The 40,379-nt window shown below is 46.1% G+C and carries 36 protein-coding genes; 20 read left to right on the forward strand and 16 right to left on the reverse strand.

Annotated elements, in window-relative coordinates:
* Nucleotides 1-115: 115 nt before the first annotated feature.
* Nucleotides 116-2,533, reverse strand: coding sequence for an Ig-like domain-containing protein (locus tag KV201_RS20410; RefSeq protein WP_226060379.1), 2,418 nt, complete (start codon nt 2,531-2,533; stop codon nt 116-118).
* A 10-nt stretch (nt 2,534-2,543) separates the two neighbouring features.
* Complete coding sequence (locus KV201_RS20415) at nt 2,544-4,925, reverse strand: Ig-like domain-containing protein (RefSeq protein WP_226060381.1); 2,382 nt, start codon at nt 4,923-4,925, stop codon at nt 2,544-2,546.
* Nucleotides 4,926-5,034: 109 nt separating this feature from the next.
* Between KV201_RS20415 and KV201_RS20420 the strand changes: the two genes are divergently transcribed.
* On the forward strand, nt 5,035-5,319 hold the full coding sequence (locus KV201_RS20420; RefSeq protein ID WP_037431062.1) for a hypothetical protein: 285 nt from the start codon (nt 5,035-5,037) through the stop codon (nt 5,317-5,319).
* Nucleotides 5,320-5,889: 570 nt separating this feature from the next.
* A complete protein-coding gene (locus tag KV201_RS20425) occupies nt 5,890-6,132 on the forward strand; it encodes a hypothetical protein (protein WP_041413326.1) in 243 nt (80 codons plus the stop codon).
* Nucleotides 6,133-6,134: 2 nt separating this feature from the next.
* Here the strand turns inward: KV201_RS20425 and KV201_RS20430 are convergent, their stop codons facing one another.
* Nucleotides 6,135-6,854: a hypothetical protein gene (locus KV201_RS20430; RefSeq protein ID WP_011711614.1), complete on the reverse strand. Its 720-nt coding sequence runs from the start codon at nt 6,852-6,854 to the stop codon at nt 6,135-6,137.
* 75 nt (nt 6,855-6,929) lie between these two features.
* Nucleotides 6,930-7,673, reverse strand: coding sequence for an OmpA family protein (locus KV201_RS20435; protein WP_011711613.1), 744 nt, complete (start codon nt 7,671-7,673; stop codon nt 6,930-6,932).
* Nucleotides 7,674-7,793: 120 nt separating this feature from the next.
* On the opposite strand from KV201_RS20435, the gene KV201_RS20440 reads away from it, so the two are divergent.
* Both KV201_RS20440 and KV201_RS20445 read left to right on the forward strand, forming a co-directional pair.
* The gene (locus tag KV201_RS20440; RefSeq protein ID WP_011711612.1) at nt 7,794-8,666 is read left to right on the forward strand and encodes a DNA replication terminus site-binding protein; all 873 of its coding nucleotides are present in this window, start codon (nt 7,794-7,796) and stop codon (nt 8,664-8,666) included.
* 143 nt (nt 8,667-8,809) lie between these two features.
* Entirely contained in the window at nt 8,810-9,715 is a 906-nt protein-coding gene (locus KV201_RS20445) for a hypothetical protein (protein WP_011711611.1), read from the forward strand.
* An 87-nt stretch (nt 9,716-9,802) separates the two neighbouring features.
* Here the strand turns inward: KV201_RS20445 and KV201_RS20450 are convergent, their stop codons facing one another.
* The 7 genes from KV201_RS20450 to KV201_RS20480 all read right to left on the reverse strand — a co-directional run bounded on the left by KV201_RS20450 (nt 9,803) and on the right by KV201_RS20480 (nt 20,263).
* Complete coding sequence (locus KV201_RS20450) at nt 9,803-10,348, reverse strand: hypothetical protein (RefSeq protein WP_011711610.1); 546 nt, start codon at nt 10,346-10,348, stop codon at nt 9,803-9,805.
* Nucleotides 10,349-10,361: 13 nt separating this feature from the next.
* Nucleotides 10,362-11,252: a hypothetical protein gene (locus tag KV201_RS20455; protein ID WP_037431066.1), complete on the reverse strand. Its 891-nt coding sequence runs from the start codon at nt 11,250-11,252 to the stop codon at nt 10,362-10,364.
* 110 nt (nt 11,253-11,362) lie between these two features.
* Nucleotides 11,363-16,411, reverse strand: coding sequence for a conjugal transfer protein TraG N-terminal domain-containing protein (locus KV201_RS20460; RefSeq protein WP_226060383.1), 5,049 nt, complete (start codon nt 16,409-16,411; stop codon nt 11,363-11,365).
* A gap of 3 nt (nt 16,412-16,414) precedes the next feature.
* Nucleotides 16,415-17,809: a conjugal transfer protein TraH gene (locus KV201_RS20465; protein ID WP_037426927.1), complete on the reverse strand. Its 1,395-nt coding sequence runs from the start codon at nt 17,807-17,809 to the stop codon at nt 16,415-16,417.
* Complete coding sequence (gene traF / locus KV201_RS20470; protein ID WP_037426922.1) at nt 17,806-18,801, reverse strand: conjugal transfer protein TraF; 996 nt, start codon at nt 18,799-18,801, stop codon at nt 17,806-17,808. Before traF ends, KV201_RS20465 begins: the two co-directional genes overlap by 4 nt.
* Before the next feature lie 98 nt (nt 18,802-18,899).
* Entirely contained in the window at nt 18,900-19,187 is a 288-nt protein-coding gene (locus KV201_RS20475) for a hypothetical protein (protein ID WP_011711605.1), read from the reverse strand.
* An 8-nt stretch (nt 19,188-19,195) separates the two neighbouring features.
* Nucleotides 19,196-20,263, reverse strand: a complete 1,068-nt coding sequence (locus tag KV201_RS20480) for a hypothetical protein (RefSeq protein WP_011711604.1) — start codon at nt 20,261-20,263, stop codon at nt 19,196-19,198.
* Between the two features lie 655 nt (nt 20,264-20,918).
* Between KV201_RS20480 and mobI the strand changes: the two genes are divergently transcribed.
* From mobI to KV201_RS20560, 16 genes are all read left to right on the forward strand, one after another.
* Nucleotides 20,919-21,410, forward strand: a complete 492-nt coding sequence (mobI, locus tag KV201_RS20485; protein WP_083848305.1) for a conjugative transfer protein MobI(A/C) — start codon at nt 20,919-20,921, stop codon at nt 21,408-21,410.
* A gap of 9 nt (nt 21,411-21,419) precedes the next feature.
* Entirely contained in the window at nt 21,420-22,139 is a 720-nt protein-coding gene (locus KV201_RS20490) for a hypothetical protein (RefSeq protein WP_011711602.1), read from the forward strand.
* The gene (gene mobH, locus KV201_RS20495; protein WP_218737371.1) at nt 22,139-24,970 is read left to right on the forward strand and encodes a MobH family relaxase; all 2,832 of its coding nucleotides are present in this window, start codon (nt 22,139-22,141) and stop codon (nt 24,968-24,970) included. The genes KV201_RS20490 and mobH overlap by 1 nt, the downstream gene beginning before the upstream one ends.
* Nucleotides 24,963-26,837: a conjugative transfer system coupling protein TraD gene (gene traD / locus KV201_RS20500; RefSeq protein ID WP_011711600.1), complete on the forward strand. Its 1,875-nt coding sequence runs from the start codon at nt 24,963-24,965 to the stop codon at nt 26,835-26,837. Before mobH ends, traD begins: the two co-directional genes overlap by 8 nt.
* Nucleotides 26,838-26,849: 12 nt before the next feature.
* Nucleotides 26,850-27,485: a DUF4400 domain-containing protein gene (locus KV201_RS20505; protein ID WP_011711599.1), complete on the forward strand. Its 636-nt coding sequence runs from the start codon at nt 26,850-26,852 to the stop codon at nt 27,483-27,485.
* 114 nt (nt 27,486-27,599) lie between these two features.
* Nucleotides 27,600-27,998: a hypothetical protein gene (locus tag KV201_RS20510; RefSeq protein ID WP_083848304.1), complete on the forward strand. Its 399-nt coding sequence runs from the start codon at nt 27,600-27,602 to the stop codon at nt 27,996-27,998.
* 71 nt (nt 27,999-28,069) lie between these two features.
* On the forward strand, nt 28,070-28,354 hold the full coding sequence (locus KV201_RS20515) for a type IV conjugative transfer system protein TraL (protein WP_011711597.1): 285 nt from the start codon (nt 28,070-28,072) through the stop codon (nt 28,352-28,354).
* 9 nt (nt 28,355-28,363) lie between these two features.
* The gene (locus KV201_RS20520; protein ID WP_226060385.1) at nt 28,364-29,020 is read left to right on the forward strand and encodes a type IV conjugative transfer system protein TraE; all 657 of its coding nucleotides are present in this window, start codon (nt 28,364-28,366) and stop codon (nt 29,018-29,020) included.
* Between the two features lie 5 nt (nt 29,021-29,025).
* Nucleotides 29,026-30,285, forward strand: coding sequence for a type-F conjugative transfer system secretin TraK (locus KV201_RS20525; RefSeq protein WP_041413324.1), 1,260 nt, complete (start codon nt 29,026-29,028; stop codon nt 30,283-30,285).
* A gap of 1 nt (nt 30,286) precedes the next feature.
* A complete protein-coding gene (locus KV201_RS20530) occupies nt 30,287-31,645 on the forward strand; it encodes a TraB/VirB10 family protein (protein WP_011711594.1) in 1,359 nt (452 codons plus the stop codon).
* Between the two features lie 3 nt (nt 31,646-31,648).
* On the forward strand, nt 31,649-32,191 hold the full coding sequence (locus KV201_RS20535; protein ID WP_011711593.1) for a hypothetical protein: 543 nt from the start codon (nt 31,649-31,651) through the stop codon (nt 32,189-32,191).
* 6 nt (nt 32,192-32,197) lie between these two features.
* On the forward strand, nt 32,198-32,461 hold the full coding sequence (locus KV201_RS20540; RefSeq protein ID WP_037426906.1) for a hypothetical protein: 264 nt from the start codon (nt 32,198-32,200) through the stop codon (nt 32,459-32,461).
* Nucleotides 32,462-32,470: 9 nt separating this feature from the next.
* Nucleotides 32,471-32,773 (forward strand): hypothetical protein, encoded by a 303-nt coding sequence (locus KV201_RS20545; RefSeq protein ID WP_086904537.1) that lies wholly within the window; start codon nt 32,471-32,473, stop codon nt 32,771-32,773.
* Between the two features lie 19 nt (nt 32,774-32,792).
* The gene (locus KV201_RS20550; RefSeq protein WP_037426904.1) at nt 32,793-33,062 is read left to right on the forward strand and encodes a hypothetical protein; all 270 of its coding nucleotides are present in this window, start codon (nt 32,793-32,795) and stop codon (nt 33,060-33,062) included.
* 407 nt (nt 33,063-33,469) lie between these two features.
* Nucleotides 33,470-33,958, forward strand: a complete 489-nt coding sequence (locus KV201_RS20555; RefSeq protein WP_011711582.1) for a mobile mystery protein A — start codon at nt 33,470-33,472, stop codon at nt 33,956-33,958.
* Nucleotides 33,955-34,566 (forward strand): mobile mystery protein B, encoded by a 612-nt coding sequence (locus KV201_RS20560; protein WP_086904538.1) that lies wholly within the window; start codon nt 33,955-33,957, stop codon nt 34,564-34,566. The genes KV201_RS20555 and KV201_RS20560 overlap by 4 nt, the downstream gene beginning before the upstream one ends.
* Nucleotides 34,567-34,914: 348 nt before the next feature.
* Here KV201_RS20560 and KV201_RS20565 read toward each other — a convergent pair whose 3' ends face one another.
* The 5 genes from KV201_RS20565 to KV201_RS20585 all read right to left on the reverse strand — a co-directional run.
* The gene (locus tag KV201_RS20565) at nt 34,915-36,087 is read right to left on the reverse strand and encodes a hypothetical protein (RefSeq protein ID WP_226060386.1); all 1,173 of its coding nucleotides are present in this window, start codon (nt 36,085-36,087) and stop codon (nt 34,915-34,917) included.
* Nucleotides 36,075-38,267 (reverse strand): Piwi domain-containing protein, encoded by a 2,193-nt coding sequence (locus tag KV201_RS20570; protein WP_086904404.1) that lies wholly within the window; start codon nt 38,265-38,267, stop codon nt 36,075-36,077. The genes KV201_RS20565 and KV201_RS20570 overlap by 13 nt, the downstream gene beginning before the upstream one ends.
* Nucleotides 38,268-38,377: 110 nt before the next feature.
* A complete protein-coding gene (locus tag KV201_RS20575; protein WP_086904405.1) occupies nt 38,378-38,557 on the reverse strand; it encodes a hypothetical protein in 180 nt (59 codons plus the stop codon).
* A 118-nt stretch (nt 38,558-38,675) separates the two neighbouring features.
* Nucleotides 38,676-39,440 carry a hypothetical protein gene (locus KV201_RS20580; RefSeq protein WP_226060388.1) on the reverse strand — a complete coding sequence of 255 codons (765 nt, stop codon included), beginning with the start codon at nt 39,438-39,440 and terminating at the stop codon, nt 38,676-38,678.
* 434 nt (nt 39,441-39,874) lie between these two features.
* A partial coding sequence (locus KV201_RS20585) for a substrate-binding domain-containing protein (RefSeq protein ID WP_226060389.1) occupies nt 39,875-40,379 on the reverse strand: 505 nt, incomplete at its 5' end.

Consider the following 40,379-nt stretch of genomic DNA (forward strand, 5'->3'; position numbering starts at 1 on the left):
AGTGATGAACAAAGTCATAGGACTGGGTATGCCTATTCGCCAGAGGGTCAATTAATACCAGGAACCCTTTTAGGAAAAGGCATACCTAAGATTGATTTAGGCAACAACGCCCTTATCAGATGTTGCTCTTCACTTCTAATATTTCAAATAAAAACTGTGCCTTCCCTTTTTGACCGCTCGCCGCGGGATACACCGAAAATTTAACGACTCCCGAAGTAGCCACCGGGTTTAACGTTACCGTTTGACCTGGCTTTACCACTTGACCAAGTACCTGAACACTTATTTCTGCGTCAGTGCGTAACGTAAATAAAGCATCTTGCGGTCCCGAAGCGAGCTGGCTTTCAACTGTTCTCAGATCATTAATGACGACTTCACTGACAGGTTTGTCTGCAGAGCTAGCTAAATCCCTAGATACTGCAAGAGTGGTTAATGAGCCTACATTTACTATGTTAGGCGGCTGATAAGTAAAGCTCTTGCTACTAACGCCTTGGTTGCCAAAAACGTCGGTAGCTTTCACCGTTAAAGTATAAATCTCACCGGATGTAAGTGATGGGAAAAGCCTTGGATATTGCAATGAATACACGTTATTGCCTTTACTTACAGTGGCCAAATAAACCGTGTCGTTAGCTGAACCGCCGGAGATAATAACACTATCGATGGTGTAGCTTGATTCATCTGCAATGGACACTACCAAGTCATCTAGCCCGACAATTTCATTGAATACTGCACTACCGGAATTGGTAATGCTTATTGTTGGTGTGGCGTTTTCTACTTTGAATGTTTGAAGCGGGGACACAGTGGTAGGCCCGTGATTCTCGACCATCTCTAATTCTAGTGAATGGTTTCCAGTCGGCAGAGAATTTAAGTTAAAGACGTATTCCCAATTAACACCGTTGCGAATTGAACTAATAGGGTTTAAATATTTTGTACCATATTTAATTCTAGCGGCCTTCATGACTAACCTTTCAAACCAACTGCCTGCACCCGGTAGATAAACAAATGCAGTAAGAGTGTTAGTTGTCGTATCAACTTTAAAACTGGTCATTTGCGGGTATTGAGCATCGTTATAGGTTGATTCGCCGTAGCTGTAATTCGCGTAAAGTGTTCCCATCGGCAGGCCCACTGACACAACACCGATAGCATCGTGCAAATAGCCATATCCACCTTTGGTCATCTCATATTTTAAACCCGTTAAGCTACAAATTGACTCACCTGCTGGAATGTCGCAAGAATATCCACGAAAACTTGCGCGTTGCACGTAATCCCGCGGCTGCACCCGAAGCTCAAAATCAGTCATTGTAGCTGGCAAAATCGAATTATGATGCATGATCCCTGTCGTAATAAACATTCGAACGTCATTTAACAAAAATGTTGCTGACGTCAACACCGGGGATTTTGAAGCAGTTTCAGACAATGACAAATTGTATTGGATAGTGCCTGCCATCCATCGACCAAAGTCAACCCACTTAATTTGGTTTGCGTTGTTATATCCAAATGGCGCTGTCATATCAAAATAACCGTATTCACCATTAATTATAACATTTGTCGCTCCCACTGAGTTCGCGAGAGCAAGCCCCCCTTTCACTCCAGCGTCTCGAACGTTATCTACTGGTACTCTATATAACAATCGAACGGGGTTGGTTTTGACTGTCATGCCTGGAGTATAAGCTACAAAACCTACAAATGAACTAGATACACTTTCAGCCAAGTTTGCATCCGGGTCGAAGACTGCAAAAGGAGAAGATGGAGCCCCACCATAGTTGTCGTAATAGAATGTTTTGACAGTTGAACGAGTGATGTTACCTGCTGCATCATATAGCTGAGCCTGCATTGAATATGGATCAGAAGCGTTATTTGACGGTAATATATTTGATAAGTCTGTTTGTGCATTTATCACAGCTTTGAATGCTGCTTGGTCTATGACCATGGGTCTTGTTAATACGATGGAATCGGAATTTAGTTTTTGTACAATGACAGAACCTGAAACCGCACCTTTTACATCCGTTATCCAAATTTTCGAATCTTCGCCGGTGTTTTGTGTATTTAGCCACCAAATCTCATTCGACCCTGTTTCGGCACCATAATTGCCTGTTCCATTTCCATACCAGTCTCCAATGATAGGTCCCTCAGTATCAACTTCAACAACCTTTGTATACTGATCAATTGTTGTACCAGAACTGTTAATCGTTTCGATTTTAAGGCTATACAAACCATCCATCAATTTGGGGATAGTTATTGATTTTCCGTAAAATTCTCGTCCAGAAAAGCTTAACCTGTCAGAAACTCGAATAAAATCTGTGGTGTTGTTGAACACCGTCACTCCACTGGTGTTGATGACTGATAGCTTAAGTTTGTTATCAAGCCCTCCAGAGAGGTAAACCATCGCATCAGTTTGAGGGTTAATGAGCGAGCCCTCAGTGGTTTTCACTGTAGCGTTGGTGTCTGTATACGAAAAGCCTTCTACTGCCGCGTTAGCCATGCCAGAGCAGATGACGCTACACAGCCCTAAAAGTAGTGATTTATTAATTTGCATGGCCTGCCCTTTAATTGGTAGAAGTGATTTGCGGAATGTCGATCATGAAGCTTGCCTGCCCTTTCACACCAGGAGAAGCAGAGTAAACAGGAATAACAACTTCACCTGTGATGCTGGGGATGATCGTGATTTGTTTAGTTTCCCCAGGTTGCAACACGCTACCAAGGATATTGACGTTGATTTTGGCGTCACTGCGTAACGTGATAAATGCCGTTTGAGCACCGGACGCGAGTTGTCCTTCAGCCGTTCTGAGCACACCAGTTTTAATTGATGTAATTGGGTCGTTTTGCGTGTTCTGCAGTTGTTTATTAACAGCCAAAGTCGTCATTTGCCCAACTTGCAATAAGTTGGCAGGCAAATACAAGAAGGTTGAAGTTAACGTCGATGCGTTCCCTGCTGTATCTTGAGCGGTAATATTGATAGTGTAAGTTTCATTCGCTTCCAAACTAGGGAATAAACGAGGGTAATTCAGGTCGTAAATACCATCACCTAAATTATTTGTAGAAACATAAACTGAATCCTTAGCAGCCCCTCCAGATAGCACAACCGAATTGATATTGGCTTCACTATCATCAGTAATGCTGATACGTAAACTCTCTAAACCATTAATGGTGCTTCCGTTTGTGATTTGCGCTCCAGAAGGCGATTGCAATCGCAAAACTGGAGGCGTAGTGTCGTTTAGATAATTGGATAGAATCGACTGTGTTACCCGATTACCATAGGTGTCATCTGCGTAAAACGAAATATTTTGACGACCACTTGGTAATCGATTGAGTTTAAAAGTAACTCGATGACGGCCGGTGCCGGTGATCACCCAAGAATCGGGAGATATTGCGAAGCCTAAACTAGATTGCAATCGGAAAACCTCTGTCTTCCACATTCCAGAACGCCAATCGCTAGTAGTGTTCGTGTCGTACACGTTTACAGTTATTGAATCATCAGTAACATTGACCGATTCGATTGTGGGAGCAATAAAATCCCAATATGTATACCAATAATTAAATTGAGCACTAAAACGTCCATCACTGACACCGTTCACACTTGAGTAGACCACATAGCTGTAGGGTGTATAGCCAAAACCAGACTCAAATACTCTGTTGATTGTAACATCGCAATAGGTTTCACCAATTGGGATAACACAGGAGCCTAAACCTGAAACAACGGCTAATTGTTCATAACCCATTTTTTCACTGTTTAGACGAAGCCTTACCACTTTTGTGTATTTGCCAACACTGATTCTTTCGCCCCCACTGCCACCTTCCTCACTAAACCATTGTACAGTGTCAGGTTGCTTAGTAGGCGAACGATCAACACCTGGGCCTAGGGTGAACTTGAAATCAGAAAGGTAATTGACTGAGTGAATGCCACTTTTCGTCAGCGCAACCCAATATGGGTTTACTGTAGGATATGAGACAGTAAATTCGTTATAGACAAAATCACCCTCTCGATAACCATAACTACTCCAACCATAATCCCCGTTTGCTTCCAACGTTTCAGAATAGGGCCGTCTATAGCGGACTTTTATCGGATTGTTGTAGATGGTCATCCAAGATGTGTACGGCTTCCACGTAGCACTTGAAGCATCATAAATGTCGCTACGAACTGGTAAGGGATATGAGGCTTTTTCGATAAACGAGCGAGCAGTAAAATCTGAATAATTACCTGCTGCATCAAAGACCCTAAAACCAGCCTGATACCAACCTCTATCACTGGGTAAAACCTCAGATGGTAGGGACGAAAGGCTCGCAGTGGAAGTATCTAAATCCAATTGAGCATTAATCGAATTTATTAATGAAAGGCTCACATCATCTTTCACAATGTAGAGAACATTTTTGAGCCCAGCACCTGTATCTTGAATACCTGTGAGTTTTAATTGGCCGAAATCCATAGGGCTATATGAAGCTAAAGTTCCACCGAAGGATCTATAGTTAAAAGCTAAATCAGAACTATTAGCTGTTGGTGCTTGAGTATCTATTGTCACCGGAATAGACCAAGAGCCAATCACATTCCCATCAACGGATAACAAGTCAGCCTGTAAGGTATAATTTCCCTGTGAATTAGGCGCAACTATAGAGATCTGTTTTCCGTAAAAGTCTTTTCCTTGAAATGTAATTCTGTCGGAAACACCAATCACACCCGTATTGACTTCGTTAAGCTTGACCCCACTAGAAAGCCAATATAGTTTTAGCTTTCGGTCAAGACCGGCAGACACATAAACATTCATTGAATGTTCAAGAACCGGGTTGATGGCCATAGCCGAAGCAGGTGTCAAAGTCGTCTGTTCTTGCATAACAGACGTAAAGGTCATACCTTCAATTTCCGCAAATGCAAAATGTGGCAAGGCTAATAACGCAGCCGCTAAAAGTTTGTAGCGATGCTGACTGAAATTCATAAGTGGCTCCTTCATCGAGAGCGATTATTTTAACACAGATAATTAAGCTTGCATGTTATTTAATCTAAGTTAAGATCTAACATAAACCATAGTTCTAGGTAGGAAATTCATGAAACTTATCAGACTGATTAAAGCCGTATCCATTTGTGCGATTGCTTCAGCTACGCTAAATGTCTACGCCAAAGATGATGGCAAGAAACGGCCAACCCTAAACGAATTGATGGCTGAAAATGCTTACATCGAACTTGCTGAACGTAATGAGCTCAGCAAGCCAGTTGTCTCTTCATGGGAACAAAAAACGATGAAATCAGAAGGTGGGAAAACCACGGAGGTTGTTGAGTCTTGGAAAGTCGAAACACGTATATACAGTAAGCCTAAGAGTGACAAACCTTAATCAGTTTTGCTAACTGCCCATGAACCTGCTCAGCTAATCCCCGCGAATTGGTAAGCACGATACTTTTGTCACTGAGAACCACGCGATAAGCGTTCATTGTACTTTCAATTTTAAGTTCATCATTGGCTAAGTTGAATTCTCGACTCCAAATGCGCCCCCCCCACAGTGTCAACTCGAGCAGGCAATCAGACTCGTAAAGATAAGACATATAGACCTTTTTCTTTAATCCAAGCGCCACCAACGCCCCCCCCAAGTACAACTATCCCAGCCCAAGGAGTTAATGAGTTATGGAGGTTGACGATCACAGACAACGTGCTGAAACCCACAATTGAGATCAACGAATAAAAAACTGAGCGAGGGTAAGGTGTGAATGAAGTACCAAACCATACTCGGATTTTAGGGTTGTTGTGACAAATTCTTATCGCATTCACAAAATTACATCTCCATATTTGAATTAGGATGGATTATAGTAGCGTCAATAACACAAATCTATAATGCTAAGGCATATGTAAATTGTTTATTTCATATTCAGAATTAGTGGACGAATGCGGTAAACTACTAGAGTCAGAAATGCCAGTAGTGCTAGTTCAAATTATTCATGCCCGAGGTCACAGCGCGGCCTACCATTTAAAACTGGGAGTTATCCCAGAATCAAATGACAAGATCATTGTTAAGTACCAACTTCCAAGCATGACCGATAATCCATCGGTTGCGCAGACGTGGATAGAGACTCTTCTGTCGCATTATCCTCAACTGGCTATCCACACCTACGGCGCTTTCAAAACTCATTCCTTGCCGATTGAAAACGCCTAGCACTACTGCTGGACAGGATAGTACGGCAGCTGTGTAAAGGTTTGAACGGTATTTAACAGGCAATGTGAGTCAATGTTAGGGTAATTTCGTGCAAATACATCCAATGCGTAGACCCCGAGTAAGTAAGCATCATCAAAGCTCACAGGAACAGCTTTTGGCTTCTTGCCACCCTCATTGATTGAGAAGAAAAACCCATTCTGTTGTCGCTTGACCGAGATGCTTTTGTTTTTCTGTGGGCCATGTGACTTAAACTCAATGAATGGAATGAATCCGAATAGCACGGCTAACAAATGCCGATATTCAGTCGCGGTGATTTGAATTATTGTCTTATCCTGCCAATCAAACTTTTTAGTGCCATCCCCCATTCCGTTTGCGCCTTCAATGTTCAAGGTGTGAAAACCTTTCTTAGTGACAGATGCGACGATGGTCAGCGCAGCGGCCTTACCGTGGATTTTTACCGATTTTTCAAATTCTGGAGCAGCTGCAGGCTGAACATTTTGAGCGCTTTGTGCGGATTGCTCTTCAAATCCGCGGCGATTGTCATGCTGGGGTTGGTACTGCTGATATTCATCATAATTTGCGGCCTCGTGGTGAGGCCCAATATTCATAGGGTTACCTTGGCGCGGTTGAAAATAATGCGTCTGCTGTTGCATTGGAGCAGATTGAGATTGGGCTTGTGGGGTTGCGTTGTAAGCGGGTTGGCTGTAATAGCTGTTATTCATTTTTAAATCTCCACTAATCATCATGACTATGATTAGACCAGACATTTCAAATGACGCAAAAATTGGCCTTTCGACTCAATAATACAACTCGACTTTACGCCACAACTTCAAATTGTCAGTATGACCGCTCATAAGTGGTGGCGAATACGAAGCCCCATAGCTAACGACGCTAATCAGTTCACTAGGCACCCCTTTGGTGACCAATTCGTTTTTTACTCGCTCCGCACGTTTGCGTCCAAGAGCAAGATTGTAATCAGCTGAGCCACTAATATCAGCATAACCAACAACCAGCACTCTACCGTGGGTTTTTAAAAGATAATCACGGTGCTTAGCCAAAACATATTGAGCCTCGGCAATATCGGAATAGCCGACAGCATCATACTCAAAATAAAGCGTTCTATCGGTGGGTTGGTGAATAATGATTTGGGCATCAGCATTGAATTGTTGCAGATCACGCTTTTCATCATTTGCAGCTGGCGCTTGCGTTGGCAGATAGCTATCACTGTAAGCAGATGAAACTGCTGCACGGTAAACATCACGATAGTAATTCATCATGGAGCTACGGCCATCATTAACAGCCGCATCTCTCGCCTTTTCCAATTCGAAAGCAAGATCGAGATCGCCTATTTTTCTCCCAGCATCAGCTGAAAGGTTCCGAACATCGTATCTTTGTTGATGCCTTACATTGATATTTTGATCATAAATTGTTTTACTACAGCAATCAGAAATTTCAGGTTTTTCAGTTGATACTGATACAGCACACGCTGAAAGCATCATGGCGAACAGTGATACTGTTGCTAGTTTGTTGATTTTCATCATATGGCCTACACAGTTTTCTAAACGCAAAGTTTTTAATATATAATAACATTTTTTTAGAAGAGTTCTAAGTTTTCAAATGAATCAGAAGAAAGGGAATTTCGGAATTTTACGAGGTAGACGGTGACTAACGCCGCATTCGACATTAACTCTTTTGATGTTTTGTACAACAAACTGACTCTTGAATTAATTGAACTAGCCAGTCATCTTCCTGATGCAGCTAGCAATCAGTCATTTTTTTATAAAATAACTCCTTCACCCCAAACATTTGATAAATTCAAAGTAGAACTATTTTCTGACATCAAAGCGCGAGGGTGGATAGCATCTTCCTTAACTCAAATGACGCTTTCTGAAGATTCAATCGGCAGAACCAGTATAACACCAGGTGTTATCATTTTCCCTCATTCAGAATATAACCATATAAATCAACTGATTGAAAAAATAAATAATACGAAAGATAACATTCAAGCGTTACTATCAACGCATGACCTACACAAGTTAAGAGCAACGTTAGCCCGGCAAAATACATTGTGCTCACTCGTTATGCTCACAAGAAAAATCCACGTTTTAAAATGCGAAGAAAAATCTACCATTTCAGTCTCTTGGTACATGAGAAGTGGAATGCGCGTTTTGAAAGAAAAGGATTTTTCAACAAGAATACAAAAAGCAGTGCAAAACAACATTCTGGAATTTTCAAAAGGAAATGAATATCTAGAAATTTTTCAAAAAAACCAAAAATCACATAGTTTTCGAATAAAAAGAAACATAATACCAACAACGATTTACAACATTTGGAAAGCTGGTAGTAGTAAAGAAAAACTGCAATACAACGGCCAAACACCTCTTTTCGTTTTCTCCGATTACGACATAAAGGTCAAACACTTAGAAAGTAATTACGGTACTAAGACACGTTCAAAACGCAATGATGCAACGCCTGACACGGATCTTCTCATTCCAGAATTACACATTTACATGTCAAAGATTAACAAGGAATAATTAACCTATAGAATATTTGAATTGTGTTTGTGAGAGATTTCGCACATACTCATAGATGAAAATCGTACTGAGTAGACAACTACCCTCTCAGGAATTTTACGAGCCTAGCCAGCGCGAAGCCGTCAAAAAATCGAGAAAACATCATGAATAGCAACAACGTACTTAAATTTCCGGTTACTGCACCACTAACGCACGTACCCAAGGATAACATCAAAAAACCAGAGCAAGTTGCTTCGGAGAAGATGATAACCTCACGGAAAGGGGTGCAGTTTTTATCTTATGAAGATTGGGTGGAGTATATAAAAGATCTCGGAGTTACCAGTCGTGCAGAATGGCTTAGATACGTCGAGGCTAATGAAATCCCTCCATATCTACCAGTGTCGCCATCATTATTCTATGGCCGTAGAGGATTATGGCAAGGTTGGGGGGTGTTGAACCCTAACGCACCTGTAATACCGCAATCGGAAGAAGATGACATTCATAGTCGCGGCGGCGTATTTGCTAGTTATGAGACATCTTCCGAATATGCCAAAGCATCTGGCATTAAAACAATGGCCGAATGGGTGGAGTATCACCAGAAGAATGAAAAACCTAAAAACATTCCTTCTGATCCTCGTTCTTTCTATACAAGAAAAGGTATGTGGCAATCTTGGAACCATTTCCTAGGAAATGAAGAACCTTATGATTACCACCAAAAAGGTACTCTTGAGAAAGTGAAAAGATGGTTTAAAGAAAATAACATCACCACTTCAACTCAATTTTTAGAAATGGCTGCAAATAAACAACTGCCTGACTTTGTGCCAGCAGCACCGACCATGTTATTCGGTGTCAAGTTCAAAGACCTTCTTGCTAAAAGACAAAAGTACGTCACTTTTAACCAAGCTAGTAAAGAAGTTAAGAAGTGGAATTGCAGCAGTATGTTGGAATTTAGAGCTAAACATCGCGAATTGAAAGCCAGTGGCAACAAACTAGCGACTCAAATTCCGTCTGCACCAGATCGCGTTTATAAAGACCTTTGGAAAGGCTGGACAAACTTCCTTCAAGGTTAATTTCCTAAAAAAAGCTGGGACATTCCCAGCTTTTTTATATCTTAATTTCAAAAATCTTCGAAAAGCCATTTTTAAAACGATTGTATATCAATAACTTGAAATCGTGTGTTCAAGATAAATTCCCAGCTTATCAAGCGCCTCAAAACTCATAAAGATCCTTGACATCTCTCCCGCATTTTTATGATTCATCGCTTTAGAATACTGGTCAAAAGCCTTTTGAAACTCCTGATTTTGCTCCAACCTCAAAACATTTTTATAAGCACGATCAATCACATCACCTCTCACTGTTATTGTTTTGCTGGCAACAATTCTAAATATCGGCTCCGACTGGCCTTCTATCACTCCTTGTTCAAAGGCTAAATCACTCCCGGTAACTTCATACGGGGACAAATTCAAAACCATCACAACTTCCCAAGGCTTTTCAATCTTGCGGCCTGACTGCATCAAAGCATCGTAAAGCGCATATTGAATCGATTTGATACTTCCTGTGTGCGCAAGCGAATCGGCGTCGTCGAATCCATGAACAATTAACCTGGACACACCATTACCACGATAATCAAACTCACCCGCAATGACATCTGTATTAGTTAACAACATAGTAATTATTAGCAGCGCGGCACTAATTTTTTGCATATAAAATCCATCCCTACTTCGACGGCATTGCCTGAATTGTTGCGCTCATACCTATGGGTACTTGCGTATTTTTCAAATTGTTGACAGATACGACCTTTTTACCAACTAAGATTAATGCTCCATCCATCCTTTTAATCATCTGTTGGTCAGGATATTTAATCTGTTGTTGAGGCTTATGTGACAGTACGGCATCAAAGACCTTATCTGGCCTTGAGCTAACATCATCTACCGTACCTAAAAAGGAACCCTTTACCCCACGGCGCCCGTAAGCGTCAGCGAGCATGACTTTGTATCGTATGACCCAATAATCCAAAAAGGTTTCAGTAGACACAAACTGATAGTCGGAGGGCATAGTGTTCTCATGATTGCCGGTGATCACAAACAAACTATTAGGAGTGCCATAAATTCTATCTTCTTTTTCTTTCAAATAGCGTCCATCAATCGGTGTCCAGTGGCGCCTATTCTGCGACGATAGATGAACATCCGTTTCCAACTGTTTTAACAGCATGGACTCGTCATAAGGACGAATGCTAACGGTTATATCTGCTTTAATCTCAATACCTGCAGGCAACACGTTATAGCCGAATTCAACACTATTTACAGAATACATATAAGAACTTGCAGTAACGACCTCATGCAATACCGATTCGTCATTAGATGATGACCTGATCAATACGCCCTGTTGTGCTGTAGGGTTTAATTTAGAGTAAATTGCTTTTCTCGCCGCTCGGTCAATTAGATCCGCCTTGAAATTGTTGAGTGACATTTTGCGGCCCACTGGTTTACCACTTAAATAACTCACACCCCATAAATCGGTTGCTGACTCTGTAACTGTTATCTCTTCAGCATTGGCAATACTGACTGAACTAAAACAAGCTGCCACTAATAGGCTAAATATCTTCAAAATTTTTCCCCTACCACTACATTTCCATCCATGCTACATCACTATTCAAAAACAACAAATTTCCCAAAAAAAACGGCGGTAAAAACCGCCGAATTTAAAACCTCAATCAATCAACGCTCCATCGTTGGCACGTTGCTATTGGAAGTGTCCATAGATGGTCCACCGCTACTACTGGAACCTGCGACAGAGTGACCGCTGGCCGCAACACCACCCACCAAATCAACACTGTTATAACTCACGTTTGAGGGTTGGACGTTGTTCCCAAATCCGCCCATTACAGAGAAATTGAATCCAGCTTGATTACCATCGAAGGCGAAAGGATTGTTCTCAACAACTGTACTTCCCGATTGCGTAGAATTTTCGGCAGGAGTTTCGACATAACGAACCTCTGGTTCACTTCTTTCAGGACTTGCTGTACTTACCGCATCACCCTGAGCCGTAGTTGCAGGCGCTGCGCCTTGTTGGCTCACCGTGTCACCTTGAGCCGTGGCCGCTGGCGCTGCGCCTTGTTGGCTCACCGCATCACCCTGAGCCGTAGTTGCAGGCGCTGCGCCATGTTGGCTCACCGTGTCACCTTGAGCCGTGGCCGCTGGGGCTGCGCCATGTTGGCTCACCGTGTCACCTTGAGCCGTAGTTGCAGGCGCTGCGCCTTGTTGGCTCACCGTGTCACCTTGAGCCGTGGCCGCTGGGGCTGCGCCTTGCTGGCTCACCGCATCACCCTGAGCCGTAGTTGCAGGCGCTGCGCCTTGTTGGCTCACCGTGTCACCTTGAGCCGTGGCCGCTGGGGCTGCGCCTTGTTGGCTCACCGCATCACCCTGAGCCGTAGTTGCAGGCGCTGCGCCTTGTTGGCTCACCGCATCACCCTGAGCCGAAGCCACTGGGCTTGATGGGAATTGTGTCTCACCTATGGGAAATTTTTCACTTGATGGCGATGAATTGCTTGCGGTTAATTCCATACCTCGCTCGACATTCGCCCTTACCGAATCTGGAAGAGAACCTAAAATTGCTGCTTTATCTTCTGGCGACATCTTATTGGCAATGGACTCAAGTTGCATGTTCGCACCTTGACCGTTAAATCGGGTGTTCTCCATCCTAGATTGAGTTGAACCTTCTCCCTCACCAATGCGGTGGAATCCATCCATTAGATGAATCCGTTCGCTTGAGCTTAGCCCACTCATTACCGGACTATTTTTGGTTGCATCGTCATAGTCAGTTGCATGGTCATAACTTGTACCTGTTCTTGTATGTGCGTCCGAGTTGCGTGATGTTGATAATTTCTGATCAAAGTCCTGTAAGCCTTGAAGCGTCTGAACTAATCTTTCTCTCACAGGCTCCGATAACCCTTCTTGTGCCATTGCTTGAGTCACAATATCTTGAGCACGATCAGTTACGAGTTTCATATCTAGCACTTCGTCTTTAGATGGATTGCCATCTCTTTGCAATCGACTAAATTCAGCGCTTGGTAATGGATTTTTAGTATCACCGTCTGCCGCAATTACTGATGCCAGAGCAACAGCTTTTTGAGTATTCATATCCTTGTCGGAGCCCAACGTCGAAATAACTTGAGCCGCAGCATTACCCGCATGGGATTGCCGATCTGCAATATCTTGACTAGCATACGCTTCGTTCACACGACCAAAGGCTTGTTGTGCATTTTGATATACTGACTTCTCGCTTGGGCTCAATTGACCACTGTCAATGGCCTTACCCAGTAATCCATCGGCCGCGTTAGCCATCGCAGCGATAACTGGCGCCACTTGAGATGCGTGATCGCCGGTGTAATAACTTGATTGTCTATTCGCAAAATCATTTAGCACCCTAGACAATTCAGCTGGAGACTCTGCAGCTGATTTCATCACCTTCATAACGTCATCAACAACCTTTGGCGATACCGCACCAAAAGTTCCCGACTTAAGCTCTTGCCCCAAAGTATCGATGATATTGTTCACACCAGCGGTTCCGCCGACCTTTTGGCTTTCTTCCAACTTCTTCCAAAGGTCATCAATATTCCTGTCTAACTTATCAAGTTTATGCTGCTGTTCAGGTGTCCATTTTGCAGGCGACTCTAGATGTTGATTATCGTAATCCTCTTTAGAAGGCTTAAAGTCCTTAGCTCTTTGTGCTGCCTCATCTTCTACCTTTTGACCTTCTTTGTTAATGCGCTGACCTGTTGCTCCAATACCTGCCTCTTGATCAGACTTGAACTTTTGTTGCTCGCTCGTTAGGGCTGGCTTGTCGTAATCCGATATTTGTGACTGACCAATTTGTGTGAATCGGTCACCTACAGCCATCGCTGTCGTGTTGGCAGATTCCGTTCCATTTACAGCGGCAAATCCGATAGCCGAACCTACGGTAAGATGTCGAACCGCGTCAGCCATCATAGGGTCTGATTGAGTACGTGACATTATATCCGATAACATACCGACAGATCGGTCAGCTATTGAGCCTACATCATTGAGAGGAATTGGTTTTCCATTCGCAGACATAAGAGTCTGCGAATTATTAACAATCCCCTGTAGAGCATTATTATCTCGAGCCACGTCATATAATGATTGATTAGCGGCATAGTCCTGTTTCATCGCATTCAACTTGGCTTCTTCTGCTGTCCCAGTCCCAGCCCCAGCACCAGCGGCTTTAGCATCTAAAGCACTCATTGTGCTTATAAAGTCGAGCGTATCCAAGCCATTCGTAGCAGCATCCCAATCGTTTCCATATTTGCCTCGCATCGCGCCATCAGCGGCATTCTGAGCAATTTGGCGTAACGTATCCGTTTTAGTAAATAATCCCGAATTATTGGTAGAAATCAGCTCGCCAAACTTAATGTTCGCACTACTACCAGCCGAACCTGACGAAGTAACACCATCACGTAATTCACGAGATCTAGCCTCTGCCTGTTGCAATTGTTCGCCTGTGGTTCGCTGCTGTGATACAGCTTCATCTCTAGACTTTGCATCTTGATAAACTGCAGAAGACGTATCTACTTGAGTTGAGTTGTAGGTCTTGCGGTTTGCCTCCGTATTTTGTTCTTGGTATGCCTTGGCGACGCTCTCTTTCTCTGCAGACGTTAAAGTGCTTGTGTTGGTTTCCCCCTCTGATTGAAGCTGAGACCTAATTGTGGATTGTGTTTGCGACCATGTAGCATCGGCTTTGGCATTAACACCAAGCGTACTAAGCAATGTCGATACCGGATTAATACCTTTAGCGCTTTCTGTTTTTGAACTTCCGCTATGGCCAAGCGCCAGTCCTACCCCAAAACTCGTCGCAAACTCATTGGCTTCCGTTTCATTCATAGACGCCAAGGTGTTCAATATTTTCGCTCTTACTTCGCTAGATCCATGTTCGCTTCCCTTTCCTATTAGAGAAGTTGCTGCGAAACCAAGAGTTTCTTCATACCCTAACCCTGCTTGAGCGCCATTTTGGAAGACATTTCCGGTTCCTACCGAAGTGATTAACCTTTCATTAGCAGCACCAACCGCTTGCCTTGCCGCTGTATCCGATTGTGTAATACTGCTAACGTCAGATATTGCTTTACTAAGGGCAGTTGCCCCTGCAGATAGAGCGTTATAGGTTGCCCCCCCCGTACTAAGCCCAGCCATATTTCCGGCACCCTGACGGCTTTCCATCCACTCACCATTCGATGTCATTGTCTGACTATAACCACCTGACGAAACGGTTTTACCATCGCTATTGACCGTCTGTGGTGATACGCCCTTGGCATCCATGTTGGCGCCCATTTGGGCTTTTTGTGTTGCCCCCATCATAGTATGCACACCGCCGAAGACAATCATCATAGCCAGCGCTGGCACCATCGTTTGAATGATTGCCGCTTGAGATACAAAAGTCTCAAGTGTGGTGTAGGCGCTATCCATTCCCCCCAGAGAATCGATACTCCAATTTCGCATGCTAGGCGCAATCATGCAGTTCTGAACCGAGCTCGAATCATTCCCTGGCAGAGAACACATCAGCTTATTGAAATAGTGGTTGGTATACATGTTGACGCCGACTTGGATAATCGGCCAAAAGTTCACAGCGAGTAGAAATGAATAGAGCTTTCCGGCCATCATGATCCCTTTGGAGCCGAAGGTCAGGAAAACCGGAAGCAGCGGAGCAATGAGGAAAATAAAACACTCAAACCAAGTGATAAGTGCAGGGGCAGTTTCCAAGAAAAATGAAGACTGAGCTGCTTGGCTTAAGTGACGCTGTTGAATCGCATCAAATTCTTGCTGAAACGCCAATCGTTCAGAGGGCTCTAACTCTACATAGCTAGCCCCAACTTTGGCCATCATTGCTTTTACAAAGTTGGCTCGATACAAATTTATGAGGTTAGCAGTATCCCCTGTTAAGGACTCGAAGACTTTCTCAACTTGAGACTCTTCTGCCATGTTATACATTATGGCGGCTCTCCCCTTCATTTCTTCGGCCCAAGGACTGCTGTCAGAGAGATCATTGCCTAACTTGGCATAAGCATCGGTACAGGTAATTTTGGTGTATGACTTGGTGTTAACATCATAGTAAGGCGTATACCAGCTTCCCGAGGTGACTTTTAATTTAGTGAAGTCAAACGCCCCAGTGACACTCTCGTCGTGATTTACCTCCTGTACCGCCTGTCCCGTCGGATTTTTACCGTTCCGAATGTCTTCGAAATAACAGTTTTTAAAGTACGCACCCAAATTTTCACCGACAGAACGATAACTCGCATCTGCCTCAGAAGTGCCGACAAATCGGGCTTTAAGTAACGCTTTTAGAGGGTCTATGTTGGTGCCTGGCTCGGTGTCATAATCAGGTGTTATACTGGCATATGCTTCTGACATCCCTTGAGCAAAACCACCACCAATCATGGTAGCTAATGCAGCTGGCGCCACAATCCCAAAGGGCAAAGTAAATGACTGAGACACTTCGCCCGTTCTGACTGACTCAACGTAAAAATCCACCTTCGGGGTGAACAAAAACATGTAAGTGAACAAGGCGATGAAAAACTCCTTTACATGGAATTTATCAGGGGCAAAAATTTGCTTGAAAGCAGACACTAGCAGGGTAATACCCAATCCAATCGCAATAAGATTGCTATTTGCAATGCCGCCATCACTGAATGCCAATTCCGCCGATTGCGCCATCTTTATCAATAAATCGAGGTCACCGAGAGAGTAGATAGTTAACATGAATTACTTACCTCTCATACTTGCACTAAAGTTGATCTGACTTAATAGTTCCTGCTCCATTTCACGTCTTCTGTTGGCCATTTCTTCCCTTTCGAGGCTCAGCGCGTCGATTTTCTCTAACAACTTTGATGAAAACGCGCCGCGCTGACCTTTATCAGTCGAAGCCATCTTACTCGCGGCAATTCGTAGTCCGTCAAGCAACTGCTGGGTTGCATCTATGGCCATCGCTTCGGAGATAAACTTACAATTACCTGTATTGATGACATTGACTGTTGAGGCTCGTTTAATAATGTCTTCAAATTCACTTCTCATATTGGCCATGATCTGTGCTTGAGAATCACTATAATTTCCTTTCTGAGCATAGATGGCCATGATGCTCGAACCGACTAAGTTAGAATCGACTAAGCCACAAATTGCATCACCATAAAATCGATAGAACGAATCCAAATAGCGTGGATCGCTAATTGGTACAGTCGCGACCTTAGCCGATAGACACTTGCTATCGGCAGATTGGGCCTGCTCACAGACCACCATTTGTTTAGCTACAGCCATTGATGTAGTCGCTTGAGGCTGATACAAGTCTTTCAATGAAACTTGTGGGCTAAATGACTGACTGACCGCATCACTTCCTGCTGAAGCCGATGCAGTTAATGTGCTGTCGAATTTATAAATTTCAGTCCCTAAAATAGTCATTAACATTTGAGCGACGACATGGCGGTCTGAGGATAGGGTTGGGACGGTAGTTTCAGACTGCATGAAGGTTTCATACACCGAGTTGAACTGCATCTCGTCGCCAGCCTGAGTCAACTGCGCAGCTTTCGAGTGGGAGTCTATTGAACTGCGCTCAACCGTCGATGAAGCGAATGAATCAAACCAAGCACCCGCCGAATCATTGTAGGCTTTCCACATTTTACGGTCACTTTGTACCTGAAGTGATGGCCACTGTTGCTCGGCCAGATCAGCCCATTCCTCGCAATCTTTGCTGATAAAATCATTTAACGCATTGAGGCGTTTCGCTAGGTCTGCGAGAATTGCATTACAGTCCGGGCATAACATTCCCATTGCTAATTGGAATGCGTACATCGGGGCGGCGGCGGCGATAGATCTTGCCATCTGAACAAGCTCTTCACGTTTTATAATGGACAGTGAGCCGCCGAAGAAGTCGATCCCCTTGCAGGATGATTGAAGGTAAGGAGCCCTAACCGCCACAATCTTTTCGTTAGTGGTTTTAATCCGTACCGACGCACTCCCCAGAGAAAATCCGTCACGTTTAGCGCCTGAATATGAAGTTGCACCGGAGCTGGCAGACAACATCTGATCCCATAAATTGTTTAACCCGCTTGCAGCTGTCGCTGATAACGGGCAACAAAGTAAAGCAACTATAACTTTCTTTTTCATTCTTGTTCACCCTCGCTATCAGGTTTTCCGAGCATAAAATTCCGCATCTTGTTAATGAGGTAGTCTGGGTCTTCATACACTTTTTGCGTGTCAACCTTGGCTTCTGCATCGGTCATATACAGAGCTCGTACCTGCTTCACATTATTAAGTTCTGCTTGGCTAATAATTTTCTCGCGGCTAGCGAGTTCGATGATCCTTTCACTGAGAGAATCCATGCCGATTAGCCCAGAACCCAACAGGAAGTAATCACCCGTGTTGTTGGTTAGATACAGTGTTGGTGTCGCCAAGACGTCGAAGCGCTGCGCCATGTCGGAAGTCGCCACTCGATAATCGCCTAATGCTAAAAAGTCATCATTTGGAACGGTGCCGCCATCGAGAGAAACAGGCATGATCGACCATCCATATTCCTTTGCCAGACGGATTAGGTAGGGAGTTTGCTTTGCGCAATACGGACACTGAGAGCCATAGAAATAAATGAGGGTGGCTTTCTTGCCGATGGCTTGAATTAACTTCCATTGGTTTTCAGACTGAGCGCCTTTGAAAGTTTGCAGCGTCACGTCGTTTTCAGGACGGCGTAACCCTTCATCGAGGTAAGGGTCAAACATTTGTTCGGAAATATAAGTAGCGGCAAACTGGTTGGCGCGATCTATTGCGGCACGCTGGATGTAAAGGTAGCGTTTAACGTCTTCTGGTTTTCCAGTGTTAAGCGCCAACTCCTTTGCCTTGGGCAAGTTTTCTTGGAACCACTTAACGCTCATGGCCTCTACTGAATTTTTACTCGTTTCAGTCTCAGTTGGTGCAGAAGATGGCGTTGGCACTATAGGTTCTTCCTCTTCCTTTTCTTCGGGCTCAGGAATGTACTCGTGCCAATACCAGCCCTTTTCGCGTTGTTTATAGAAGTTACCACCATCATTGCTATTTGCAGGATCTTCTGCCACAACTGGCAGAGCCAGAGCCGCAAAAATCAAAGCCATCAATTTATTTACTTTCATTACGCCAACACACTTTTTATATTCTATAGGCTAAATATATCACGCCTCACTGGATGAAAAAAAGCCGCCTTAATTGCAGGCGGCTGATTTATTGTTTTTCACGTTTCTCGGGCGACAAAAAAATCATCACTAATATCAAAGTCATCTTCCATTGGACTTCGAGGTTCTGCATCTGCTTCCACTTTCTCCCTTTCACTTTCGACTTCTACCTTCGGCGCCAACACAGTGCCTAGATTAAATCCCTGCTGTCTCACCATTAATCCAAATTCCATCAGGGTCATCATCTCGCGGGTCAGTGCCTTTGGCCCAAACTGATCTAAATGAGCGAAAATTAGCGGGTGAGTATCATCGGCAATCCGAATGTGTCTCTCGATTGTTTTGGGCATCCCTCACCTCAGACTGCTTTTAACTTTTGATAATCGCCTCGCGCTATGGCTCCACGAATGAATTGCTCGCCTGCGGTTTGCAAGCCCCGGGCAACAGCTGTCAGAGAGTCATCAACGACTTCGATTTTGTGGAAAGGGAATGCGCGCTGAATCGAAGGCAGGTATACCGCTGCGGCACCACCGGAGACAATAATCAGGTCAATGTCCTGACCATCACCTACTTTGTTGACGACACTTGTTAATGCTTCGTCAGTAACAGACCGAATCGCGCTAGTCACATCAAATAGATCGCACTTAGGGAATTTCATCGCTTTACCGTACAGCTTAAGCTCACCACTGATAAAGGCTTGGTCGATCAACTCAGGGTTAATCTGTTTGATGTTGAAACCTTCGAGTTGCGAGCGCAGCGCGACTTCGACTGCACCAATCACTTTGGACATCCCAGTTTCAGAATCACCAGAACGATTTGGACTGACCTTCAATCCTTTCGACGTAATGAAGTCGGTGGTCATATAACCTGGGTCAATGGATAACATGGTTTTATCTTTGCACTGGGCAAAGCGTTCATTTCCGCCTTGGCGCAAAAATGACATCAACGCACCAAGCGGTTGTTCAAAAACCAAGACCTGACGAATGGTGACCTTGCGACTCGGTGTGATTTGGTGAGTGCCGGTATAAATCTTGGCGAGTTCATCTTTCCTGAACATGACACTCACTGGCAGACCAAGCACTAACACATCTATATCGATGTGATTTGATTTGCCTAAAAATGACAGGGCGCCAAACAATAACGCTTTATAGCGGTCACTCGTGATAAACGATTCTGTGTTGAGAACGCGAACATTTCGCGAACCGACCGAGGTCCCTACGTCTGAACCAACCTCATAGGTGATTCCATCGACTTCCACGTTTGTTACATCGCGTTCCTCGCCTGCTAAACCCAGATTAATATCCGATTTAATCGGAATAGGCAGGGACGGGAACGTCTTCACTGAGTAATTGCCTAGCGATTCCTTGTGTACACAAGTCGTTGTGCCATAGCCAACATCGACTGTGATGATGACGGGATTATTCATAAATACCAACTCCACACCAAATGACCCCCAATCTGGGGTTTTAAGAGGGTTTTAAGAGACTTCCAAAACCTTTCCAGCTTGCTCTTGAAGATTATTCTTACCATTCCAATACCAATCTGGGATCCATATAATACACAATATATTTAGCTCGTGTATTATTTATTTTGTGTGTATATTATGCACTTTGTTATCCATAACATGTCGCTAGTGAATTAATCAAAACATGAAATGGCTAACGAACTGAAGTGCAACTAAGTCTGGCTTAGTAGCGAAATTCCTACTCTGGATTCTTCGAAATTAAGCAGTTTTAACGGCTTCCAAAATCAGTAAATCAACGCTCTGAAAGCGCAAGTTGGCTCACGAACTGGGAAAAAACCTGAAGTGGCCAACTGAATCGCAGACGTGAGAAAGGATTTCTCAGGGGGCTTGCCCATGAATCGGTGTGTATATCACGCGAAAAGCATGAGTTGGCCAACGAACTGAAAATCTTCAAAGGATGGCCAACACCGGAGGCACCTGGGATTTATCCCAAACTCAACTGGCAGAATGACGATTAGTGAGCGACACGAGTTCGCCAACGAACTGGGTTTCTGCATGAGTTGTCCCCGTAGGCCGAAAACGGATTACTGAAGACGAACAAACAGTAGGTAAATGAATGAATGACTACTCAGGTACTTCGGGTAGCTCTGAGAACGGGAAGCCCGTACCCGCATTAGGGTTCCAGTTGGTGAATACCATCAGAAGCCTAGAGGGGTTGATTGAAGCCGCTCAGTTTCAGGCAAAGGTCATTGTCGATGATTACTGGCTGAAATGGAGATCTTCAAACCGTCAGTTGCGCAGTGATGACGGTGGGAAGTTTAGTGGCGGTGAGATGGCCCCCCGGGTCGTTGTAAAAAACGAAAAGGTGTATTTGGTCTGGACGAGGTATCGACCAGGGCGAGTTGGAAACATCAGCAAGTCTTGGGGCGATGACGTTAAACCGACCCAGCGCGGATACACCTTAGACCAGTTAACCCGCAAATCCCCAGAGTGGGAGGCGCGAATGATTGAAGACACAGAGAATCGATTGGCTCCGTTGAGAGAAACCCTTGAGTGTCTACATGAAGCAAAAGTCAAACTACGTCGCATAGAGCGAAAACAATCCTAGGAGGATTATATGAGTCAGACCAACGAGAACCCACAAGTTGCATCAAAGCGTACTCAGAAACCATCTGCAGTTCGTCAAGTTCAGCAGCGTAAATTCATTCTGAAGGAAATGGATTTCAAGAGCAGCGCCATCCAGCAGCTGTTTAGCAATGATGCTCGTCAGCAGAATATCAAATACAGCATTGCCCGTATCGCTGGTCTATTTGTGTTGACGTCTAACAACAAAGAAATCCGTGACCGTTTAGATGCGTGGTTTGTAGCTGAGCAAGAAGAAGCTGTTCGTCGCAGCACCCTTCTCAACACAATCCACAACAATGAGTTGTCTACCTCGCTTGGCAACAATGCCGATTTTGACGTGGTGACACCAGAATCGTTCAGAGTGACGTTCCAAATCGAGCACCCAATCTACTGGCGTGTAATCGACGTAATTTCCCAGATTGATGAATCTATCGCAGCTATTGAAAACCTCTGGTTAGCTGGCGTGATTTCTGAGTCAGTCAGCAACAATAGTCGCGGCATTGCGATGAACACCATGACTCGTTTCTTTGGTCGCATGAGAACTGTAGCTACAGATTCAGCTGACCGTAAGGGCGGAATTTATTCGTTAGACGCTTACAACAAAATCATGCAAACCATCACCCGCAACAATCCAGATGACCAGTCAGCCAATGACGACTCAGGGGCTGAAGAAATTGAGCAGGATTCCGGAAACCTGGTAGTGAACGCATAATGAAGAAAATAGCCAAGCTAGTTAGTTTGGCTGTTCGATCCTTCTTACTGGATGGCAAAACCCCAGATAAGAATGCGGTACGGATGGCTTTTGGTGGGATTGAAACTAAAGCGGTCAGCGAAGAGTTGGTAGAGACTTTCTACCCTCCCGTAGCTGACGGTGTAGCAGTCGTGAATCAAGCGAGAATCATTAAATCCAATAATGACCTAATCGATATGTCGATTCGTGAACTGGGTTTGACTGATATTCACCGTGACACGTTCAATCCTGCCAACCTATCTGAATACAATCAAGTCTATAACGCACAGACATTGGTTAGGGATGTGGTAGCGAATTTCCTTTCTTACGCTCACTTACTCCCAGCCTCAGAAAACCATCATCACGCAGCTGTTGGTGGTTTAGCACGTCACAGTCTTGAGGTGGCTCTGTTCTCCCTGCGTCACATGGCGTCGGTTGATATTAGAGAGACCAAATTTACCGACGAATTGCACGGAAAGAAAATCCGTTGGCAATATGCGGCGTGGGTAATCGGGTTAGTGCATGACATCGGTAAAGCGCTGCATGATATGACCGTGCAGGCCGATGATTCAGTCTGGAACCCACAACTCGAAAATATCTATGATTGGTCAGGGCGCAACCAAGTATCCCGTTATCAAGTGACGTGGAACTATGCAGACCGTCACGGCAAGCACATTGGGCTTGCATCATCCATGCTCAACACGGTACTGACCAAGGCAGCTAAGCAGTATTTGTTTGGCACTCAAGATGACCTTCAGGTCGCCATCTATGAAACCTTATCAGGCAGTATCGAAGTTAATAACTCACTGCGAGACAGTCTAAAAAAAGGCGAAGCGCGTTCCGTCCACAAAGACATGATGTGGCAATGGGACAGATTAACCGGTGCTCGCAAGATGCCACTGGAAGCAGCGTTTATTAAGCGCTTACAAATGATGCGTCGCGGCTGGAAGGTAAACGAAGAGAAAGCCGATATTTGGTGCCTGGGCGCCGAAGATGTGTACGTGTCTTACCCAGCAAGTTTCAACAAGGTGATGTCATCGCTCAAGGAAGATGGCTTTAACGTCCCAATGCAAGTCGGAAAAATGCTTGAGATGCTGGTAGAGCGTCAGCTATTTGAACCGCTGTTTGAGGATTACACCAGTGGCCACTTGCACCCTGTTACGAATCCAGAATGGACGGCAGGGCCAATCAAAGTCGTTAAGCCAAAATGGGCAGGCATCGTTTATGGCGAGGATATTCCGCAACGCGGCATTCATGGAAAAATCTCATTAACCCGTGACGATTCGCTGTTAATCCATTACGCCGATACGGGGCTAATCACCCTGACAGATACCCGTGAGCCAGACCCGCAAACTCCGGCTAACAACACGGCTGCACCAACCCAACCCGCTCCTGCGCCACCCCCTACTCCTGCGGTAGCACCGGTACAGCAGAATGGGTCGCAAACAAATCAAAGTAAGGCTCAGACAAAGAAACCGAAGAAGCAATCAGCTCGAGCGAGCACCAACACTCCGGCACCAGCACCAGCACCAGCACCAGCAACAACGCCAAGTGAGCCAGCGCCAGAGAAATCGCAAGTCGAAACTCAGGTAGAGCCAGAACAATCCAATACCAGAGCTCCGGCGCCAGACACCAAGGGTATCGTGTTTAAGAACATGAATGACACTCCGATAGTCAGTGAGCCAGCGGAGGCGGCAGTAGAGATAACTGAGCCAATAGCTCAAGAAATGCCTGTAGAAGTGTCGAAGGAAAAGACCTGTATTGAGCTTTTAATCGAATACCTGTTAACGGCTAACAACACACTACACCGAGCAAAGCTGGATGGTGACGTGCTGACATTGAATGCCAGCCTATTCGAAGAAATTGACCAGCAAATGAGAGGGCTTGGTTTTGCCGAGGGCGCCGTGCTGAAGGATTTGATGGATAACAAGTTACTTATTCCAGACCCTAAAGCGCCGCGTAAAGTTATTCATGTCGTTAACAAACAAAAGTTCTACCAGCTGAAGCTAGCCGACGTTCTTGCCAAGCCAGTGGGTGACATGCTGACTGAGCTTCAAGCTAAGGCCGATGAACGCAAAGCTAGAAAGCAAAAGAATAAAGCCCTAACCACCGAAGTCATTACAGAGCCGAATAGCCTGCCCACGCAGGAGTCGTCTATCAAAGATGTGATAGATGGCCCGAAGACAGAAGTCCCGGAGCAAGAATTATCTCCGTTAATGCCTAACGAAGTACCACCAGAATCAAGCTGTCATAGCCTAATGGCAGAAGTCCCAGAGCAAGATTTATCTTCATTAATGACTGACGAACTTCCACCGTTGTCCGAGTACGCGCGGGAGATGTCTTTGGCCACGCCGGAGAATGAGCTGCCATGGTTTACGCCGGAAGAGCAATCGATGTTAACGACTGACATGGAACCTACCGTCCCCGTCGCTGAAGCGGCCATTGAAACTGCCGTTGAGCCCGCCACCACGTCTGCGAGCTTTACCCCTCCTGCCGAGCAGGTATCGACACTTTCACAGCTAAAAGTCGCCACGGGTAACAAGTCTCCGAAGGAAAAGAGCAAGTACCCGCCTGAGTTGCAAGTGTTCATTGGTTGGGCGATGGCTCGCGCAGGCAAGTCCGGTATAGACCTCCGCCCTGGGGTGATCCGAATCCAAAGTTTCGCGTTAACCACTTACGAGCAAGAAGTAGGGTTAGCAAAAAAAGAGGCGACTAGCCTCAAGCGCACAGCAGGCGACAACGCCTCAATTGCGACAGACAGTAACCAAGTTGCATGGATGGTATTTGAGACAGTGGGAATAGAGCATGAGTAAAAGCATCGAGACTAACGGCTTATTCATGGAGAACATGTATAGGCCGATTTATGAAATCCAATCCAGTTATGCTTGGGCTGGAGCCTCCTTGTTCACGGCAGGCTCGTGGGTATACCACGGGGTAAGTGGACACGATGTATCGATGGTCGCAGTTTCGGTTATAGCGGCCACAGCAGGTATGTCGGTTAAGCGCTTAAAAGAAGCCTTACCGCAAATACGTCGCCAGATTAAGTTGGTATATAACTATCAATACCTCATTGAATCTAGCGCTTTGTGGGAGCTGAGCAAAACCCAGAGGGATAAGGCCTTCTTTGGTCGCGGCTTTGAGTGGACGATCACCGAAGCAAACCGAGCTTATCAGCTGGTGGGTAAACGCCCAGAACACGCTAAGGGTTTCTTGCCTTGGGCAGTGCGAAGAGCACTGAAGAAAGTCGAAGCAGATACCGAGAAATTAGAAGGTCGGCCGTGGATTCAGGGGTGTGGTGACGAGCAGGATTTGTGGCTGGATGCGTCGCTATTCTGGTCTCACAGTTTCTACACCGGATTACCAGGTGCGGGTAAAACAACGATGTTAACGCTTAACAGTGTTGGCGCCCTTTACCGTGGTAACTCTGTATTAGTGTTAGACCCTAAGAACGATCCAAACTGGAAGAACAGATTACGCGCAGAAGCGAAGCGTTTAGGCGTCCCGTTTTATTACTTCAACATTGCTGAGCCAAGTCAGTCGGTGCGTATCGACCCACTGGTGAACTTTACAGTGACGACCGAGATTGCATCGCGCTTAGCTAACGTCCTAGAAAAAGGTTCAGGAAGCTCTGAGGGTTTTCGCTCCTATGCCTGGGACTCATTCTACGTCACGGCTGAAGCATTACGTTTTATCGGTAAGCGACCATCAATCAAGATGGTCGCTGATTACATGCTAAACCGCAAAAGCGAATTAGCCCTAGCAGCCTTAAGCAAGATTATGACTATGCATTACGGGCCAGATTGGTACGCGAACATGGCGACCCAAATTGCCGAGGAAGGCCGCGGCAGTTTGCTACAGGGTTTAATCATGCGCTACCAACAGGTGTTAATCCCTGACGACAAAGGTGAAGACGCGGTATCGAGTTTTATTGGTTTCTTAACGCACGACCAATCTCACCAAAGTAAGATGTTAGCGACCACCAAGCCGATGTTAACCCAGTTAACCGCTGCGCCGCTGGACAAGATGTTAAGCCCTGACCCGAATGATACGGAAGACGAGCGTCCTATTATCGACATCAAGAAATTCATTGATACGGGCGGCGTGTTGTACATCGCCACCGATTCATCGGGTAATCCTGCAATTTCAGCAGCTACATCGAAACTCATTATGGAGGATACCTGCGCGGCAGCTGCTTCACGTTACAACTACGAAGGCGGAAAAGGGGTGCGTGTGTCGGTGTTTGGTGACGAAATCCACTCTGCACTCTCCGACGGCCTAATTAACTTAGCAGCGATGGGTCGTGGTGCAGGCTTTGAATTGCACCTATCTACGCAGGGTGTTCCCGATTTGATTGATAAAGCCGGTGAAGCAGTAGCGAGCCGGGTCCTGTCTTTAACCGCTAACTGGTTCTGTCTGCGAGCTCGAGATGATATCACCAGGGAGCGATTTGCGGCGCTACTCCCGGAGTATCCAATTAAGTCAAAGCAATGGCAGTTAAGCTCTAACACCGATTCGACCAGTAAGCTCCATAACTTCTCGGGCTCGGTGGGTGAGCGGATTATGGAAGCTGACAAGCCAGCGTACCCTCTTTCATTGATGTCGGAATTACCTAAGTTGCAGTACGTCGCACGTCTGGCCAACGGTAAGACCTATCAATGTCGTATTCCGATTTTACTGTAGTGAGTGTTGATTATGGACGATGTAGTTGAGAGTAAGACCCTGCACGGCAGGTTGATTTTAGCGGCTGGGGCATTAATCAGTATTTATGTACTGATTTTCATGCAGCCCCAAGAGCATAACGAGATGTTACGAAAGGAAATCTCAAATATCGAAAAGGCCATTAGCACTGAGGCGACAAAGGTTGTGGTGTTCAGGGCGAAGAGTTGGTACGAAGCGACGATGGTGGAATCTGGTTTAGCCGCGTTCATCGACCAGTATCACCAAGACACTGGCTTAAAGGGGGACCAGTTGTGGCGTACACCGCTTACACGGATTGCTCAAAACATCAAAACCATTTGGTATCAGTGTTTACTGAGAGTATCCCTGCTGATTTTCTGGTTCTGGATGGCCATTGGTTTGATAGCCGCGTCAGCGGTTGACGGATTGATGCAGCGGAAAATTAAGCAGCATGAGTTTACGGCGCCTTCGACGGGTTACTTCAGGGTAGCGCTCTGGTCAGGGATATTGGTCGCAATTCTGTTAGAGCTTTACTGCATTACCCCTGCGTTAATCTCCAATGAGATATTCCCGCTATTTCCACTATTCGCCGCAGTCATTATCGGTTGGTTGTTGAAAACCACCTTGGCTAACAGCGCGAAGAACATGTAACCCCCTCTTCCGTGTGTCATCTTTAATATAGATAGCACGCGCCATACAAATAACGTGTTGACAGTAACAAGCAAACAGTTAAAATTTGACCGTCACATTTAACGGAGATCCACAATGAACCAAAGCGCTAAAACCGAAAAGAAAGGACTGATCCAGCAGTTTAAAGAAGCCCCTGTTGCCGTAAGAGCGTTTTTCGCACTTATCGTTGTCGCGGTAGCTTGCTCATTGCTGTTTGCTGGAGAAGCAAGTGCGGTATCAGCATCTGGCGCGACCCTACACACATTCTTCGACCAAATGTGGGACGAGGTAAAGGGTTTAATGACGGGTGCGCCTGCTAAGGCAATCATGGGTTTGTCGATTTTAGGCACTATCGCATTCTCAATGATTAAACCAAACCTAATTGGTTTCTTAGCATCTGTAGTCATAATTCTGGTACTGGCTAACGCGCCTACAACTATCGACGGCAGTTTAACTGTAACCGTAGAAGCGCTGAAAGCTGGCCTAGTTCACTAATAGCGACAATTTTTGCGGTATCAAGGAAGGGTGCAATCTTATATGCACCCTTTTTTTTCAAGGGGTGAGACATGAGTGAAGCGAGATTTCCTAAGCGTTGTAACGGCGCTATCAAAGTTGGAACTATCCACTGGGACTCAATCAAGCTGGCGGTGATTGTGATGGTTTTTGGTCTTGCATCAGGTCACATCAACTTAGGCATTATCGCGGCAATTACCAGCATGGCCGTAGTAGAAACACTGTTTAAAAAGTTTGGGCGTGGCGTATTAAAGCATCTGTTATGGGTAAACGGTTTGTGGATTTCCAAAGGGCCGGAAACCCTCATGTCACCAGCCATTCGTCGATTAATTAAGTAAGAGGTCAACATGCTTTGGAAATCGAAGATTAAAGAGAGTTACGACAATCTCAATATCTCTAACAAAAACATAGGTCGTTCTAATCTGGCACTAAGCATTAGCGTGGTACTTTTGCTGTTCATGGTGATGACCAAGCAGACCGAAGTCATTGTCATGCCAAACGACTTTAAAGAGCCGATTGTCATGAACGGCAATAGCGTGACTCAAGAATTCAAAATCCAATGGGGCCTGATGATTGCAACCATTATCGGCAACATCACCCCCAAGAATGCTAAGTTCGTCATCGACAGGGTGACCAAGATGATCCCGTTAGAACTTAACCCCGATGAAGCGGAAGCGACGATGGCCGCAGCTATCGAAGAAATGGCGCTTAGGGGTATTAGTCAGAAGTTTGTCCCGTCTGACGCGATTTATTCATCTGTCACAGATTACGTATGGGTTGTGGGTGAACAAACCACAATCTCATTAAAAACAGGCGCAGCTGATACTACTGCGTACACCTTTGAATTAAAAATCGGGATCCGAAACGGCAATCCCATGATTCTGGATATTCAACAATATCCAGCTGCTGTTAACCCTGCTCAACGTGAGCGTGAAATTCTCCAAGGTAAAAACGCAACAACGGCCTTGGATAAAGACAGTGTGATTAAAATCGAGTCACGGTGAGACCTATGAATAAAAGACCCCTTTCAACTGCAATCCTTCTTTCATTAATGATCGCTCCTGCTTTTGCGGCTGACGATGACATTTATTCGTTACCGACTGAATCGGTGAATCCGCAACGAGTACCTGTTTTGGGTACTGATTTCAATCAAGCAGAAGAAAAGCTACAGGCTGAATTAAACAGCCCTTATGCGAATCAACCTCTGTCCATCGATACGAGCAAAGAAATTGGTACCCAAACTGCATTATCGGTTTCGCCCAATGAACAAGTGCTCTATCAACAGCCAGTGACCCAGCCGCCATCGCAGCAACCGATGCAACAAGCAGATCATCAACAAGTCCCCACTTACGGCGGCGCGAGCCCTGTTAATCCGACGGCGATCTCCCCTGCCAATGCCGGAGAAGTCATTAGCCGTCGTGATGACTCAATGGACTACTTACGCAAGCAGTACAAAAGCCATCAAGTGATTGCATTGAAAGCCGGTGGCACAACGACATTGCCAATTTCGCTGTCAACCACTAACCGAATCGCGACCTCTTTCAAAAACGCCAAAATAACCACGTCAGTACCGAGTGATGCGGCGCTGGTTTACGGTGAGCAAGGTTTTGTGTACGTCACACCTGGCGTTAACGCTGGCGCGATTGACTTGATAGTTGAAGAAGATGGCGCACCAGAGACCGCAGTATCACTCTACTTGGTGCCATTAAACGTCCCGCCAGTGCTCGTGGAGTTAACCGTTAGCTATAACGCGAGTCAACGCAATGCAGCTTTGCAAGCCGTGTCTATCTACAGCGAGAACGAAGCTAAGGAGCTGGAATCGGCAAAACAAGCAGAGCGTGAGCGTATTACTAATAACCAACCCGTCGCTGACAGCCATGTTGACGATGTAATGACATTACTGGAAGTTGTGGCTAAAGCCGAAGTTCCGGCAGGTTACGAACTGCTTGAAGGTGACACCATTCCGGCGGAAGTGCGTTACCCGTGCGATATTCGCCAAATGCTCCCCCTTTACCATGAAGTGAAACAACGCTTAATTGGCTCCAAATTGGTCGTTGACATCATGGAGGTCAGAAACGATGTCAATGGCTTACGTTCATTCCGCGACGAGGCCTGCATGGGGCCAGGTCGTGAAGATGTGATGGCCGTTGGTGTGTTAGATAAAGCGACATTAGGCCCAAGGGAAAGCACCGAAGTGTACATTCTGCGTGACCGCAGCTACTTCGAGCGCCAAATGAAAGTTCCACGTCGTAGTCGTGTAGGAGGTTAACATGCAAGCGTTACAGGATTTAAAAACCAAGTGGCTTGCGCTTCCATCGAATCAGCGCACTATCGCGTTAATCGTGATATTGGCAATACCTGCTTATCTTGTGGCTGAAGCCATTTTCCCTTCAGCGCCGAAAACCCCTGTCAGCTCAATCCCAGCCAGAGCGAAGCCTATGTTTATGAGTACCATGGGGAGCGAGCGCTTGGAGTCCACCCAGACTTCCGGCCAGCTCATAGCTATGCGAAAGAAAATTCAAGAGCGTGAAAAAGCGATTGATGCACAGTACACCGAGCAAAAAGCTAGTGAAAAGCGAATTCAGCAACAGGTCGATACCCTGCAAATGTCTCAGCTTGAATCACAAAAACGCCTCGAGACCATCGCGCATCAAATGCAAATGCTGGTTGAACAACAAAGCAAAAATGCCGCAACAGCTCGAGACAGTGTGAGCGCGAAAGGAGCTCGACCAGAAAATATCGCCCAGCAAGCACCTTCATTGCCAAGTACCGAGTTTAGCCTAGACCCAATGGCAAGCCTTAAGTCGAATGTCGCCATGACCCCGCCAGCGTCAAAGACTTTAACCATGAACCGTGGTGACGTGAGTTTAGGTAAGGCCGCTGCCACAGGTGATGAAGCAAATGTTGGTAATGCGTCAACAGCCAAAAACCAAGTCGCAGCCAAAGCAAAACAAGCGATTTCTCAAGAGAACACAGGTTCTATCAAGAAAACTGAAAAAGAGCCTGAGACATGGTTGTCAGCTGGCACAGTAATACCAACCGTCTTGCTTACGGGTCAACATGTACCTACCAGTTCATCGGCGCAATCAAACCCAGCTCCAGTGTTATTAAAAATCGTAGACGTTGGGGTGATGCCTAACGGTTTCACTATCGATCTAGTGGGTTGCACAGTGATTGGCGCGGCCCGTGGTAGTGCCAGTACCCGTCGTGTCGAAATCCGCGCTGAGAGTATCAGCTGTATCGACCAGAGAGGTCGTGCGATTGAACAGCCGTTCATTGCCGCAGTGCAAGGTCAAGACGGTCATAGCGGTATCCCAGCCAAGTTAGTAACACTCTACGGTGAAGTGGTGAAGCAATCCTTCTGGGCAGGCATCTATGGCACTGGCGCCCAAACCCTCACACAAGCCGCGACCAATCGAGTGTCTGGTGATGTGGTTTATGACGGCACCTATTTCAAAAACACGGCGACCAGCTCACTTGCTGGTGGCTCAAGTACCGCATTCGATAAGATTGCTGACTTCTACCTGCAGTTAGCCGACGAAGCCAGGCCGTATCTGGAAATGCACGGCGGCATTGAAGGTGTTGACCTCATTGTTCAACGCGGTGTTAGTCTCAAATATAAGGGTTAAGCAATGACAACCGAAAACGTAAATTCTGAAAAATTGGAACCGACTATCGGCGCTCTGGCTGAGCCAGAGCAAGCCGCTCCCGCTGAGGTTGCACAATCCGTCGCTGAGCCAACGCCAGCGACACCCGCGGCTCCGCAGGGCTTGTCCCCCGTCAAAATGATCATGGTGATGGCAGGCCTAGTGCTGCTATTTGGCGTGATGAAATTTGGCATGAGCTTCTTTGGCACGGGTGTAAGCGCCGAACAAACCAATACTCAATCCAAAATCGTAGTAGCAGATTTAGGTGAGATGTTTCAGCAATGGTCAAAGGAATCGGTTAACCAAGCGGATTTAAGCTCGGCGGCTCAAGAACTGGGACAGCTCTACTTTGACATGGGATACCTCGTCATAGATAGCAGTATGACGCTGCGCATTCCTGAAGAGTTCAAAATGGACATCCCAAGAGCAGAGGTGTTGCTCCGCATTAAGCAAATTCGTAGCGAATACCAAGACGAAGGCAAAGTACCGCCATCGCCACAGCAGCTGCTTCAGATGGCAGGGAATTAATTGTTTATGGCTGACATGGAAATCGCTCAAGCGTTGTTGGCAGCTAGTGAACAAAACCAGCTAGCCCAGATTATTGAGACTCACAATCTGGGTGAGCTCCCACACTCACTGCGATTAGCCATCAACATATTTGAGATTAACGCAGATAATATCCAGCAACACCCCGAGGCAGCGCAGTCCCTTCTGCGTTGCCCAATTCCAACGACATTTGGTGAGACTGAATCAATCAGGCGCACCATATTGTCACTGCTCACCCAAAAGCACAGTTAGGCAGGATGTATGGCCAGTAAGAAAGCAGCCAAAAAAATCACCGGCGATGACGAAAATGTTATGGGCTTACGCCAACAGCGTCCCATCCGTGTTCATTTACGTCGGCACTTTAGCGAGAGCAAATCAGAGTTAACTCGTGCCATTGAGCGGTCACAAGAGATCTATAAAATCGCGCTTTGCTTAGGGGCGCTTGACTGCCTTTATTGGCAGGCTATGGGCTTAGGGGAAATAAAACTGGCCAAGGGCATTAGCCGCTTACTGGCTAAATCCTATCAACATCACCCAATACGGGTTAGCTCAACACCTATTTGACGTTATCAGCAAGGAAATCATGGACGTAGCAACATCTTTTATTCAACTTGACCAGCCTTTGTTTATGCCTGGGATCACCGGGACAACCAAGGCTTTATCAGCGTTAATAACTGACATCGATTGGCCAACCGGCGCGACATGTGCGATGCAGGAAGAGGACGGCGAAATCATTTTCTGGAAAGCGCCAGTGGAGATCGTCATGTCAGTGCGTGACGACGCGGAAAGCCGTGGGGCTCTGCCGTCACTTAGCTTCATTCATTTAGTGCTCAGCTGCGTGAGTAGAATATAGTTCCTCATACTGAGTATTAAAGTCTCATACTTAAATGGCAACGATCAGAGTACGCGCCATTTCTAAAACGTTTACGTCCCTACCTAAGCCAGCGTCTCTCAGGCGCTGTTTGGACAGAAATCATTCAGAGCAAAAGTCTGGATTGTGTACTTTCCCGAAACAATCCCAATTCTAAATCAACCTAAACCGTTCACTTCCCATTCTAGCGCTGCCGAAGACGTTTGCACTTCCAAGATGAATTTGACACGACCATTGTCCAGTAAACAGATAGCCAAATAAGTAATGTATTTTATAATCGATACACTCCCCCTTGCCGCGTATTAAAAAATAGATACAACAATCTTTATAATGTATGCGAAATTAGATACCATTATCACTGTAGCGTATTTAATTTGAGATACAAAATTATGAAAAAATCCGGTGTCTATGCCGTTGCACTCAAGCAAGTCAAAGCAAAAATCAGCGCTTTACTCGGTTTATCTGTGCCTAAACCGCCGAAAAATGGTTGGGTGCGCAGTATCCGTGAGGCCTTGGGGATGTCGGGCGCGCAATTAGGTGAACGTCTTAATCTCTCTCGTAATCAGGTCTCCATATTGGAGCGTAAAGAAGCTGATGAAACCATCACACTCAAACAACTTAAACAACTGGCGACCGGGCTCGATGCCGAACTGGTTTATGCGATTGTTCCGCGTCAGTCGATTGATGACATGATAGAAGCGCGCGCTATGGAGTTGGCCAAGCAGCGTTTGGCCATGAGCCACCAATCGATGTTTTTAGAAGCACAGCAGTTAACCTCAGAGCAACAACAGCAAGCGCTGGTTCAATTAGCCAATGAAATTAAAACGGGCAGCACCCGAGATTTGTGGAAAGTCAGTTTGCAGGAGAAATACCAATGAGTCTGTTTGTTGAACCAGAGGGTGCAACCCAACTAAATGCCGATGATGTTGCCGGGCTGAAATTTGATCACATCACGACTCGCGAAGAGCTTAATGAGCTTGAAAATGCCAACATACTACAAGGGTTGAGTTGGTTATCCACGACGCCTAAAACCAGCATGGATGACATTCTTTCTATGGCGTTTGTGGAAGAGTTGCATCAACGTTTGCTTGGTGATGTGTGGGAATGGGCCGGCAGCTACCGTCACCGAGAGTTGAACATTGGTGTCGATCCGCTGAATATCCGGCCAGATTTATACAACTTACTGGAAGACATCAAATGCTGGATTGAGTTTGAACACTATGACAGCCTAGAACTCTCGGCTCGGATACAGCACAGGTTAGTTAAAATTCACCCTTTTCCTAACGGCAACGGACGTCACTCGCGAGTGATGACGGACTACATACGAATGGTACTACTCAAACAAAAGCCTTTAGTTTGGTCCAATACAGATTTGGATAAACAAAGCCAAGAGCGGGGTGAGTACATTGCGGGCTTACGCCAAGCTGATGCCGGCGATTATGCGCCTTTAATTCAATATCTTCAGGCGAAAGGGAATGTGACTTAAACCAAGCGTTAAGAGCTAAATATACAATTACAGTGTGGATAGTTAAAACAGGCTGGAACGTCAGCCTCTTTTCTTTGTACAGAGAGCAAGCTCACCAAAACAACCCCCAACACCACAACGGCAATTCTAAGTAACTTTGGGACAAAAACGTGTTAGACCATTAGCTCAAATGAATGAGTTTCGGATTAAAATATCTATGGAGATAACGCCGCGCTATGCGGCAAATTTGGAGCGCAGCGGAAAAGTTGTCCGACAGCAGCGCCTTGTTAGAAGCCGCCCTCACAATGTCTCTAATTCCGCTAACACTTTCCTGCAGGTGCAGACCTAATTCTGTTTAAACTCGTTAATCTAACCCTGTGGCCGACCATCCATAGTGGATGGCGCACTAACCACGACGCACCCGTTAATGCCGTCTATCTTCAATACACCCTCTTTGAACTTGGCGTGCTCCTGCGTCGCGCGCGTGCAATCCCACAGAAAACTGACGATCTGAGCATCCTTGTATTTCGAGTCGGCGCGATAAAGCGAGGCGTCTTCGGCAATCTCGCCGATCAGCGTCGGGAAAGATTTCTTCGCATCCTTACGGTACTTAACCTCGATGATCGTGTGCAGTGACGGGAGATAGAGATCAATGCGCGGATTCTTCTGTCCAACAGGCTGGAGATTCACTTCATCTGCGATGTCGTTGAAGATCGGCCCGAGCAGAACATAAAGAAGGTTCTGAACGTGGTATTCGTTCTCTACCGGCCATTTGACGGGGTCCGCGCCTCGCGTGCGGCCCGCAATCTCCCATGTCCACCGCTTGAGGCCGACGGGGATGTGCTCCAGAAATCCCAGAAGATCATTGAGGCTCCAACCCTTCGGCGGCACGACAGCCACATCCTGATTGACTTGATCGAAAACGTAGACCATCAGGGACAAGAGCGCCGCTGAAGCATCCCGCTTCGCTTGCGCCCGGAACTCACCCATGAAGCGGTCGATCAGAGCCATGCGGCTTCGGTGATCGTCGATCCGCCGAATTTCGTGGTAGTGAAGAAAGAGCGGCACGGACGCACTGGCGTAGATGGCGGATTCCCCACTACGGACATACGCTGCAATATCTTTCTCGAAGAGATTGAGATGGTCACCGCCCGCCTGCTGCACAAGAAAACCGGATGTCCAGTTCTCGAACTCGCGGGCGATGCGACTATCGCTCACTTGCGCGGCCAACCATTTCACGGCCATGACGCCGAACACGTCCGAGACCCAAGGGCGCGGAGTGGAGTCGATCTTGGCGGCCTGCCCAAGCAGGCGCGAGATATCCTGGCTGGAGACGGTTTTCTCCAGGACGCCAAGCCCCGCAATCGCGCACCGCTGGTACAAGGAAAGCGTCGCAAAATCGAAGGCCGGAGCACAGTCCTTCGACAATCCCAGAAAATGCAGGAAGGTGGATTTGAAAGGGTCGGCGTGCGCGTTCTCGATCACCTTGCGGTGCAGATACTCGCGTAACTGGTACGCGTTCTCCCTCTCTACAGAAACCATTGGGATTGCCCAATCTTTCCGATCATCACCGAGTCATTCCATCCCGGAAGCTGATTTAGCCAACCGAGGTTTCGTGCAATCAGGTCGGAATAGCTGATCGTCACAGGCATGGGATTGGGGAAGTAGCTGCGCCAGGAGTGCGAGGCGAAACTGTAGAGCTGAGCGCTAAGATACTTAACGTCCTTGAAGGTCGAATCCTTATGAATATCGAGGATCACACCGCGCGGATGCCCGTCGATGTCCTGCCGCAATTCGCGCTGACCAATGAGATAAACAAGCATTTCATGCTTGGAGAGCTTGAACGTCTTTCCGCGCTGAGGAGCCAGCTTTCCTTTCTGCACACCTGCCGTCGCGGAGTCGAACATATGTAGTCCGTGATCTTCCGAGATTTTCAGGAATGCATACTCGATCTGATATTCCCAGTACTTGTCGATGACAGCGCGGACCGCTTCAATTTCTTCCTTGTTGAACTTTTTGACCTGCGCATGAAAGATCAGGCGGATCGTGTCGCCTTTCTGCCAGTTCATGCGCTTTTGAATCTTCTCGATAGTTTCACCGAGAACTGAGGTCAACGCCTCGCAGTAGGCTTCCGGCACGACGGCCTTCGAGGTATTCGAGACGATATAGCTGCCGTCTCCGGAGAAGACCGTAGTAATGCCCATAATCCGCTGATTATCTGCTCCGCGCTCTTGCCCGATGTTGGCGCTGCCGATGCCGATCACGAGTTCATGCGAGAGCGTCGGAGAAGATTTGAGTAGCCAAGGAACGCCTCCCATTTTCGCGTAGCAGGCCAGCGCCATATTGTTGAGCGAATAACCGAGTGAATAGTCAGATTGTGCCAACAGTTCTATCGTGAAATCCTGCACGGGAACCTGATGCAGGAAGAACAGGCTCTTGCAGAGATAGTATGGATTCTCCGTGACCTTGAGCTTCTTGAAGGATTGCCGGACCTGCACAAGGGCCAAGTCCCATCGTCCGCCGTCATCTGCTTTATTCCGGATCGCAGCCTCAATGGCATTCTTGTATGCCTCTACGCTGTCAGTAGCCGTTGCGAACACTTCCACGCGGCTGGTTCCCAGGGCGAACTTGCCTTCAAGGCCATTTCTGAAATACTTGCTGCTTGAAATCCCTTTCAAGAGCTTGCGGACGAACTGTTCGACGCGGCCCTTATCGTGCTGAGCGCAGATGACGCAGATTGAAGGATCATTGCGGTCGAATGTGCGCTTCGTATAGGGGCCGCTCTGCGTGAGCCCCTTCTCAGCCCAATCCGCTTCGCCGTTGTCGTTGAAGACAAATACGGGTTTCTGTATCTGCCCACAACCTTTCTGGATATCGTGCGCATCCTCAATCTCGATGCGTGTTCCATCAATCAGCGGAATAGCCTTCGACTGGATGTACTTTTTGAGCGTGTCTATGCGGGCCTTCTTGTTCTCGCCTCCATTGAAGATGGAGACTGACTGCCGGATACGCTCGACGATGGCGTCCTTCTGAGCACCGTGCGTATGCAGAATATAGTCGTCGAAGTTTGTCCGGCTGGCTTCAAGGTAAACATCCTTTGCATCTGCCTGCACGACCTGACCGTCAGGCTGGGTAACCTGTAACGCCTCGCCTTTGATCGCGCTCACTGATCCCACGAGCTTTCTGTACCCATCCTCTTGTTCTGTGACGACGTAGCGGCCTATGAGATCGAATCCACCATTTAGGAAAAACAGGCCGTTCTCTTTGAGAACCCTGCGTGTTGTGCAGTCAATAACAAGGCACGGATGGTCATGCACATAGCGAGTGTTGATTGAATATTTGGCACAGACCTTAAACGGATAGGCGTCGCCGAGAATCGGAGCGAGGAGATTATCCTCCGGTTTGGTACTTACCAGCTCAATGGGATTGAAGCCAAGAGGATTACGTCCGAGCCCTGTAAGATGACGGGACAACCCGTCCTTGACCAGTGAGCAGAAGATACCGAAGTTGTCATTGAGAGGAATGGTGATCGGCGTACCAGAAACGGGAAACGTGCCGTCTGATGAAAAGATCAGAATATTGTCGCCCTGCCGACGGAAGGAGTGCGTCGATCCGTGTTTCGCGCGAAGACAATCCAGCGTCTCCTTATCGTAAGGGACTTGGCTGGCCTCAAGCTCCGCATCGGGGATTTTGAGTGGAAATGCGTTCAGGAATACTGGCAAAACTCGATCCTTTCTTTGGTCAATGCGCGTACCTTTTTAGGCATCTAACGCCCCAAGCAGGGGCTATTTGGAGCGTAGCGAGAAATAGTCCCACTGACTTGTTATATTTTCTATTCTTTGACTTCGGAAAATGTGTAATCAACACCACCATTCCAACGTTCAAGTTGATGGCCACATTGACAGTTAAAAACACCCTTCTCTCTCACTGGTTGCTCATGCTTAGTCACATTATATTTTTTACCGCATTTTTCACATTCTTGTATATAATGTGTAGTGTCCCAAGTAGCCATGAATTTACTCCTTTTAGATTTGTAGTTATCGGAATTGAATAGAAATATAACGACACACATCAGCCGACCGAAAAAGCGGCGCTTTTACGGGTCGGATGAATGTGATTGTTATGCTCATTTATGGCCGAATAACAATTAATACCTGAAAATCATCATCCTGGCTGTTCAAATCATTTTCAATACCCTTTGGGTTTACAATTCGACCCTCGGGATCATAAGTAAAACAAATTAATTTCTTGCAATCAGGATGGGCTTGATACTTTGCCTTGTCTTCAATTAATTGCTTACCCAGTTCCTTGTCATTTAGTCCTTTTCTGGTCTTCTTAACCTCTATAACAATTTTTTCGCTTTTCAATAAAAAGTCCATTCGAGAAGAACCGCCAGCATAACTAGGCGTCCACTCTTCATTTCTAATATCATCGAAATATAATCGCAACAGTCCATGTAGTAGATCTTGAACATCATACTCGTCATCTATGTCGAGCGTGCTTCTTGAGTTGTATCTGTTTCTGAGCTGCTTTGCTACTGCATGAAACTTATTGAAAAGGTTAATAAGCTCCGAATTCTTATTTAATTTGTTTTCTGATTTATCTTTTGGCGGTATGCGCAAGCATGCCTTTAAAGAAGAAATTATCGTTCTTTTTCCCTCTTCAAAGGCATCTTGGTAGTTACCATCTATGCCTTCAATTTTGAATCTAGAAAATACTCTCCATGGCGCGCTTTCTGTTCCATAATTTGAAAGGATAAAATCTTCCACTTCAGCAACCCAAGACTGGAACTCTACGCCTAGTCGTCCATATGTACCATGATCCTTTACTTCGCAATTGTTGCCAAAGGAATGAGAATTACCTTCTTCCATTAGTTGGTTTATCTTATCTTCCACGCCAAATTACCTTTTGGGCATAATATTTTATTCGTGCGCATGCGCGTTTACCTCGTTGGACCAGTGAAAACGCGCACGATTAACTATCTGTATGCAAAGAACTTATCAGCTTTCTGCCAAATACACCATATGGAAAAACGCGTATGAGCGTTTTCCAAACCTATTAACTAAAATTCAGTTACTATATTCACCTGATTTTATAGAGTTTTATTTATTTCGGATGGAATTAGTGCGCACTGATTTTGTATGAAAATCATACCAAAACACCTAAATTTAAATACGACTGTATACCCATACATTGTTAGTCGCTTTACGGTAGGGCCAAACATTAGGTAAATGGATGAGATTTTGTATGGCAACAAGAGTAGGAATTTTCTATTGAGCTAACGAACCGAAACAAGGAATGGGGCAATACTAAAAACCCATTGTAGCTTTCAAAAAGGCACTTTTGACTGAAGGGTTTCTTTGAGCCATCGACCAGCTTGTCCAAGTGCTAAAGCGCGGTGCCATTGTAGTTCTAACGTCAGGGCATGACGGCTTATTAAGTCCGATTCCAGTACCACAACTTCTTGACGTGCCAGCGCCTCTTGGATTAAAAAAGCAGGAATTGCTGCCCAACCCAAACCCCGTTTCACGAGTTCCATCACCCCAAGGTCTCCTTCTACCCACCACACTTGCGCAGAGAGCCGAAAGCGCTGACGTTCGCTTCCCTCCCGCCGTCCAGTAACCAGCAACTGTCGTGAGCCTTGCAAGTCGATCTCATTCAGTGGCTGCTTTCGAGCCAGCGGATGTTCTGTAGAAACCACTATCGGCATAGCTACTTCACCTAGTGTGTAAGTGACAATCTCGCGATGGGGATTCTCGTTTTTATAACATATACCAAGCTGAGCACGGCCAGTTAGTAGTAAATCAGTGACATCTTCCATCAATGGAAAAAGC

This window comes from Shewanella sp. SR1, assembly GCF_020447145.1.
Lineage (GTDB): Bacteria > Pseudomonadota > Gammaproteobacteria > Enterobacterales > Shewanellaceae > Shewanella > Shewanella baltica.

Coding starts and splice junctions, on each gene's coding strand:
- KV201_RS20565 (WP_226060386.1), bottom strand. CDS start 36,087: ATGGTTTCTGTAGAGAGGGAGAACGCGTACCAGTTACGCGAGTATCTG.
- KV201_RS20530 (WP_011711594.1), top strand. CDS start 30,287: ATGCAAGCGTTACAGGATTTAAAAACCAAGTGGCTTGCGCTTCCATCG.
- KV201_RS20490 (WP_011711602.1), top strand. CDS start 21,420: ATGAGTCAGACCAACGAGAACCCACAAGTTGCATCAAAGCGTACTCAG.
- traF (WP_037426922.1), bottom strand. CDS start 18,801: ATGAAAGTAAATAAATTGATGGCTTTGATTTTTGCGGCTCTGGCTCTG.
- KV201_RS20555 (WP_011711582.1), top strand. CDS start 33,470: ATGAAAAAATCCGGTGTCTATGCCGTTGCACTCAAGCAAGTCAAAGCA.
- mobH (WP_218737371.1), top strand. CDS start 22,139: ATGAAGAAAATAGCCAAGCTAGTTAGTTTGGCTGTTCGATCCTTCTTA.
- KV201_RS20525 (WP_041413324.1), top strand. CDS start 29,026: ATGAATAAAAGACCCCTTTCAACTGCAATCCTTCTTTCATTAATGATC.
- KV201_RS20520 (WP_226060385.1), top strand. CDS start 28,364: ATGCTTTGGAAATCGAAGATTAAAGAGAGTTACGACAATCTCAATATC.
- KV201_RS20535 (WP_011711593.1), top strand. CDS start 31,649: ATGACAACCGAAAACGTAAATTCTGAAAAATTGGAACCGACTATCGGC.
- KV201_RS20475 (WP_011711605.1), bottom strand. CDS start 19,187: ATGCCCAAAACAATCGAGAGACACATTCGGATTGCCGATGATACTCAC.
- KV201_RS20540 (WP_037426906.1), top strand. CDS start 32,198: ATGGCTGACATGGAAATCGCTCAAGCGTTGTTGGCAGCTAGTGAACAA.
- KV201_RS20420 (WP_037431062.1), top strand. CDS start 5,035: ATGAAACTTATCAGACTGATTAAAGCCGTATCCATTTGTGCGATTGCT.
- KV201_RS20425 (WP_041413326.1), top strand. CDS start 5,890: ATGCCAGTAGTGCTAGTTCAAATTATTCATGCCCGAGGTCACAGCGCG.
- KV201_RS20410 (WP_226060379.1), bottom strand. CDS start 2,533: ATGCAAATTAATAAATCACTACTTTTAGGGCTGTGTAGCGTCATCTGC.
- KV201_RS20460 (WP_226060383.1), bottom strand. CDS start 16,411: ATGTTAACTATCTACTCTCTCGGTGACCTCGATTTATTGATAAAGATG.
- KV201_RS20560 (WP_086904538.1), top strand. CDS start 33,955: ATGAGTCTGTTTGTTGAACCAGAGGGTGCAACCCAACTAAATGCCGAT.
- mobI (WP_083848305.1), top strand. CDS start 20,919: ATGAATGACTACTCAGGTACTTCGGGTAGCTCTGAGAACGGGAAGCCC.
- KV201_RS20575 (WP_086904405.1), bottom strand. CDS start 38,557: ATGGCTACTTGGGACACTACACATTATATACAAGAATGTGAAAAATGC.
- KV201_RS20515 (WP_011711597.1), top strand. CDS start 28,070: ATGAGTGAAGCGAGATTTCCTAAGCGTTGTAACGGCGCTATCAAAGTT.
- KV201_RS20510 (WP_083848304.1), top strand. CDS start 27,600: ATGAACCAAAGCGCTAAAACCGAAAAGAAAGGACTGATCCAGCAGTTT.
- KV201_RS20505 (WP_011711599.1), top strand. CDS start 26,850: ATGGACGATGTAGTTGAGAGTAAGACCCTGCACGGCAGGTTGATTTTA.
- KV201_RS20415 (WP_226060381.1), bottom strand. CDS start 4,925: ATGAATTTCAGTCAGCATCGCTACAAACTTTTAGCGGCTGCGTTATTA.
- traD (WP_011711600.1), top strand. CDS start 24,963: ATGAGTAAAAGCATCGAGACTAACGGCTTATTCATGGAGAACATGTAT.
- KV201_RS20480 (WP_011711604.1), bottom strand. CDS start 20,263: ATGAATAATCCCGTCATCATCACAGTCGATGTTGGCTATGGCACAACG.
- KV201_RS20545 (WP_086904537.1), top strand. CDS start 32,471: ATGGCCAGTAAGAAAGCAGCCAAAAAAATCACCGGCGATGACGAAAAT.
- KV201_RS20445 (WP_011711611.1), top strand. CDS start 8,810: ATGAATAGCAACAACGTACTTAAATTTCCGGTTACTGCACCACTAACG.
- KV201_RS20465 (WP_037426927.1), bottom strand. CDS start 17,809: ATGAAAAAGAAAGTTATAGTTGCTTTACTTTGTTGCCCGTTATCAGCG.
- KV201_RS20550 (WP_037426904.1), top strand. CDS start 32,793: ATGGACGTAGCAACATCTTTTATTCAACTTGACCAGCCTTTGTTTATG.
- KV201_RS20435 (WP_011711613.1), bottom strand. CDS start 7,673: ATGATGAAAATCAACAAACTAGCAACAGTATCACTGTTCGCCATGATG.
- KV201_RS20450 (WP_011711610.1), bottom strand. CDS start 10,348: ATGCAAAAAATTAGTGCCGCGCTGCTAATAATTACTATGTTGTTAACT.
- KV201_RS20430 (WP_011711614.1), bottom strand. CDS start 6,854: ATGAATAACAGCTATTACAGCCAACCCGCTTACAACGCAACCCCACAA.